Origin of the sequence: Bacillus sp. BD48, from assembly GCF_046566805.1 — a bacterium.
Taxonomy (GTDB): domain Bacteria; phylum Bacillota; class Bacilli; order Bacillales; family Bacillaceae; genus Bacillus; species Bacillus safensis.
Window position 1 is genome coordinate 1 of sequence record NZ_JANGFM010000006.1, and the last position, 52,521, is coordinate 52,521.

The 52,521-nt window shown below is 40.4% G+C and carries 79 protein-coding genes, 2 tRNA genes and 1 rRNA gene (1 of these 82 only partly in view); 72 read left to right on the forward strand and 10 right to left on the reverse strand.

Features of this window, described 5'->3' with window-relative positions; all coding sequences use genetic code 11:
* Nucleotides 1-9 precede the first annotated feature (9 nt).
* The 8 genes from rrf to tsaD all read left to right on the forward strand — a co-directional run bounded on the left by rrf (nt 10) and on the right by tsaD (nt 4,231).
* Nucleotides 10-125, forward strand: a 5S ribosomal RNA gene (gene rrf / locus ACLGGR_RS16440).
* A gap of 18 nt (nt 126-143) precedes the next feature.
* Nucleotides 144-220, forward strand: a tRNA-Met gene (locus tag ACLGGR_RS16445).
* Nucleotides 221-268: 48 nt separating this feature from the next.
* Nucleotides 269-345, forward strand: a tRNA-Asp gene (locus ACLGGR_RS16450).
* Between the two features lie 273 nt (nt 346-618).
* Complete coding sequence (gene thiL / locus ACLGGR_RS16455) at nt 619-1,596, forward strand: thiamine-phosphate kinase (RefSeq protein WP_410973469.1); 978 nt, start codon at nt 619-621, stop codon at nt 1,594-1,596.
* Nucleotides 1,597-1,609: 13 nt separating this feature from the next.
* Nucleotides 1,610-2,086, forward strand: coding sequence for a tRNA (adenosine(37)-N6)-threonylcarbamoyltransferase complex ATPase subunit type 1 TsaE (gene tsaE, locus ACLGGR_RS16460; protein ID WP_044335667.1), 477 nt, complete (start codon nt 1,610-1,612; stop codon nt 2,084-2,086).
* Nucleotides 2,067-2,756, forward strand: coding sequence for a tRNA (adenosine(37)-N6)-threonylcarbamoyltransferase complex dimerization subunit type 1 TsaB (gene tsaB, locus ACLGGR_RS16465; protein WP_208945840.1), 690 nt, complete (start codon nt 2,067-2,069; stop codon nt 2,754-2,756). The genes tsaE and tsaB overlap by 20 nt, the downstream gene beginning before the upstream one ends.
* A 25-nt stretch (nt 2,757-2,781) precedes the next feature.
* Nucleotides 2,782-3,210, forward strand: a complete 429-nt coding sequence (rimI, locus tag ACLGGR_RS16470) for a ribosomal protein S18-alanine N-acetyltransferase (protein ID WP_106052122.1) — start codon at nt 2,782-2,784, stop codon at nt 3,208-3,210.
* On the forward strand, nt 3,203-4,231 hold the full coding sequence (gene tsaD / locus ACLGGR_RS16475; protein WP_410973470.1) for a tRNA (adenosine(37)-N6)-threonylcarbamoyltransferase complex transferase subunit TsaD: 1,029 nt from the start codon (nt 3,203-3,205) through the stop codon (nt 4,229-4,231). The genes rimI and tsaD overlap by 8 nt, the downstream gene beginning before the upstream one ends.
* A 270-nt stretch (nt 4,232-4,501) precedes the next feature.
* Here tsaD and ACLGGR_RS16480 read toward each other — a convergent pair whose 3' ends face one another.
* Nucleotides 4,502-6,421: an ABC-F family ATP-binding cassette domain-containing protein gene (locus ACLGGR_RS16480; RefSeq protein ID WP_410973471.1), complete on the reverse strand. Its 1,920-nt coding sequence runs from the start codon at nt 6,419-6,421 to the stop codon at nt 4,502-4,504.
* Between the two features lie 138 nt (nt 6,422-6,559).
* On the opposite strand from ACLGGR_RS16480, the gene moaC reads away from it, so the two are divergent.
* The 4 genes from moaC to tatC are packed head-to-tail and all read left to right on the forward strand — an operon-like array spanning nt 6,560 to nt 8,692.
* Nucleotides 6,560-7,051, forward strand: a complete 492-nt coding sequence (gene moaC, locus ACLGGR_RS16485; RefSeq protein WP_041115989.1) for a cyclic pyranopterin monophosphate synthase MoaC — start codon at nt 6,560-6,562, stop codon at nt 7,049-7,051.
* 15 nt (nt 7,052-7,066) lie between these two features.
* A complete protein-coding gene (locus tag ACLGGR_RS16490; RefSeq protein WP_008355687.1) occupies nt 7,067-7,720 on the forward strand; it encodes a redox-sensing transcriptional repressor Rex in 654 nt (217 codons plus the stop codon).
* A gap of 27 nt (nt 7,721-7,747) precedes the next feature.
* Nucleotides 7,748-7,927 (forward strand): twin-arginine translocase TatA/TatE family subunit, encoded by a 180-nt coding sequence (locus ACLGGR_RS16495; RefSeq protein WP_008355689.1) that lies wholly within the window; start codon nt 7,748-7,750, stop codon nt 7,925-7,927.
* A 6-nt stretch (nt 7,928-7,933) separates the two neighbouring features.
* On the forward strand, nt 7,934-8,692 hold the full coding sequence (gene tatC / locus ACLGGR_RS16500) for a twin-arginine translocase subunit TatC (RefSeq protein WP_098676753.1): 759 nt from the start codon (nt 7,934-7,936) through the stop codon (nt 8,690-8,692).
* A 40-nt stretch (nt 8,693-8,732) separates the two neighbouring features.
* On the opposite strand, the gene ACLGGR_RS16505 is transcribed toward tatC, so the two are convergent.
* Genes ACLGGR_RS16505 through ACLGGR_RS16515 form a run of 3 tightly spaced genes read right to left on the reverse strand, consistent with a single transcriptional unit; the run spans nt 8,733 to nt 10,341 of the window.
* A complete protein-coding gene (locus ACLGGR_RS16505; protein ID WP_410973472.1) occupies nt 8,733-9,359 on the reverse strand; it encodes an NUDIX hydrolase in 627 nt (208 codons plus the stop codon).
* Between the two features lie 56 nt (nt 9,360-9,415).
* Entirely contained in the window at nt 9,416-9,610 is a 195-nt protein-coding gene (locus ACLGGR_RS16510) for a YdiK family protein (protein ID WP_003213897.1), read from the reverse strand.
* Nucleotides 9,607-10,341, reverse strand: coding sequence for a CPBP family intramembrane glutamic endopeptidase (locus ACLGGR_RS16515; protein ID WP_059376134.1), 735 nt, complete (start codon nt 10,339-10,341; stop codon nt 9,607-9,609). The genes ACLGGR_RS16510 and ACLGGR_RS16515 overlap by 4 nt, the downstream gene beginning before the upstream one ends.
* Before the next feature lie 229 nt (nt 10,342-10,570).
* Here ACLGGR_RS16515 and groES point away from each other — a divergent pair, with 229 nt between their 5' ends.
* Together groES and groL are read left to right on the forward strand one after the other, a co-directional pair.
* Nucleotides 10,571-10,855 (forward strand): co-chaperone GroES, encoded by a 285-nt coding sequence (gene groES, locus ACLGGR_RS16520; protein WP_024426730.1) that lies wholly within the window; start codon nt 10,571-10,573, stop codon nt 10,853-10,855.
* 54 nt (nt 10,856-10,909) lie between these two features.
* A complete protein-coding gene (gene groL, locus ACLGGR_RS16525) occupies nt 10,910-12,544 on the forward strand; it encodes a chaperonin GroEL (RefSeq protein ID WP_041108751.1) in 1,635 nt (544 codons plus the stop codon).
* A gap of 83 nt (nt 12,545-12,627) precedes the next feature.
* On the opposite strand, the gene ACLGGR_RS16530 is transcribed toward groL, so the two are convergent.
* The 4 genes from ACLGGR_RS16530 to ACLGGR_RS16545 form a co-directional block, all read right to left on the reverse strand.
* Entirely contained in the window at nt 12,628-13,815 is a 1,188-nt protein-coding gene (locus ACLGGR_RS16530) for a tyrosine-type recombinase/integrase (RefSeq protein ID WP_369879188.1), read from the reverse strand.
* A 12-nt stretch (nt 13,816-13,827) separates the two neighbouring features.
* Nucleotides 13,828-14,331 carry an ImmA/IrrE family metallo-endopeptidase gene (locus tag ACLGGR_RS16535; protein ID WP_410973473.1) on the reverse strand — a complete coding sequence of 168 codons (504 nt, stop codon included), beginning with the start codon at nt 14,329-14,331 and terminating at the stop codon, nt 13,828-13,830.
* A gap of 74 nt (nt 14,332-14,405) precedes the next feature.
* On the reverse strand, nt 14,406-14,984 hold the full coding sequence (locus ACLGGR_RS16540; RefSeq protein ID WP_025207051.1) for a PH domain-containing protein: 579 nt from the start codon (nt 14,982-14,984) through the stop codon (nt 14,406-14,408).
* Nucleotides 14,985-15,193: 209 nt separating this feature from the next.
* Nucleotides 15,194-15,571: a helix-turn-helix domain-containing protein gene (locus ACLGGR_RS16545; protein WP_025207052.1), complete on the reverse strand. Its 378-nt coding sequence runs from the start codon at nt 15,569-15,571 to the stop codon at nt 15,194-15,196.
* Nucleotides 15,572-15,734: 163 nt separating this feature from the next.
* Here ACLGGR_RS16545 and ACLGGR_RS16550 point away from each other — a divergent pair, with 163 nt between their 5' ends.
* Together ACLGGR_RS16550 and ACLGGR_RS16555 are read left to right on the forward strand one after the other, a co-directional pair.
* Entirely contained in the window at nt 15,735-15,959 is a 225-nt protein-coding gene (locus ACLGGR_RS16550) for a helix-turn-helix transcriptional regulator (RefSeq protein ID WP_410973474.1), read from the forward strand.
* A gap of 23 nt (nt 15,960-15,982) precedes the next feature.
* On the forward strand, nt 15,983-16,207 hold the full coding sequence (locus tag ACLGGR_RS16555) for a hypothetical protein (protein WP_410973475.1): 225 nt from the start codon (nt 15,983-15,985) through the stop codon (nt 16,205-16,207).
* Here the strand turns inward: ACLGGR_RS16555 and ACLGGR_RS16560 are convergent.
* On the reverse strand, nt 16,191-16,424 hold the full coding sequence (locus ACLGGR_RS16560; protein WP_326349854.1) for a hypothetical protein: 234 nt from the start codon (nt 16,422-16,424) through the stop codon (nt 16,191-16,193). The genes ACLGGR_RS16555 and ACLGGR_RS16560 overlap by 17 nt on opposite strands.
* Before the next feature lie 71 nt (nt 16,425-16,495).
* Between ACLGGR_RS16560 and ACLGGR_RS16565 the strand changes: the two genes are divergently transcribed.
* The 54 genes from ACLGGR_RS16565 to ACLGGR_RS16830 all read left to right on the forward strand — a co-directional run bounded on the left by ACLGGR_RS16565 (nt 16,496) and on the right by ACLGGR_RS16830 (nt 51,194).
* Complete coding sequence (locus ACLGGR_RS16565) at nt 16,496-16,801, forward strand: helix-turn-helix transcriptional regulator (RefSeq protein WP_410973476.1); 306 nt, start codon at nt 16,496-16,498, stop codon at nt 16,799-16,801.
* A complete protein-coding gene (locus ACLGGR_RS16570) occupies nt 16,798-17,490 on the forward strand; it encodes a BRO family protein (protein ID WP_410973477.1) in 693 nt (230 codons plus the stop codon). The genes ACLGGR_RS16565 and ACLGGR_RS16570 overlap by 4 nt, the downstream gene beginning before the upstream one ends.
* Before the next feature lie 66 nt (nt 17,491-17,556).
* Entirely contained in the window at nt 17,557-18,126 is a 570-nt protein-coding gene (locus ACLGGR_RS16575; RefSeq protein ID WP_410973478.1) for a helix-turn-helix domain-containing protein, read from the forward strand.
* Nucleotides 18,123-18,401: a YqaH family protein gene (locus ACLGGR_RS16580; protein ID WP_410973479.1), complete on the forward strand. Its 279-nt coding sequence runs from the start codon at nt 18,123-18,125 to the stop codon at nt 18,399-18,401. The genes ACLGGR_RS16575 and ACLGGR_RS16580 overlap by 4 nt, the downstream gene beginning before the upstream one ends.
* Before the next feature lie 203 nt (nt 18,402-18,604).
* Complete coding sequence (locus ACLGGR_RS16585; protein ID WP_076839268.1) at nt 18,605-18,784, forward strand: hypothetical protein; 180 nt, start codon at nt 18,605-18,607, stop codon at nt 18,782-18,784.
* A 2-nt stretch (nt 18,785-18,786) separates the two neighbouring features.
* Nucleotides 18,787-19,737 carry a YqaJ viral recombinase family nuclease gene (locus ACLGGR_RS16590; RefSeq protein WP_039962787.1) on the forward strand — a complete coding sequence of 317 codons (951 nt, stop codon included), beginning with the start codon at nt 18,787-18,789 and terminating at the stop codon, nt 19,735-19,737.
* Nucleotides 19,730-20,605 (forward strand): recombination protein RecT, encoded by an 876-nt coding sequence (gene recT, locus ACLGGR_RS16595; RefSeq protein WP_410973480.1) that lies wholly within the window; start codon nt 19,730-19,732, stop codon nt 20,603-20,605. The genes ACLGGR_RS16590 and recT overlap by 8 nt, the downstream gene beginning before the upstream one ends.
* A gap of 161 nt (nt 20,606-20,766) precedes the next feature.
* Entirely contained in the window at nt 20,767-21,474 is a 708-nt protein-coding gene (locus ACLGGR_RS16600) for a DnaD domain protein (protein WP_410973481.1), read from the forward strand.
* Nucleotides 21,464-22,249, forward strand: coding sequence for an ATP-binding protein (locus ACLGGR_RS16605; RefSeq protein WP_410973482.1), 786 nt, complete (start codon nt 21,464-21,466; stop codon nt 22,247-22,249). The genes ACLGGR_RS16600 and ACLGGR_RS16605 overlap by 11 nt, the downstream gene beginning before the upstream one ends.
* Before the next feature lie 13 nt (nt 22,250-22,262).
* Entirely contained in the window at nt 22,263-22,439 is a 177-nt protein-coding gene (locus ACLGGR_RS16610; RefSeq protein ID WP_410973483.1) for a hypothetical protein, read from the forward strand.
* Between the two features lie 223 nt (nt 22,440-22,662).
* A complete protein-coding gene (locus ACLGGR_RS16615) occupies nt 22,663-23,118 on the forward strand; it encodes a DUF1064 domain-containing protein (protein WP_410973484.1) in 456 nt (151 codons plus the stop codon).
* Nucleotides 23,119-23,231: 113 nt separating this feature from the next.
* The gene (locus ACLGGR_RS16620) at nt 23,232-23,387 is read left to right on the forward strand and encodes a hypothetical protein (RefSeq protein ID WP_008348759.1); all 156 of its coding nucleotides are present in this window, start codon (nt 23,232-23,234) and stop codon (nt 23,385-23,387) included.
* Nucleotides 23,388-23,462: 75 nt separating this feature from the next.
* Nucleotides 23,463-23,663, forward strand: a complete 201-nt coding sequence (locus ACLGGR_RS16625) for an XtrA/YqaO family protein (protein ID WP_231583272.1) — start codon at nt 23,463-23,465, stop codon at nt 23,661-23,663.
* 17 nt (nt 23,664-23,680) lie between these two features.
* A complete protein-coding gene (locus ACLGGR_RS16630; protein ID WP_144471350.1) occupies nt 23,681-23,914 on the forward strand; it encodes a hypothetical protein in 234 nt (77 codons plus the stop codon).
* A complete protein-coding gene (locus tag ACLGGR_RS16635) occupies nt 23,911-24,162 on the forward strand; it encodes a hypothetical protein (RefSeq protein ID WP_410973485.1) in 252 nt (83 codons plus the stop codon). Before ACLGGR_RS16630 ends, ACLGGR_RS16635 begins: the two co-directional genes overlap by 4 nt.
* 29 nt (nt 24,163-24,191) lie before the next feature.
* A complete protein-coding gene (locus ACLGGR_RS16640) occupies nt 24,192-24,605 on the forward strand; it encodes a hypothetical protein (protein WP_410973486.1) in 414 nt (137 codons plus the stop codon).
* A gap of 238 nt (nt 24,606-24,843) precedes the next feature.
* Complete coding sequence (locus ACLGGR_RS16645) at nt 24,844-25,512, forward strand: dUTP diphosphatase (RefSeq protein WP_410973487.1); 669 nt, start codon at nt 24,844-24,846, stop codon at nt 25,510-25,512.
* Nucleotides 25,513-25,908: a hypothetical protein gene (locus tag ACLGGR_RS16650; protein ID WP_267527894.1), complete on the forward strand. Its 396-nt coding sequence runs from the start codon at nt 25,513-25,515 to the stop codon at nt 25,906-25,908.
* The gene (locus ACLGGR_RS16655) at nt 25,908-26,336 is read left to right on the forward strand and encodes a YopX family protein (protein ID WP_410973488.1); all 429 of its coding nucleotides are present in this window, start codon (nt 25,908-25,910) and stop codon (nt 26,334-26,336) included. Before ACLGGR_RS16650 ends, ACLGGR_RS16655 begins: the two co-directional genes overlap by 1 nt.
* Entirely contained in the window at nt 26,333-26,725 is a 393-nt protein-coding gene (locus ACLGGR_RS16660; RefSeq protein WP_410973489.1) for a hypothetical protein, read from the forward strand. The genes ACLGGR_RS16655 and ACLGGR_RS16660 overlap by 4 nt, the downstream gene beginning before the upstream one ends.
* The gene (locus ACLGGR_RS16665) at nt 26,722-27,096 is read left to right on the forward strand and encodes a hypothetical protein (RefSeq protein ID WP_410973490.1); all 375 of its coding nucleotides are present in this window, start codon (nt 26,722-26,724) and stop codon (nt 27,094-27,096) included. The genes ACLGGR_RS16660 and ACLGGR_RS16665 overlap by 4 nt, the downstream gene beginning before the upstream one ends.
* A 19-nt stretch (nt 27,097-27,115) precedes the next feature.
* Nucleotides 27,116-27,544, forward strand: coding sequence for a hypothetical protein (locus tag ACLGGR_RS16670; protein WP_410973491.1), 429 nt, complete (start codon nt 27,116-27,118; stop codon nt 27,542-27,544).
* 11 nt (nt 27,545-27,555) lie between these two features.
* Nucleotides 27,556-27,753 (forward strand): hypothetical protein, encoded by a 198-nt coding sequence (locus ACLGGR_RS16675; RefSeq protein WP_350386398.1) that lies wholly within the window; start codon nt 27,556-27,558, stop codon nt 27,751-27,753.
* Nucleotides 27,754-27,887: 134 nt separating this feature from the next.
* Nucleotides 27,888-28,010: a hypothetical protein gene (locus tag ACLGGR_RS16680; protein ID WP_255290940.1), complete on the forward strand. Its 123-nt coding sequence runs from the start codon at nt 27,888-27,890 to the stop codon at nt 28,008-28,010.
* 9 nt (nt 28,011-28,019) lie between these two features.
* Nucleotides 28,020-28,505 (forward strand): sigma factor-like helix-turn-helix DNA-binding protein, encoded by a 486-nt coding sequence (locus ACLGGR_RS16685; protein ID WP_410973492.1) that lies wholly within the window; start codon nt 28,020-28,022, stop codon nt 28,503-28,505.
* 3 nt (nt 28,506-28,508) lie between these two features.
* Nucleotides 28,509-28,964 carry a sigma-70 family RNA polymerase sigma factor gene (locus ACLGGR_RS16690; protein ID WP_410973493.1) on the forward strand — a complete coding sequence of 152 codons (456 nt, stop codon included), beginning with the start codon at nt 28,509-28,511 and terminating at the stop codon, nt 28,962-28,964.
* 154 nt (nt 28,965-29,118) lie between these two features.
* A complete protein-coding gene (locus tag ACLGGR_RS16695; RefSeq protein ID WP_186312968.1) occupies nt 29,119-29,286 on the forward strand; it encodes a hypothetical protein in 168 nt (55 codons plus the stop codon).
* Nucleotides 29,287-29,426: 140 nt separating this feature from the next.
* On the forward strand, nt 29,427-29,594 hold the full coding sequence (locus ACLGGR_RS16700) for a hypothetical protein (RefSeq protein WP_165378732.1): 168 nt from the start codon (nt 29,427-29,429) through the stop codon (nt 29,592-29,594).
* 48 nt (nt 29,595-29,642) lie between these two features.
* The gene (gene terS, locus ACLGGR_RS16705) at nt 29,643-30,362 is read left to right on the forward strand and encodes a phage terminase small subunit (RefSeq protein WP_409481927.1); all 720 of its coding nucleotides are present in this window, start codon (nt 29,643-29,645) and stop codon (nt 30,360-30,362) included.
* Complete coding sequence (locus tag ACLGGR_RS16710) at nt 30,349-31,653, forward strand: PBSX family phage terminase large subunit (protein WP_410973494.1); 1,305 nt, start codon at nt 30,349-30,351, stop codon at nt 31,651-31,653. The genes terS and ACLGGR_RS16710 overlap by 14 nt, the downstream gene beginning before the upstream one ends.
* Entirely contained in the window at nt 31,650-31,925 is a 276-nt protein-coding gene (locus ACLGGR_RS16715) for a hypothetical protein (RefSeq protein WP_144456825.1), read from the forward strand. Before ACLGGR_RS16710 ends, ACLGGR_RS16715 begins: the two co-directional genes overlap by 4 nt.
* 2 nt (nt 31,926-31,927) lie before the next feature.
* Nucleotides 31,928-33,382, forward strand: a complete 1,455-nt coding sequence (locus ACLGGR_RS16720) for a phage portal protein (RefSeq protein WP_410973495.1) — start codon at nt 31,928-31,930, stop codon at nt 33,380-33,382.
* Complete coding sequence (locus tag ACLGGR_RS16725) at nt 33,363-34,280, forward strand: phage minor head protein (RefSeq protein WP_410973496.1); 918 nt, start codon at nt 33,363-33,365, stop codon at nt 34,278-34,280. Before ACLGGR_RS16720 ends, ACLGGR_RS16725 begins: the two co-directional genes overlap by 20 nt.
* Nucleotides 34,281-34,284: 4 nt before the next feature.
* Nucleotides 34,285-34,464, forward strand: coding sequence for a hypothetical protein (locus tag ACLGGR_RS16730; RefSeq protein ID WP_410973497.1), 180 nt, complete (start codon nt 34,285-34,287; stop codon nt 34,462-34,464).
* 2 nt (nt 34,465-34,466) lie between these two features.
* The gene (locus ACLGGR_RS16735) at nt 34,467-34,655 is read left to right on the forward strand and encodes a hypothetical protein (protein WP_410973498.1); all 189 of its coding nucleotides are present in this window, start codon (nt 34,467-34,469) and stop codon (nt 34,653-34,655) included.
* A gap of 141 nt (nt 34,656-34,796) precedes the next feature.
* Entirely contained in the window at nt 34,797-35,462 is a 666-nt protein-coding gene (locus ACLGGR_RS16740) for a phage scaffolding protein (protein ID WP_410973499.1), read from the forward strand.
* Nucleotides 35,463-35,474: 12 nt separating this feature from the next.
* Nucleotides 35,475-36,461, forward strand: coding sequence for a coat protein (locus tag ACLGGR_RS16745; protein WP_410973500.1), 987 nt, complete (start codon nt 35,475-35,477; stop codon nt 36,459-36,461).
* The gene (locus tag ACLGGR_RS16750; RefSeq protein ID WP_144456913.1) at nt 36,421-36,723 is read left to right on the forward strand and encodes a fibronectin type III domain-containing protein; all 303 of its coding nucleotides are present in this window, start codon (nt 36,421-36,423) and stop codon (nt 36,721-36,723) included. Before ACLGGR_RS16745 ends, ACLGGR_RS16750 begins: the two co-directional genes overlap by 41 nt.
* Complete coding sequence (locus tag ACLGGR_RS16755) at nt 36,724-36,918, forward strand: hypothetical protein (RefSeq protein ID WP_110487464.1); 195 nt, start codon at nt 36,724-36,726, stop codon at nt 36,916-36,918.
* A 4-nt stretch (nt 36,919-36,922) separates the two neighbouring features.
* Complete coding sequence (locus ACLGGR_RS16760) at nt 36,923-37,219, forward strand: phage head-tail connector protein (RefSeq protein WP_144464843.1); 297 nt, start codon at nt 36,923-36,925, stop codon at nt 37,217-37,219.
* Nucleotides 37,213-37,554 carry a phage head closure protein gene (locus ACLGGR_RS16765; RefSeq protein ID WP_410973501.1) on the forward strand — a complete coding sequence of 114 codons (342 nt, stop codon included), beginning with the start codon at nt 37,213-37,215 and terminating at the stop codon, nt 37,552-37,554. The genes ACLGGR_RS16760 and ACLGGR_RS16765 overlap by 7 nt, the downstream gene beginning before the upstream one ends.
* Nucleotides 37,547-37,966 carry an HK97-gp10 family putative phage morphogenesis protein gene (locus tag ACLGGR_RS16770; protein WP_410973502.1) on the forward strand — a complete coding sequence of 140 codons (420 nt, stop codon included), beginning with the start codon at nt 37,547-37,549 and terminating at the stop codon, nt 37,964-37,966. Before ACLGGR_RS16765 ends, ACLGGR_RS16770 begins: the two co-directional genes overlap by 8 nt.
* 15 nt (nt 37,967-37,981) lie before the next feature.
* On the forward strand, nt 37,982-38,380 hold the full coding sequence (locus tag ACLGGR_RS16775) for a DUF3168 domain-containing protein (protein WP_369879222.1): 399 nt from the start codon (nt 37,982-37,984) through the stop codon (nt 38,378-38,380).
* A gap of 13 nt (nt 38,381-38,393) precedes the next feature.
* Nucleotides 38,394-38,915, forward strand: coding sequence for a phage major tail protein, TP901-1 family (locus tag ACLGGR_RS16780; protein ID WP_111927153.1), 522 nt, complete (start codon nt 38,394-38,396; stop codon nt 38,913-38,915).
* A complete protein-coding gene (locus ACLGGR_RS16785; protein WP_369879224.1) occupies nt 38,902-39,177 on the forward strand; it encodes a fibronectin type III domain-containing protein in 276 nt (91 codons plus the stop codon). The genes ACLGGR_RS16780 and ACLGGR_RS16785 overlap by 14 nt, the downstream gene beginning before the upstream one ends.
* Nucleotides 39,178-39,245: 68 nt before the next feature.
* Entirely contained in the window at nt 39,246-39,752 is a 507-nt protein-coding gene (locus ACLGGR_RS16790) for a tail assembly chaperone (protein WP_410973503.1), read from the forward strand.
* Between the two features lie 20 nt (nt 39,753-39,772).
* Nucleotides 39,773-40,081: a hypothetical protein gene (locus tag ACLGGR_RS16795; RefSeq protein WP_212046579.1), complete on the forward strand. Its 309-nt coding sequence runs from the start codon at nt 39,773-39,775 to the stop codon at nt 40,079-40,081.
* A 4-nt stretch (nt 40,082-40,085) separates the two neighbouring features.
* Nucleotides 40,086-44,747 carry a hypothetical protein gene (locus ACLGGR_RS16800; protein ID WP_410973504.1) on the forward strand — a complete coding sequence of 1,554 codons (4,662 nt, stop codon included), beginning with the start codon at nt 40,086-40,088 and terminating at the stop codon, nt 44,745-44,747.
* Nucleotides 44,744-45,511, forward strand: a complete 768-nt coding sequence (locus tag ACLGGR_RS16805) for a distal tail protein Dit (RefSeq protein WP_410973505.1) — start codon at nt 44,744-44,746, stop codon at nt 45,509-45,511. The genes ACLGGR_RS16800 and ACLGGR_RS16805 overlap by 4 nt, the downstream gene beginning before the upstream one ends.
* A gap of 16 nt (nt 45,512-45,527) precedes the next feature.
* Entirely contained in the window at nt 45,528-49,496 is a 3,969-nt protein-coding gene (locus ACLGGR_RS16810; RefSeq protein ID WP_410973506.1) for a phage tail spike protein, read from the forward strand.
* A gap of 1 nt (nt 49,497) precedes the next feature.
* Complete coding sequence (locus ACLGGR_RS16815) at nt 49,498-49,695, forward strand: hypothetical protein (protein ID WP_277687365.1); 198 nt, start codon at nt 49,498-49,500, stop codon at nt 49,693-49,695.
* A 62-nt stretch (nt 49,696-49,757) separates the two neighbouring features.
* The gene (locus ACLGGR_RS16820; protein ID WP_319610440.1) at nt 49,758-50,036 is read left to right on the forward strand and encodes a hemolysin XhlA family protein; all 279 of its coding nucleotides are present in this window, start codon (nt 49,758-49,760) and stop codon (nt 50,034-50,036) included.
* Nucleotides 50,037-50,055: 19 nt separating this feature from the next.
* Nucleotides 50,056-50,319 carry a phage holin gene (locus ACLGGR_RS16825; protein ID WP_144526208.1) on the forward strand — a complete coding sequence of 88 codons (264 nt, stop codon included), beginning with the start codon at nt 50,056-50,058 and terminating at the stop codon, nt 50,317-50,319.
* A 62-nt stretch (nt 50,320-50,381) separates the two neighbouring features.
* A complete protein-coding gene (locus tag ACLGGR_RS16830; protein WP_410973507.1) occupies nt 50,382-51,194 on the forward strand; it encodes a peptidoglycan recognition protein family protein in 813 nt (270 codons plus the stop codon).
* Between the two features lie 41 nt (nt 51,195-51,235).
* Here ACLGGR_RS16830 and ACLGGR_RS16835 read toward each other — a convergent pair whose 3' ends face one another.
* On the reverse strand, nt 51,236-51,718 hold the full coding sequence (locus tag ACLGGR_RS16835; RefSeq protein ID WP_410973508.1) for a hypothetical protein: 483 nt from the start codon (nt 51,716-51,718) through the stop codon (nt 51,236-51,238).
* A 157-nt stretch (nt 51,719-51,875) separates the two neighbouring features.
* Here ACLGGR_RS16835 and ACLGGR_RS16840 point away from each other — a divergent pair, with 157 nt between their 5' ends.
* Both ACLGGR_RS16840 and ACLGGR_RS16845 read left to right on the forward strand, forming a co-directional pair.
* A complete protein-coding gene (locus tag ACLGGR_RS16840) occupies nt 51,876-52,019 on the forward strand; it encodes a hypothetical protein (protein WP_410973509.1) in 144 nt (47 codons plus the stop codon).
* Between the two features lie 285 nt (nt 52,020-52,304).
* Nucleotides 52,305-52,521 carry the 5' portion of a helix-turn-helix domain-containing protein gene (locus tag ACLGGR_RS16845; RefSeq protein WP_136944992.1) on the forward strand. It continues 11 nt past the right edge of the window, so only the first 217 of its 228 coding nucleotides appear in the window; the start codon lies at nt 52,305-52,307; its stop codon lies off the right edge, out of view.

The following is a 52,521-nucleotide window of genomic DNA, read 5'->3' on the forward strand; positions in this document are numbered from 1 at the left end:
TCCATCAGGTTTGGTGGCGATAGCGAAGAGGTCACACCCGTTCCCATACCGAACACGGAAGTTAAGCTCTTCAGCGCCGATGGTAGTTGGGGGTTTCCCCCTGTGAGAGTAGGACGCCGCCAAGCTTGTTATATTTATATCGTCGCGGGGTGGAGCAGTTCGGTAGCTCGTCGGGCTCATAACCCGAAGGTCGCAGGTTCAAATCCTGCCCCCGCAACCAAATTATTTTATATACCAATAGGGAGTGCTCATTGAGTGCAACCAAAATGGTCCGGTAGTTCAGTTGGTTAGAATGCCTGCCTGTCACGCAGGAGGTCGCGGGTTCGAGTCCCGTCCGGACCGCCATTTTTATGACTTGTAAACGAAAACGTATAGTTTCGTTTTTTTTTATGTCTTTTTCTTTCTACAAGTACCCAAGATGCAATGAAATGATATGTGTTTGGCTACACTATAAGAAAGAAAAGATAGATTACTTCAACTCAGCCTGGTTTTTTCACACCAGGCTTTCTTTATATCATTTTTAGTTGGAACTGAGACTTATATTCGCTACACTAATATTAACTGTGTTTGACATCATGTCTACTTAACCAATTGATTGCAAGAAGGGGCTGTCTTTTTATGGATGAATTTGATCTTATTCGCCGAATCACACCAAAAGATACATATCAGCGCTCTTTGATCATGGGCATCGGTGATGATGCAAGTGTTTATCAACCTCATTCACATTGTGAAGAGGTCGTTTGTGTTGATACAATGGTGGAGCATGTTCATTTTCGTTTTGACTTTTCCACACCGTTTGAAGTTGGATTTAAGGCATTGGCAGTCAATGTCAGTGATATCGCTGCAATGGGAGGGACCCCAAAGTATTATCTTGTTTCAATTGCGATCCCGCCTCATGGTAATGAGGCAATCGTTACGGATCTTTACGAGGGAATGAAAGCGTTGGCTGACTCCTATCATATGGATTTGATTGGTGGAGATACAGTGGCCACCCATAGTGATTTTGTCATTACCGTGACGGTCATTGGTGAGGTTTCAAAGGGAACAGCTTGTTATCGTCATAGTGCTCAGACTGGAGACATCGTCTTTGTCACAGGTGAACTCGGTTCGTCATCTGCTGGGTTATCAATCTTAATGAACGAAGTAGCCCCTTCTAAGGCGGTCGATGCTGATTTTTTTCTTAAGCGTCATAAAATGCCTCAGCCTCATATTGCTGCTGGACACATTTGTTCAAGTTTCCCGCGGGTCACCTTGAATGATGTGAGTGATGGATTAGCGAGTGAGTTGAATGAGATAGCCGAAGCGAGCTGTGTGATGATCGAGATAGAAGCTGATAAGCTTCCAATTCATCCAGATTTACAGGTGCTGCGGAAAGACTGGCTTGAATGGGTGTTATTTGGGGGAGAAGACTTTGTTTTAACTGGTACGATACCAGAATCTGATTGGGAAAGCTTTGAATCGCAATGTCAAAAAGAAGGCATTCAGATCACACGTATTGGACAAGTCAAAGATGATCAAGCAGCCAGTGTTATGTTAAAAGACAATGATCAACAAACAATGTTAATGAAAAAAGGATATAATCATTTTAAGAAATGAGGTGACATCAACGGTGAAATTAACATGGACGACAAAAGGTGCGGATGAGACGAAACGAATTGCCGCTGCTTTGGCCAAACTTGTGATGCCAGGCGATGTATTGACATTAGAAGGAGATTTGGGCGCAGGCAAAACCACTTTTTCAAAAGGTTTTGCGGAAGGCTTAGGAATTACCCGTATCGTCAACAGCCCCACCTTTACAATTATTAAAGAATATACCGATGGCAGATTGCCACTTTATCATATGGACGTGTACCGCATGGAAGATGCAGAAGAAGAGATCGGACTCGAAGAATATTTTGAGGGTGAAGGTGTATGCTTGGTTGAATGGGCTCATCTTATTGAACCTCAATTGCCTTCTTCCTATTTAAAAATTGAAATGCTGAGAACAGAACGTGAAGAAGAACGGCATCTCACGTTTGATGCAAAAGGGGAGCGTTATGAGACCCTTTGTAAGGAGATGAAAGAATTTGACCATACTGGCCATTGATACATCAAACCATACACTAGGAATTGCTCTTGTAAGAGATTTCACTGTAATTGGCGAGAGCATCACGTATTTAAAAAAGAACCATTCCGTCCGAGCGATGCCCACTGTTGAAGCATTGATGAAAGAATGTGGTGTATCACCAAGCGAACTGAGTAAAATCGTTGTGGCAAAAGGACCTGGTTCTTACACTGGCGTCAGAATCGGGGTCACCATAGCAAAAACACTTGCGTGGACGCTGTCTATCCCGATTTCGGCTGTTTCGAGTTTAGAAACACTTGCGGCAAATGGCCAATATTTTGATGGGTATATCTCACCTCTATTTGATGCGAGAAGAGGACAAGTTTATACCGGACTCTATACGTTTGAAAAAGGTAAGATCAAAGAAGTCGAACCAGATCAAAATATCTTGCTCACGGATTGGCTTCATGAACTGAAGCAGACAGGAAAGCCTGTTCTATTTCTTGGACAAGATGTGCACCTTCATGAAGAGAGCATTCGCTCCATTTTAGGAGAAACGGCTGTACTGGCAGAGGGAACATTTCATAACCCAAGACCTTCAGTGCTTGCATTTTTAGGCGCAGATCGTCCAGCTGAAGATGTCCATCAGCTCGTTCCTAACTATATTCGTTTGGCAGAAGCGGAAGTGAAATGGCTTGAAGGACAAAAATAATCTTAACATAGCAGAGATTCGACAAATGACAGTAGCAGACATTCCAGAGGTGTATACGATTGAAGTGCATTCGTTTACAGCACCCTGGAAAAAAGAATCGTTTGTGTATGAGATTCTCCATAATCAATACAGCCATTATTTCCTCATTGAAGAAGATAAGCAGCCTGTTGGGTATTGCGGGGTCTGGATTGTCATGGACGATGCACAAATTACGAACATTGCGATTCTCCCTGAGCATAGAGGAAAAGGCTACGGGGAAGCATTGCTTCGACATGTCATGGAATTTTGCAAAGAAAAAAAGACAGATCATCTTTCTTTAGAGGTGCGGGTTTCGAATACACCAGCACAATCCCTCTATGAAAAGCTCGGTTTCAGACCAGCTTCAATTCGAAAGAATTATTATACGGATAATGGAGAAGATGCATTAGTCATGTGGGTGAATATAAATGAGTGAACAAACAGATCGATTCATATTAGGTATAGAAACAAGCTGCGATGAAACAGCTGCGTCCATTGTCAAAAATGGAAAGGAAATCATGGCAAATGTGGTGGCCTCGCAAATAGACAGTCATAAACGATTTGGCGGTGTTGTGCCCGAAATTGCTTCGAGGCATCACGTGGAGCAAGTCACTATCGTATTAGAGGAAGTGATGGCACAGGCGGGTATGAGCTTTAAGGATTTAGATGCGATTGCTGTCACAGAAGGACCTGGTCTTGTCGGTGCCTTGCTGATTGGTGTCAATGCAGCAAAGGCACTGAGCTTTGCCCATCAAATTCCTCTTGTTGGTGTTCATCATATTGCAGGGCATATTTATGCAAACCAGCTTGTTGATGAATTGGAGTTTCCATGTTTAGCTCTTGTTGTCTCTGGCGGACATACTGAGCTTGTTTTAATGAAGGAGCATGGATCTTTTGAAGTCATTGGAGAAACTTTAGATGATGCGGCTGGAGAAGCGTATGATAAAGTGGCCCGGACGATGGGTCTCCCGTATCCAGGCGGACCTCACATTGATCGGTTAGCCCATGAAGGGGAGCCGACAATTAAGCTTCCTCGAGCATGGCTTGAAGAAGGGTCCTATCACTTTAGCTTCAGTGGTTTAAAATCAGCTGTGATCAACACCTTACACAATGCGTCACAAAAGGGAGAAACAATTGCCCCAGAGAATTTGGCCGCAAGTTTTCAAGCAAGCGTCATTGAAGTGCTTGTTGGGAAAACATTGAAAGCAGCAGAAGCCTATGGTGTGAAGCAGGTTGTTCTAGCTGGAGGAGTCGCTGCCAATAAAGGACTAAGAGAAGCTTTAACCTCAGCATTCACGAAGCTGCCAGACGTGAAGGTTATTATTCCGCCATTATCCCTTTGCACAGACAATGCAGCCATGATCGCTGCTGCTGGAACCGTTGCATTTGAAAAAGGAATAAGAGGCGATATGACGATGAATGGCCAGCCAGGATTACCAATAGTCTCATATGAATGAAAACTCCTGTGGATTACAGGGGTTTTTTATTTTCTATGAAAGCGATTTATTCACATGTAAACGTTATATATCCACAATTGTTAGAAAATTTTGTTTTAAAATGAAGAGGATGTGTATAAATGCGATCTTTTTTGTGGATATGTGATTAAAACTCTGTGGATAAAGTGGATAAGTCTAAAGTATTTAAGAATAATCAAGAAGTTATTGTGGGTATAATTGTGGATAATAAATTTTCATTGAAAGAAAAAAGAGTACCTTTTAGGGCACTCTTTAAGAATCTGACAGCTCTTCCCACTCCGCAAAAAGTGATTCCAGCTCTTGATTGAGCGTATCATTTTCTGTTTGAATGGCTTGGACCTTCTCGTGATCTTGAAAAATATCAGGATCACATAGAAACTCTTCATTTTCACCGAGCTTGTCTTCAATGACAGCAATCCGTTCTTCAATTTCTTCGATTCTGCGCTGCTTTTGTCTTTCTTTCTTTTTCAGTTCTTTTTCTTCTGCATAAGAAAGCTTTGCCTTTTCTGTTGGCTGTGCAGCTTGTTTTTTAAGCGGCTCATTTTCTTGAAGTATTTCCAGCTCTAATTGTTCATTTTTCTTTTCAAGGTAGTAGTCATAATCACCGAGATATTCTTTTGTTTCTGTAGGCGACAGCTCAAATACTTTCGTTGCCAGACGATTGATAAAATAACGATCATGCGAAACAAATAAGATGGTTCCTGGATAATCGATCAGTGCATTCTCTAAAATTTCCTTACTATCTAAGTCCAGATGGTTTGTAGGCTCATCGAGAATAAGAAAATTGGCTTTTTGGAGCATCAGCTTTGCCAGTGCAAGGCGTGCTTTTTCTCCACCGCTTAATGCATGGACAGGCTTTAAAACGTCATCACCGGAAAAGAGGAAGTTTCCTAAACATGTCCGAATTTCTTTTTCATTCATATGAGGATAGTCATCCCAAAGCTCATTTAGCACTTTTTTCGAGGATGTCAGTTTGGCTTGCTCTTGGTCATAGTAGCCGATCGTAACATGAGATCCAAAAGTGATGTCGCCTTTTACTGGTGTTAATGTGTTCGTTAACGTTTTTAAAAGGGTTGATTTCCCGATCCCGTTAGGTCCAATGAGTGCCACACTATCCTCGCGTTTAATCTGAAAAGAAAGAGAGGATAGGAGCGGTGTCTTTTCATCATAACTAATATCAAGATCGTGCACCTTCAGCACATCATTGCCGCTTTGTCTCGAAATATCAAAATGGAAGTTTGCGGATTTTTCGTCTCCTAGCTTATCTAAACGATCCATCCGTTCGAGCTGCTTGCGTCTGCTTTGAGCGCGCTTTGTGGTCGAGGCTCTTGCCAGGTTGCGATCCACGAAATCCTGAAGCTTTGAGATCTCTTCTTGCTGCTTTTCGTAGAGTTTCATATCACGCTCTAGCTGCTCTGCTTTCAGCTCAAGATACTTACTATAGTTCCCTGCAAACTTTTTCATCGAAGTTCTTGAGACTTCATAGACGTGGTTTACGACTTTGTCTAAGAAATAGCGGTCATGGGACACGATGAGAATAGCACCTGTATAATTTTGCAAATACTGCTCCAGCCATGATAAGGTATCAATATCTAAATGGTTGGTCGGCTCATCCAGAATTAAGAGTTCTGGTTTCATTAACAAGAGCTTTCCAAGCGCTAGACGGGTTTTCTGGCCTCCGCTTAAGGATTGGACGGTTGTCTCATCTTCAAAATGACTAAAACCGAGCCCATGAAGAATGGAGCGGACATCTGCTTCATATTGATAGCCGCCTTGATCTTTAAATTCCTGCTGAAGCCTGTCATAGGTTTTCATAAGAGCATCCAGCTCAGAACCTGTGGAGGAAGCCATTTTCTCCTCAATGGTTCTCATCTCTTGTTCCATCTCTTTTAAATGATCAAAAACCGATAATAATTCGTCTTTTAACGTACGTGTAGACGTCACATCGGTATGCTGGGCTAAATAGCCGATCGATAGGTCTTTTGGTTTGATGATCTCACCTTGCTCGTAAGACATTTGACCGGCAATGATTTTCAAAAGCGTGGATTTGCCTGCGCCGTTACGACCTACAATGGCAATTCGATCCCTTGCTTTGACTTCCAATTTTATATTCGTTAAAACGGTATCAGCGCCAAACGATTTGGACAGCTGATTCACTTGTAGAATCATCATGTAACTTCACCTCTGCTATAATATGTTAAGTGTAGCTTATCAGCAGTAAACCGGCAAATGTTACATACAATCGCCATATTCAAATGAAAGACAGATAGGAAAAAATAGTGTATCATTTGAGTGAGGGAGCGTTGAAAGATGAGTCAATTTAGCCACTTTAACGAACAGGGAAGAGCAAAGATGGTCGACATTAGTGACAAATCGTCTACAGTGAGAACCGCCGTTGCTGTTTCAAGTGTTCGTATGATAAAAGAAGTATTTCATAAAATAGAGCAGCGTGAAATTGGAAAAGGAGATGTGCTGTCTGTTGCACAGGTTGCTGGCATCATGGCAGCAAAGCAAACATCTACCATCATTCCAATGTGTCATCCGCTTGCACTAAAAGGTGTGGATATCTCCTTTAATTGGGAGGAAGACGGAAATGCGCACATCCTGAACATACAAGTACAGGTAAAAACAAAAGGAAGTACGGGTGTGGAGATGGAAGCGCTCACTTCTGCTTCAGTATGTGCACTGACCGTTTACGACATGTGCAAAGCGATTGATAAAGGCATGATCATCGGTCCTACCTATCTAATTGAAAAGACAGGCGGGAAAAATGGTGATTTTCACAGAGCATCTGATATTTAAGTTGGAGGACCTTATATGAATATAGATCAGTCAAAAATTCCACAAGCGACAGCCAAACGTTTGCCGCTATATTACCGTTTTTTAAAAAATCTGCATGCATCAGGAAAACAAAGGGTGTCATCGGCAGAGCTTAGTGATGCAGTCAAAGTGGATTCTGCCACCATTCGCCGAGATTTTTCGTACTTTGGTGCACTTGGGAAGAAAGGGTATGGCTATAATGTCGATTATCTCTTGACCTTCTTCAGAAAGACCCTTGACCAAGATGAAATGACCAATGTCATGCTCATCGGTGTCGGGAATTTAGGGACTGCTTTTTTACACTATAATTTCATAAAAAATAATAATACAAAAATTTCAATGGCTTTTGACGTCAATGAGAGTAAAATAGGAAGTGAGATAGGCGGCGTGCCAGTCTATGATTTGGATAAGCTTGAAGAGCATGTTCAAGAGGTAGGAGATATACCTGTTGCGATTTTGACAGTACCTGCCGTAGCAGCTCAATCCATTACAGATCGTTTGATTGCCCTTGGCATCAAAGGAATCCTTAACTTTACGCCGGCTCGATTGAATGTGCCGGAACACATTCGAATTCATCATATAGATTTGGCGGTTGAACTTCAGTCTCTTGTGTATTTCTTAAAGCATTACTCTGTTACGCAGGAGGACTGACGAAAAGGGGTAAAGGGGGTGGAGCAAATGGGTCCGATCGGTCCTGGGAGTTTGATTCTGATTGCGATTGTAGCGCTCATTATTTTTGGGCCGAAAAAGCTTCCTGAATTAGGAAGAGCAGCAGGAGATACATTACGTGAATTCAAAAATGCCACAAAAGGCTTAGCTGATGATCAGGAAGAAAAAAAGAAAAAAGAAGATCAGTAGAATAGGATGAGCTTCATGAATGTCAAAGATATGCCGCTTATGGAGCATATTGTGGAACTGCGAAAACGCTTAGTGATCATTGCGATGTTTTTTGTCGCCTTTATGGTGGCTGGTTTTTTTCTCGCTAAGCCGGTCATTGTGTATTTACAAAATACCGATGAAGCGGCAACACTGACGCTAAACGCATTTAAGCTTACAGATCCACTGTACGTGTTTATGCAGTTCGCATTTGTCATTGCTTTGGTTTTGACGTGTCCCGTTATTTTATATCAGCTGTGGGCGTTTGTGAGTCCCGGCTTATATGAAAAAGAAAGAAAGGTGACACTTGCTTATATTCCGATTGCACTGCTTTTATTTTTGAGCGGTGTGGCTTTCTCTTATTTTATTCTATTTCCGTTTGTCGTCGACTTTATGATGCGAATGTCAAATGATTTAAATGTAGAGCAAGTCATTGGGATTCATGAGTATTTTACATTTCTGATGCAGTTAACACTTCCATTTGGCTTTTTGTTTCAGATGCCCGTCGTGTTGATGTTTCTCACAAGACTTGGCATCATCACACCGATGTTTTTATCAAAAATACGGAAGTATGCCTATTTTGTCCTCCTTGTCATTGCCGCACTCATTACACCGCCAGAGCTTGTTTCTCACCTCATGGTCACCTTGCCAATGCTCGTTTTATATGAAGTAAGCATTATCATTTCAAGAGTGACCTACCGCAAAATGCAGCAAACAGAGGAGAAAGAAAAACATTATGTTTCATAAAAAAAGCATCATGATCCAATGAGGGATCACGATGCTTTTTCTATTGTGAAAGAAATTGATTAATCGCGTGAAAGAGGTGCTCATAATAGGCGGGCTCATGCGGGACGAAATCATCAACCCCCACTTCGATGCTTTCCTCACGTCGTTCTTCGTTTGCATCAACTTTAAAGCCCTCGATTTGAATTCTTTCGCATGTTCCTGTTAAAAGCTGCTGTGCATCAAGCAGCTTTGCTCTGTACAGACCAGCGACTTCTTCTTTCTGTAGATGAACTTCCATGTGCTTTTCTTGATTCATATAAAGGTACACATGGCAGAACTCACGGTCGATGAACGAAGGCATATGGATTTCATCCTGTATGACACCTGCAAAGGTGAGTTTCTCAAAAGGGATAGAAAGACCAAGCTCTTCTTCTACCTCTCTCAAGCCATCAGAAGGCTGTTCATCTGCAAGAAGGTGACCTGCTGCTGTGATATCAAAAAGAGATGGAAAATCCTTTTTTTCGGGACTTCTAAGCTGAAAATAAAGGTGCACGGTGCCATGCTCCTTTTTGAGAAGCCAGAAATGAAATGTTTCATGCCAATGGCCTTGGGCGTGGACATCTGAACGAGCGGCAGCTCCAATTGTTTCATGCTGATCATTGAAGATACGAAGTTTTTCATGTTCCATGAAGATACATCCTCCATAAAAAAACCATTTTCCAACCGCGGAAAATGGTTTTTGATTTATTTTTGCTGCTGTTTTTTGAGTTTGACAGAGAAGGCAAACATTTTAAGTGCGATATTGATATTATAGGCCGCAAACACCATCAGCAAAATGCTGTAAAATGACCACATGTCACCTGGGTTTTGAATGGCCATATAGGTGAAAGCGACACCTACGGCAAAATAAATGATGCCCCATACGACTGGGTTTCTCATGAGAAAAAGCCTCCAATAATCATTTGCATGGTTTGAGATTGTTCTTCAATCATTTTTTTCACTGGCTCAATCTGCACAAGAACGACGAGTGAGTTCATCAGCATATGAGCGCCGATTGGAACAATGATTCGTTTTGTTTTCGCATATAAAAAGGCAAAGGTAAAGCCCATTGCAGTATAGAGCAAGATATGGGGAAAATCATTGTGTACAGCAGCGAAAACCACTGAGCTGGCAAGTGCTCCAATGAAGAAATTCGTTTTTTCATAAATCACACCAAAGATGATTTTACGGAAAATGATTTCCTCTAAGATCGGACCAATCAGGGCGATGACGATCACAAGCCAAGGAACGGCATCCATAATGGATAAAATGGTTTGCGTATTTTCTGATTCACGGCCAATGCCGAATGCATATTGTTCAATCACGCCTGCAATCGATTGTGCAAAGAGAGATAGAAAGAAACCGCCAATGATCCATGCGATAGCAGAACCGATTGAAGCAGGCGCTTCATTTCGCAGTGAAGCTTTTGGGACGGTTCGAAGGATGAGCAGAATAATGATCAATCCGATACAGAAACTAATGATTGTCCACGTTCCTGATAATTTTGAAAGCTCTGTTTGAGTCATCGGTGTTTGAATGAATCCCAGCCATTTCATGATAAGAAAATAAGGAAACGCAGATACCTGTACCAATATATACGTTAAGATGATGTACCAATATTGTTTTTTCAAGTAACGAAAACCCCTTTACTAAAAGAACTAAATTTATTGTAACACAAGTCTTCTTTTTCGATAAAAAGGAAAGAATCTGAGATTCAAAAAGATCGTGAAAGCGTAAAAATTTTTAAAGGTTTTCACTTGAAATTGCAGAAGACATTCTTTATTATAATAAATGTGTTAGCACTCACTGGTGATGAGTGCTAAAAAAGACTACATATAAAAATTGAGGAGGTTGTTTCTTATGTTAAAGCCATTAGGCGATCGCGTAATCATTGAACTCGTTGAATCTGAGGAAAAAACCGCTAGCGGTATTGTGTTACCGGATTCTGCAAAAGAAAAACCGCAAGAAGGTAAAATTGTTGCAGCAGGTTCAGGGCGTGTACTTGAAAGTGGTGAGCGCGTTGCGTTAGAAGTAAGCACAGGCGACCGCATTATCTTCTCAAAATATGCAGGCACTGAAGTGAAATATGAAGGAAAAGAATATTTAATCCTTCGTGAGAGCGACATTTTAGCTGTTATTGGTTAATCACATAAAAACATTGAGATAAATTTTTAAAAAGACTGAGGAGGTTTCGTTATTATGGCAAAAGATATTAAGTTCAGTGAAGAAGCACGTCGCGCAATGTTACGTGGTGTAGATGCACTTGCAGATGCTGTAAAAGTAACTTTAGGACCTAAAGGACGTAACGTGGTTCTTGAGAAAAAATTCGGTTCTCCACTTATCACGAATGATGGTGTAACGATTGCAAAAGAAATCGAATTAGAAGATGCATTTGAAAACATGGGTGCAAAACTTGTGGCTGAAGTTGCAAGCAAAACAAACGACGTAGCTGGTGACGGTACAACAACTGCAACAGTTCTAGCTCAAGCGATGATCCGTGAAGGTCTTAAAAACGTAACAGCTGGTGCAAACCCTGTTGGCGTTCGTAAAGGGATCGAGGAAGCAGTGAAAGTAGCACTTGAAGGCTTGCACGAGATTTCTAAACCAATCGAAGGTAAAGAATCAATTGCTCAAGTTGCGGCTATTTCTGCAGCAGACGAAGAAGTCGGCAGCCTAATCGCTGAAGCAATGGAACGCGTAGGTAACGACGGTGTCATCACAATTGAAGAATCTAAAGGATTCACAACTGAGCTTGAAGTGGTTGAAGGTATGCAATTTGACCGCGGATATGCTTCACCATACATGGTGACTGATTCTGATAAGATGGAAGCAGTTCTTGAAAATCCTTACATCTTAATCACTGATAAAAAAATCACAAACATTCAAGAAATCCTTCCTGTACTTGAGCAAGTTGTACAACAAGGAAAACCATTATTGCTTATTGCTGAAGATGTAGAAGGCGAAGCACTTGCAACTCTTGTTGTGAACAAACTTCGTGGTACATTCAACGCAGTAGCAGTAAAAGCACCTGGATTCGGTGATCGTCGTAAAGCAATGCTTGAAGACATCTCTGTTCTAACTGGCGGAGAATTAATCACAGAAGACCTTGGACTTGACCTGAAATCAACTGAAATCGGTCAGCTTGGCCGCGCTTCTAAAGTCGTTGTGACAAAAGAAAACACAACAATCGTAGAGGGCTCAGGAGATTCTGCTCAAATCTCAGCACGTGTGAACCAAATCCGTGCACAAGTAGAAGAAACAACTTCTGAATTCGATAAAGAAAAATTACAAGAACGTCTTGCAAAACTAGCTGGCGGTGTCGCTGTCATCAAAGTTGGTGCTGCAACTGAAACAGAACTAAAAGAGCGTAAACTACGCATCGAGGATGCACTGAACTCAACTCGCGCAGCAGTTGAAGAAGGTATCGTATCCGGTGGTGGTACAGCACTTGTGAATGTATACAACAAAGTCGCTTCAATCGAAGCTGATGGTGACGTTCAAACAGGTGTGAACATCGTTCTACGTTCTCTTGAAGAGCCAATTCGTCAAATCGCTCACAACGCTGGTCTTGAAGGATCCGTTATCGTTGAGCGCTTGAAAAACGAAGAAATTGGCGTAGGCTTCAACGCAGCAACAAACGAATGGGTAAACATGATCGAAAAAGGAATCGTTGACCCAACAAAAGTAACTCGCTCTGCACTTCAAAACGCAGCTTCTGTTGCAGCAATGCTTCTAACAACTGAAGCAGTCGTAGCTGACAAACCAGAAGAAGGCGGCTCAGGCGGCGGAATGCCGGATATGGGCGGCATGGGTGGAATGGGCGGAATGATGTAAAATCGGATTTAAACCCTTGATTAATAAGGGTTTATCCGTTAGTCACACTCATTTTGGTGCCATTTTGATGCCACATAGAAAAATTAGAGGCTTTTCATTAGTTCTCCGAACTTTTGAGAAGCTTCTTTTTTTCGGTCTTTTGTTATGTGAAGGTATATTTTAGTTGTTGTTTGATCTTCTGTATGTCCAAGTCTATCCATTATCCTTTGAAGATCCACGCCAGCTTCAGCAAGGAGAGAAGTATGGGTATGCCTTAAAGAATGAGGAGTTAGTTTCTTCTGTATTCCCGACTTTTTTAGAACTGCATTAAACCTATTCTCAATAGTTTTAATAAAGTGAGGATATCCCCAGTAAGGTCCCTTTATTCTAGCGTAAACAAAATTGTGATCATGCCATTCATGTTTCATTTGCATTTTTATTTCATTTTGTTGAATTCGAAATTTATTTAGAGCTTGTAGAACTTCGCTCTCAACGTCAATTTTTCTAATTGATCCTTTAGTTTTAGGAGGTAAGAGAGTATATTTTTTTGTGCTGTTGCTTGGGTTGTAATAAGTTTTTGTAACACTGATGGTACATTCCTTGAAATCAATATCTGACCACTTTAAAGCTGCAAGCTCACCAGCTCTTAAACCGGTCCAAGCTAGCAAATAGAACATAACGTAATACTCAAAATTTAATTGATAAGCTGCATCTAAAAATTGTTTTAATTCATTCTTCTCAAAGTATTTTTCTTCTATTTTTTCATTTTCGATTTCTTCGACTGTTTTCTTATCTTTTGGCAAATAAGCAAATACCGATGGATCAACAAATATCAAATCTTGCTCTAAAGCTCGTTTGAATATCATTCTTGCGGTACCGTGAATACCAGATATCGTGTTTTCTGATAATTTCTTATCCACTTTCAAGCTGGTTATAGCATCCTGATACATTTTTTTAGTAATATCCTTGAGCTTACGAAAACCGAAGAATTTATTTAAATGACCAATTTCATGCTTTCTAACTCTAATGGTGCTAATTTTTCTGTCTGTGTTACTGTAAACATCTAACCACTCAGCGGCCATGTCTTTGAATGTAATATCATTTTTTAAATCCAACTTTGCCTTGCCTAGAATGTATTCCAAATCAATCATAGCATCAGCTGCATGTTTTCTTTTAGTGAAGCCTCTTCTTACAATTCTTTGTCGTTTTCCTGTTTGCGGATTTACACCATCCTCAATTATAAACATCCAGCGGTCGCCTTTTTTAGTCTCGTATTTTTGAAGTCTTCCCATACTTAATCCTCCTCAATTAATTTGTTTTAAGGAATTCTCATATAAAGCAAAAGCAAAGCTTTTTCTTTTAAACATTTCTAAGCGGACAGCGGCAAAAGAGTAAGTCACATTAAAGGTGTCTCCAATTAACTTTATCGCTTCAGATTGCAAAGAAGGCAGGTTCAGTTTTTGAAGCATAAAGGAGGGCACACAGAAATGATACATAAAACTATTAGCCTGGTATTCTTGCAATTCTCGAAAGAGCTTGTGCATATCAAACTGGTTGCCATAGTGCTTAATCACATGACACAGCTCGTGACCAAACTCTTCCCATTGTTGTTTTTTGTTTAAACGTTTATCAATGACCATGCTGTATGACCCATTCACACAGAAAACGAAACTAGGCCTTCTTTCAAAATGCAGCCATATTTTTAATGAAGCGGCCATAAGTTCCATATCAATTGCTTCTGGTGTAAGCATGTTTATTTTTGTATAAATCTTCTTCACTTCTTCTTCTAAATGAGATAATCCTTTCATTCAATCACCCCTAAATAAGAATATATGTTCTGTTTTTGTTTCTAAAAAAGAGCCCGTTTAATAAGGGGCTGTATTCAAATTCCTAAAAGCTGTTTCTTCTTTAGTGTGAATTCTTCATCAGTTAAAATGCCTTCTTCTTTGAGTGCTGCGTACTTTCTTATCTCTTCAATAATAAAATCGGTGTTCTCCTCAGGCGCCACAACATTTTCTTGCTTAATTTCATCACTTGAAGACTGTTTTTTTACCTTTGAGGCATTTTCTTTCATCTTCTTTATATAAGCAACGAAAGTATCAGGATCACCTTCCATTATTCCAGATAATTCAACGTATTCATTAGAAGTATTAAAAGAGAATTTGTATCCTGTCCATGATTTCTTAGGGACAGACACATGTGTGACATCATTATAGTCCCAAGAATTAATCGAGCTCGTTTTGTCAATAAAAATCAGTCTTTTTTTTGTGGCTATTAAGAGGCCAATTTCACCGAATTTAGAAAAACTGCTGCTGCCAGATACGATTTCCATAATTGTTTCATTTGTCTGATTTAACAAAGCGTTCGCTGTATGATAGAGATTAATAAAGTTCCTTGAAGCGTTTTTCTTTTTTTTCAAAGTGGGATTATAAATCTTTTCATCTCTAAAAATAAAAGCCAATTTTTACACCTCTCACTCATAATCATTACTGTAAAAATTACAGCAAAACCTTCAGTTGTGAAAAAAATGATTCTAGACTCTGCCTCAAAAATTGAGGTTGAAAAGTTTCTCAACCTAAGACTTTACCTCAAAAATTGAGGCAAAACCTTCAACATTAATTAAACTAAACTAAACAATAATAATATATATTCCATGTAAGCATTTTTGAATTATTTGTTGCGGTCTTTATTTTTTTTAAAAGTACGGCCGCTTTTCTTTTCTTTTTCTCTAATGTAATTGATAAAGTCTATTGTTTGTTTCCTAGCTTCCTCTGAAAAATCAGATGCTGCATTGAAAGCGATTTGTAACTCAGGGTCATTTAAATCATATGCAACTTGGTTTGAGGAAATGGTTTCTGTTCTCCCAAGTAGATAATCAGTGGTTGTGTTTAATGCATCAGCCAAATCTTTCAGCATCTCATTTGAAGGCGTACTATGGCCGTTTTCATAATTGCTTATAGTTCCTTTTGTTGTTTTAACACGTTTAGCCAATTCTTCTTGTGTTAATCCTCTATTTTTTCTGACACTCTTTAATCTTTTAGAGAGCATGGTAGTATCCTCCAATTTAAAAGTACAAGTTCATTGTACTATAAAGAAAAGTTTATTAAACAAAAGTATAAGAAAATCATACTTTATCATTGACATACAAGATTCTTATACATATAATGAAATCAATAAGTACAAGATTCTTATACAAAAGGTGGTGAGTCAAATGAAAAATTTAAATTTAGTTCAAGCAAGAAAAACCAAAGGATTAACACAAGAAGAACTTGCTTTCAAGCTTGATTGTACAAAATCAACAATCTCAAATTGGGAGAATGGCTATTCTAATCCAAAAATTGAAGATGCATTTAAAGTCTCAGAGATTTTAGGAACGGATATAAAAACTCTTTTTTTAAATCAACAAGTACAAGATTCTCATATAAACACTGCCTAATTCAATACGAAAGGAGCATGAGCATGAACAATAACAAAATCGAACAACTCACCAATTTTTTAGACGGAATCACACTATCAGAATGGAACCGAGTTAAACAGAACGTAGACATTTTGTTTAGTTCTAAAGCCGCCAAACTCCACTTTGACGACTTAGAACAATTACAAGCTAATTTAAAGCAAGAGTCTATGCTTACTCCAAAAAGGATAGAAGAAATTTTTAGAATGAAGCTTAAACCTCGGAATTAAGTTCATCTACAACTTTTTGAATAAGATCAATTGTGAATTCTTTATTCTTTGCATGTGACAACGCTATAAGGTTAACAAGGATTTCATTAAGGTTTTGAATAGAATGTATGTCCTTATTTTTAAACTCATTAAAAAGTTCTTTAGTTTCTTCTAAATGGTCCTTTTGTATTTTGTCATCTATTTTTTGTGCAAGTGCATAGACGTCTATGTTTTTCATGTAACCACCACCTTTCATGAAGATTTTACCACATGGAAGGATAATAGTTACAAAAGATAGGAGGTTTTGACATGCCACAGACAGTTATCACTTTTGACGAATTGACAGCAACAGTGTTTCAAGATCAAATGCAAAAGCTGTTTCAGGCAGCTTATGAAAAAGGCGTTGAAGACGGGATGAAAAAATACTCATATCCACCCGTTTTAAATGTCGATCATTTAATACAAATTCTTTCAGTCAAAAGACCAACGGTATCAAAAATAACAGCTAGACCTGATTTTCCTAAACTCACTCAAATTCAAGCTAGGTACCCAAGAGATGAGGTTTTTGAATGGATTAAAAATAATTCCTCATTCATTCAGGAGGTTACAGCATGAATCAATTACAACAGATTTTCAACTATCAGGATCAAGAGATCCGAACAGTTATTCAAGATGGACAACCTTGGTTTGTTGCAAAAGACTTGTGCGAAGTCTTGGAAATCAAAAACAATCGTGATGCTCTTTCCCGCCTAGATGAAGATGAAAAGGGAGTAGTTTTAACCGACACCCTTGGCGGAGCGCAAGAATTAGCAGCAGTAAATGAACCGGGTCTATACGCTCTCATCTTGAGTAGCCGCAAACCAGAAGCAAAACAATTTAAGCGTTGGATCACACACGATGTTATTCCAACAATCAGACAAACCGGTCAATATGGTGGACCAAAAGCTCTCACCGAAAGAGAGCAGAGAATTGAGTCTCTTAAACTCTTATTAGAAACATCACAACGGCAGGATGAAATGTCTAAGAAATTAACCACTCATGAAAAGAAAATCCTTGAATTAAACACCAAAGTGGATGAGCAGATCACAATTGATCATGGTGAACAAAGACGGATTCAAAAAGCAGTCGCTACTAGGATTTACAGTTTCACAGATGACAAAAACGAAAGAAATCGACTTTTTAAAGAGCTTTATCGTGAGATCAAAGATCGCTTCGGTGTATCAAGTTACAAAGATGTAAAACGAAAAGACATGCAATTAGCGGTGAATTACATTGTTAACTGGGTTCCACGCAGGGTTTCCTAGATCCTGCTGTATCCCTTCATTAATAAATTTTACCATTAAAAACCGAATAAAAAAGGATGGGAACAAATGCAGAACAGCCCGTATAATCAGCGGAATTTACCTGAAATTCTTAGGAAAGTAAGGAAGGAATCCGGATATTCGCAGTATCAGCTAGGCAAATTAATTGGAGGGCGTGATCAGCGTAATGTATCAGACATTGAAAATGGTTATGTCAGACCTACTCCTGAATTGTGTATCAACTGGTTCAAAGCATGTGGAGCCTATGAACATATCGATCTCGTACACTACATTTTCAAAATGCATCCGCTCGCCGCGGCACCGATTGATCCCGCCTTAAATGATAGTGCTCACAAGGCTTTAATCAATCTAGTACAGGAAATGAAAGACGCACAAAAAGCTATTGGTGAGCTTGCTGAATGGTTGAACAATACCCGTCCGGGCAAACATGGCGAGCTTCCTATGCAGGCTATCAAGCAAATATATGACCTGACACAAGCAAACAAAACGCTCATGTATTCAATGGCGCGTGAGTTTGACTTAAAGATAACGGACTTAACAGAAAAATGGTCGAAAAAAGCCATTGTCGCAGAGGTGGCAATGCACAAAAGACAGGATAGAGAGGCGGTTCTAGCGTGATTGAAAAACAGTTCATTAGTGAAGATGTATCTAGAGCAAAGACGAAAATTGATTGTGTGAAAGAGCTTTTATATCTTGCTCATCAAGAATTGAAAGACGGAAATTATGAAGAAGTTGCAAGTCTAGCTGGAAGCATTAGAAATATCAGCGAGGATCTTGCGCGGATGAATAACAAGGGTCTTCTAATTAAAACGGCTGCGGAAATACAGAAAAAACATGGTGTGCGGCTTGAGCTAGTTACAAGAACTGAAAGGACTGAAACCATTGAATATTGAGCATCCGATGATCACACAAATTAATAGCTTTGGTTATCCGAAGAGTCATTGGAAAGATGAAGCGGAGCGCGATGGCTATGAAGAGGAAGACGAAGACAAATAAAAAAACCCGCTTGGCATAGCGAGTTTTAAGGTGTATTGCTTCTGATTAGGTACAGACAGTATACCAAATCTTTAACAAAAATTCAATGGAGGTATACACGATGTCAAAATTTCAAATCAGCTTTGACCATCGCCGTGAAGCACAAGAGCGCTTGGAGCAGGCAGGCGGTTGGATCGACTATAAAAAAGGTTTACCGGTCTTCTGCTTCCCAAATGCTCAAGCAAAACAAAAATACATTCAGCTAGGGCAGGCGGCATATCGCCAAAAGGTAGGTATGTAGCCATGCAAGCGAAGGTCCTTATCTCAACCGAGAAGATGACAGAAGAGCAATGGCTTGAGGCTAGACGTGCTGGTATAGGCGGTTCAGATGCCGCCGCCATTGCTGGTATGAGCAGATGGAAGTCACCTGTTTCAGTTTACTTGGATAAATTGGGCCAGTCACCAAAGGAAGATGAAGCAGGAGAAGCCGCATATTGGGGTCATGTACTTGAAGAAGTGGTCGCAAGAGAGTTTAGCAACCGCACGGGAAAGAAGGTCCGGCGAAAAAAGGCCATTCTTCAACATCCTTTATATCCTTTCATGCTTGCAAACGTTGATAGATTAATTGTCGGTGAAAATGTAGGGCTTGAATGCAAAACGGCCTCTGAATACTTGAAAGAAGAATGGACAGGAGAAGAGATTCCAGACGCTTATTTGATCCAGTGCCAGCATTACATGGCTGTGACGGGTTATAAAGCATGGTGGATCGCTGTTCTGATCGGCGGAAACAAGTTCATTTATAAAAAGGTGGATCGTGACGAGGAATTGATAGGTTACTTGATTCAGATTGAAAAAGACTTTTGGGAGAACCACGTACAAAAGCAAGAGCCGCCAATGTTTGACGGTTCAGATTCATCAACAGAATTGCTTAATCACATGTACCCCATTGGAATTGACGAAGAAACAAGCCTGCCTTTAAAAGCGGATGAAATCATAGTCCGACTAAAAAGCGCAAAAGAAGAAAAGAAAGAAATTGATGAACGAATTAAAGCGGATGAAAACCAGCTCAAAGCAATGCTAGGAGAAAACGAAATCGGTCTTGCTACTAAACATCGTGTGACATGGAAGACCATTCAAACAAACCGCTTTGATACAAAGAAGTTCGCCAGTGAACATCCTGAATTATTTGAGGAATTCAGTGAAACGAAGCCGCAGAGAAGATTTTATGTAAAGGAGAGCGTAGACAATGGCTAAAAACGAAGATATTCGGAATCAGCTGGCAAACAAAGCAGCAAATAACGTCCAGCAGCAGGAGGAGAAACCCAAAACAATTGCTGACTACCTAGCTTCAATGCAGCCGGAATTACAAAAGGCGTTGCCTGAACACATGACACCTGAAAGACTCACAAGAATCGCTTTAACGACAATCAGAAGTAACCCGCAATTACAACAATGTTCACCCGCTTCATTGTTGGGGGCTGTCATGCAGTCTGCACAACTAGGATTAGAACCCGGATTAATAGGTCATTGCTATTTTGTTCCTTTCAACAAAAAGATCAAGGGGCAAAATGGTGAGAAGGATAAGTGGACGAAAGAAGTTCAGTTCATCATCGGATATAAGGGCATGATTGACCTTGCTAGACGTTCTGGTCATATAGAAAGTATCTATTCTCATGTGGTTTATGAAAAGGATCAATTCGAGTATGAACTAGGGTTAAATCCAAAGTTAGTTCATAAGCCAGCAACAGGGCATAGAGGTGAAATGACTCATGTATATGCGGTTGCTCATTTTAAAGATGGTGGGTACCAATTCGAGGTTTTCAGCAAAGAAGATGTTGAATCCGTTCGTAAACGAAGCAAATCAAAAGACAGTGGCCCGTGGCAAACAGATTATGAAGAAATGGCGAAAAAAACTGTCATTCGCCGTATGTGGAAGTACCTGCCGATCAGTATCGAAATTCAGCAGTACGCAGCGCAAGACGAAACGGTACGAAAAGATATTACCCAAGAAGCAAAGTCAGTTTATGACGAGGATGTCCTTGATATGCCGTACAGTGTAGAACCAACTTTAGAAAGTCCGAATACGGAGCAAGCGGATGAAAACAGAAGCCCATTTGATTAAGGTTCCTATCCCTTTTTGTTACACATGGATGGTCAAAGGCACTTCCGATCCTTTCAAATTAGCAGAAAACTATGTGAAAGATTACATCAAGACTAATGAGCCTGATATGCGATTTGTGCGCATACAGGGCTTGTATGCACTATGTGAAAGGGGGTAGAGGCTTGAACTACCTGAAAGAAATTAACGGCTTCATGCGGTGGCTTGAAACAACAGAACTAAAGCCAGCCACTCAAGCGCTGTGGTTTCACTTGATGGATATAAACAACAATTGCAGATGGAAAGAATGGTTCACAGTGTCCAACAGTCGTCTTTATTCGCGGTTAGGGGTTAGTGAAAATACCATGGATAAGCATCGAGACATTTTAATGAAGCATGGCCGGATTGAATACAAGCCTAAAGGTAAATCAGCGGGAAGTTATCGCATCGTAAGTCTTGAGAATAAAGCAAGCATTGCCCCTGTACCTGATGAAGAACCTGAAAAGCCAAAAGAAGAAAAACCAACACGACAGGAGGACAAGCCAATGAACCCAAACCCATTTGAATTTTATGAAAGTCACTTCGGTGGCACGTTAAACAGCTTTGTTAGTCAACAAATTGGTGACCTGATAGACGATTTTGGAGAAGAAAACGTGATTAAAGCAATGGAAATCACTTTGAAAAATGGCGTTCAGAACATCAAATATGTTCAGCGGGTCCTTTCAAATCAGCGAGCACAAGAAGGAGTGAAGAAAGATGCAGAGTATGGGCGATACCTTAAAGTCGTTGGAGAAAGCAAATCCAGCACTAGCGAAGAGACTGAGAGACTCCAAGAAATTGCAAGAAGAAAAGGTCTATCCGGTCAGGTACGAGACACTCACTGTGATTTCTGAACAACATTGCATGTATGGAAAATGCGATGGATCAGGGTTGATATGGATTATTGATCATGAAGAAAACAAAGAATTTATGGAAGAGTGTCCATGCAAAGAAGTGAAAAAGCTCTCAAATAGGCTTATGAGTGCAAGACTTCCAGAAGAGTTCAAAGACGCTTCTCTAAACTCTTTTGATATTAATGTTTATGACAAACCCGAATCAAAAGAGCGAGCAGCCAACGCGAAAAGGGTTGCTAAAAACTACGTTTTGAAATTTGAAAAGATGCGGGAGTTAGGAAAAGGCTTGTATTTCTTTAGTGAAGAGAAAGGAAGCGGAAAAACAAGGCTTGCTGCTAGTATTCTTCACGCAATAACAAAGGTCTACGACAAAAAAGAAGAAAAGCCACTCAAAATCATCTATTCGTCTACAGCTGACCTGATCGGAGAAATAAAAAGCACGTTTGATAGTGAATCGAAGGTGAAAAGCACCGACATTATGGATGCTGTCAAGACAGCTGATCTTGTTGTCCTAGATGATATTGGAGTGGAAAATGTAACAAAATTTGTGGAAGAAACATTCACCCGTATTCTTGATTATCGACTTCAATACAAGAAGCCTACGATCATTACAAGCAATTTAAGTATAGATGATCTTGACACAATCTATAAAAGTGGTCGGATCAGTAGCAGGGTAGAAAAAATGGCTTTTCCTGTGATTATGCCAGATGAAAAGATTCGTAAAAAAAAGGCCCAAGAGGAAAACGAAAAACTGCTTTTGGAATTATACGAGTAAAGGAGAATGTCGGATGTGCAACACATGCAATGGCGAGAAAGTCGTCATAAACGAAAATACTTTCATGGCGGGCTTCTTCCCTTGTCCTGAATGTAACACCACAGGACGTAAGCAGAGCCTAAAGCCAGTCATCGAAATGTTAGATCAAATGCTGGCTAAAGCGGAAGCGCTGGAAGGAAAGACAGCATGAGGACGATGGCTGCCTTAATCACTATCGCTTTCACAGCATCATCAAGAGAAAGGAAGCTCCTGCAATGGCTGCGGGATGACGGGAGGTAGCACCAAACAAAAGCAATGAACCCTAGTATCACTGAACTACTGAAACGAACCAACCTAAACGAATTAGAAAAAGAAAAACTCGTTGCCGAACTGAAAAAGCACTTCCAGCAACGGAAAGCGAGGATCAACAAAACATGTCCAATAAATACGGCGCACGCAAAACGGTAGTAGACGGCATCACCTTCGACAGCAAGGCAGAAGCCAAATACTATCAGCATCTTAAATGGCTCAAGCAAGCCAAGCAGATAAAAGATTTTTCATTACAGCCACGCTTCGAGCTTCAAGAAGCATTCAAAAAGAACGACAAGACTTTTCGGAAGATTGAATATATTGCAGACTTCGAGATCACTAAACTCGATGGAGCGAAAGAAGTAATCGACATTAAAGGCATGGAAACGAAAGAATTTGCAATCAAGCGAAAGCTTTATGAACGCAAATTTGATACGCCGTTAAAGGTTATTGCATTTGATCGGTCTCTAGGATTCATCGAACTGGATAAACTCAAAAAGCTGAAAAGGAAGGCGGGGAAACCAACTGTTAAACGTGGTAATAGCAGACGATCGTCCGTTGTGGGTAAGGCAGGAAGATAAGCTTATGGCCTGTATGACACGTTGTTCGCAGTTCAAACAATGCTCAAGCCGCTTTGGATCAGATTGCAAACGAATGGGTGGAGCGGAAATACCGAAGATTGGAGGGAGAAAACATGAGCGGAAAGCCTAACAACCCATATGCTGCGGGTCCAGTCATTGAGTGGAAGATGACTAAAGAAGAGCTAGAGGCATATCTAGCAAAACATCCTATCGTATATCGAGAAGAACTAAAACCGTCACCAACGTTCCAGATGGATAAATGGGCATAAAAAAACACCGAAGCCGCTGCTCCAGTGCTAATTAAATCTCACACTTTAATTATAACACATGGGGGCATGAAGCGGATGAAACCAACTGAAATAAAAGACTTTGATACAACCATTCAAAGCGCAATAGAACCCGGTAAGGTCCGCATAATCGTGATTGACGGCAACGAAGGTACTGCCCACATCACAGACGCACCTGAACACGGAAAAACAATCATTCAAACTGCTAAAGGTCACTTTGCGAGAGTTGACCATGAAATAGGATTCAAGATCAAATAATCGGAGGTTGAGAGATTATGAGTCTACCGAAGGAGCAAGAATGTCCATATTGCAATGCAACGGAAGACGATGCTTATGCCAATTGGAACGGAGAAGATAACGATGGCTGGGTTGAGTGTTCTTCTTGTGAAAAGAAATATTATGCAATGCCTCAATATCATTTCTTGGGCTTTGAAGTCGAAAAGAAATGCGAATCGTGCGGGGAACGTGAAAGTGAATGTTTTTGTGATGATGAGGAGGATGAGCTATGAGTCTGCCAAAACACGTTGAACTGTCGCAGGCGGTCAAAGCCTGCAAAAACAAAGCGATGACGATTGATGATGCAGCTGCTGAAATTAGAGTGCCTGACTATGTGGTGCCGATGCTGGTACGAAAAAACGATGATCTTGTTATAGAGGGCAATGTCGTCATGGCTAAAAGGGAATCAAACGGGCCTGTTATCTTAATGCTACTTGGTTTCATGGCTGTCATTGTTATTGCTGGATTACTTGGAAATTAAACGCCTAGTGGCTTAGGAGGAAACGGAAAATGCCAAAACCTGAACAGCTTAAACGCATGAATGATATAAACGAGCTGATTAAGCTCATAGCAAGCATAGACAGACGTACTTTCTACTGTAAATCAAAGAATCGGATAGCGCATTTCAGATTTAAGAAAAAATTGTTCTTTGTGGATGATTACACAGGCGATGATGTTTACCCGTATGAATTAGGGCACGGTCGAGCAAGAGGATTCTCACATGGAGGGAACATGTGGCAGCTGGTCAACAGTTTTCGTGAATTTATCATTACTGGTCGATATGGCGATCTCAGAGACTATAAAGAAATTTGGGCTTATAGTCGTGAAGGCTGTCAAAAGATTCGCCAAAAGGCAAAGGAAATCGGATTTATTGAAACGGTTGATTATCCATACAGTTTCAGAGAATGGGAGAAAGCAAACTAACAGCCTAGCGGCTTAGGAGGAATGAACGTGAAAATAGGTAGAATGTCAACATATGAAAGTGAACCGTGTGTATTTTGCAATAGAAAAACTACCAGTTTTAAAATCTATGAACAATCAAATATGCAATTAAGAATACCTCTTTGCGATACAGATGAAAGAACATGCTTTGACAAAGTGGATGTTAAAGATACAACAACATTCTAAAAGTTATAAAAAAGGATATTCGGGAGGACGCGAAATGAATCTTGAAAAAATGTTTAAGATGCAGGCGGAGTTAGACCGCCGAATCATCCGAGAAAAAGGGCTGGAAGGGCAAGACCTTCTTCCCGGCCTTATCTTGGCTTTGCAGGTGGAACTAGCAGAATGCGCTAACGAGTGGCGCGGCTTTAAGTTCTGGAGCAATGACCAGCAGCCATGCACAGAAAAAGAGATAGAGTGTTCTCTTTGTAAAGGCACTGGCGATATGAATTACGAAAGGGTCGCAGAGGACGCAGAGGGTTTTGGTGGGCATGAATATATCAAATGTGAAGAATGCAACGGAACTGGAACGACAGGCACGAAAAACCCACTCTTAGAAGAATACGTGGACTGCTTGCACTTTATCTTGAGTATTGGGAATCTCACTAAGTATTCAAAAAATAATGATATTAATGATCTAAAACGAAATACATTGGAAGCCAGCGGAGTAAAAGCATTCCTAGAATTATTTAAAGAAATTACATTTTTTAACGAAGAGCGGAAAGTATCAAAGAATACTATTGGACTAACTCGCATCATGATCTATGAAAGAATATTTTGGAGATTTAACGAGCTTGGAAATGCCCTAGGCTTTACACCTGAACAAATAGAAAAAGCGTACATGGACAAGAACGCCGTCAATCACAAGCGGCAGCAGGAGGGATACTGAATGACGAGCGTAAAAACTGAATTAAATAGGCTCATAGAAATCACTGAGAAAGTATCACCTAAAGTATTTATTAATCACAATAATGAATTGATCTTAGTTCCAACCAAAAATATTTATTTTAGATTAGAGGATGTTAAAACAGACCTTGATTTAAAATGTAAGGTTTTAGCTTGGCTATCTCGACCAAGTTGCAAAGGAGTAAGTCACTACTGGCAAAAGAGAGTGCTTCAAATATTCAACGGATTTTTAGGGACTAACTTCTCTAAAGAAGAAATGGACAAGGTTTATACTCACTTGGGAAATGATGTTAATAGAGAATTGAGCATAAGTTTTGTTGAATCAGGTTATGACCTGTCGGTATTGCCAAATGAACAACTAGCAAAGGAGCAAGCCTGATGAATATTGTCATCAGATATGTTTTCAAGCATCGTTTTTCAGGAAACATCGAGATCAGAAGATACTCAATCAGGCAACTAGAAGAGCGGTCAGCACAAAAGCTGTCGCCATGCTTCAATGAGACCGATTACGAAATGATTGCACGGAACTTGTTTACTGGATTGAAAGATAAGAACGGCGTTGAGATTTATGATGGAGATACTGTCCGTTTAATAAATGAATCAGGATTTACATCTTTAGGAGAAGTACAGTTTAGCGATGGTTGTTTCGAAGTTAAATTTCAATGTGGTTTAGCAGTATTTAATGGAGCGCGTCATCAATACACGAAATACCAAGACTACGTGAAAGTATTTGCTGCTAATCACGCGATTGAGGTTGTCGGAAACATCTATCAAAATCCCGATCTTCTAAAGGAGGAAGCACGATGAAATTAAATAAACCATTAAAACTATCAAATTTACCACATCATATCGAGGTTGGTAACGAAGAAACGCATGATATTTACATGGTAGCCGAGCTTATTGATGAGATTAGAGACGGTGAAACCTCTCCTGAAGGTAACTGGTTCCTGATTAAAAGAAGACGCTGGGAACCCAATGCAAGCACCATGATTGAAAGGTATTTAGATGCTGAGCAGGATGAGATGTATGAAGATTGGGATGAACGCGCCAACGATTGTTTTACAAAAGAAGTCGTTGAAAAAATTCAAGAAGTCTTAAATCATGCTTTCAGAAGTGATTATGCAACATCCTATTGGACGTATGAGCAACGTGTAGAGATCGACATTTTTCCACAGTTGAAGGAGGAAGCACAATGAACGAAAACAACCCGATTATATCATCTGTAATTACAAAGCTGCACAAGCAGCAGGAAAAAGGCCTGAATAAGTACGGGGTTTTTGTCAAAACTTCTTCCCACGACTTAAAAGGATGGTTACAGCACGGACTTGAAGAAACGTTGGATCTGGCAACATACCTTGAAACGGCAATTCAGTTGCTGAAGGAACAAGAACAGGCTTTTCAAGCTCGTTATGATCATCATATCTCACAAAAATACGAAGCAATGGCAGGTTTTTATGATGGGTGGAGCAGTAGCGCAGATGCTAGAAATCACCACGCATTGAGCGCAAGCCTTGTTTATCAAGACGCTTTGACAGCGGGCTTTAAATTGAAAACGGAGGGTGAATGATATGAGGAAGGGGAAAACTATGGCTCATCTATTAATTATATTAGCTATTATTCTGGTGACACAGCTTTTATATGCACCATTTGCGAAAGCTGATTGGTCTAACTGGCAAAGAGGCGGATATGGTCATCAAGCGCGAGTCTTTACGGATGATACCAATTACTATAAGGATGCCTCCACTGTCGACTGGAGAACGGAAAAGAAAGGATCGAGCACGCTATACTACACCGCTGGCGTTTACAAAAAGAGAAGCGGTGGCGGCTTAACAGATACGAACCTTGTACAAAGGGGCAGCTTCAAAGCGGCCACGCCTCTAAAGTCGTTTAGCGTGAGTGAAATCCGTAAGCGTACCGGCAGAGGAACATACGTGATCCAGCTGGACTGCTACACGGATTCAGCAAAGACAAAATACATCGGGACGTTTGAATCCGTTAAATTCAATATTCGATAGGAGGTAACGGAATGAAATTCATGGAATTAACTAAACCCAACGATGAAAAAGTTACAGTTAATTTTAATGCAATATTGAGCTTTGGAGTTAATCCACAGGATGAAACTGGATGTCGAATTGCTGCTGATGGTATCCATTTCATAAATGTTGTGGAGAGTTATGATTATGTGAAACAAATGATAAGAAGATTGGGTAACGATCCTTTATAGAAAATGGATGGTTGTCGTTGATTTTGAGAGATTAACTAAATAAGTCCAAGACGGAGAGCCTGCGGACACTGATCACCACCTTTTACGGGTGCTGGTTGGTGTCCGTTTTTTATTTGTCTGAACGGAGGATGAACATGAAGAAGGAGAAACCAAAAAAACAGCCGCAGAAGCTCACTGACAGAGATTTAAGAGAGCTGATGGGGCAAAACATGCAGAGACTGAGAAGAGCTAAAGGCGGGGCGTACAAGCGTAAATAGGAGGAAACCATGAACGAATTGATTCTTGAGTATAAACGAGCGTTAAAAGATACAAAAAGAAGATATGAGCAGCTGGAAGAAACTGATCCAAACCGCAAGATTTTCAGTGCCATGATAAGTGACCTTGAATACGTGGTGAAATGGTTGTCCACTGGCAGGCAGCCGGAAGCAAAACGAGCGATTGACCGAAGATCCGTTTATCAACGCACTGTGTTTGCTTCACCAGAAGTACTTGAGGCTTTAGCGAATCAATACCAGTTAAAGAGAGAAACACGCACAGTAAATGATGAAGATAAAAGATTAATCGAGGACGTTTTATCTGCACTGACAGAGAAGGAGAGAGAGATTTATATAACCGTTGTTGGTCATAACCTATCTTTCAGCAAATGTGCAGCTCTGCATGGCATAGCAAAAGGGTCTGTACAAAAACACATAGAGAGAGCAAGAAAGAAGATTGCTATTCAACTAGATTTAATACGATCGAAGGGAGCATGAACCATGAACAAAAAAGAGATTGAAGGACTCATTCGCAATTATCCATGGATGGCGAAAGAGGTTCAACGGCTCCAGCGTGTTATATATGGCGCTGACATCCCTATGCGAAGTTGGGGGGTTGCTCAATATGGTATCGAGGCAATTCTTCCGAAGGGGAGCAAAGGAAAAAGCCAAGCTGAATTGCGTGATATGGATATGAGGGAAGAAAGGCTTTATAAGCGGCTTTGTAAGTTTGAAGAGCGTGTGTACGCAATAGAAACAGCAGCAAGCAAAATCGAAGGAGAGAAAAACAGAGTGGTTTATGACTGCATGATGGAAGGTATGAGTTATCGAGCCATTGGACTGCACTTGGGGCTGTCTCGTGAGAAGGTGCGTCAGATGAAAGATAATATCATCGACCAATTATGCCAATATTGCCACTTTGTGCACTTGTTGAAAGACGAAAAATCCGTAGTGTAAAATGGAAGGCAGGACGGGTAGGCGTAATTTCCCGTGTCTCCACAAATTAATATATTTTCACTTGCTCTTGCGAGCTTGGGATTCGTTCGACAAATTTTGCGAATAGTTCCATGTGCTTACTTTCTGCCGATATATAAAGGTAGGAGGTGAGAACATGACAACATTTACAATTACATTTGAATTAGTAACAGGTAAAGAAGTATCAATGAGCTTTACACTTCAATCAACCAGAGACCTGTATGATGTGTTGAATGAGCAATGGGTGGGTACAACGGAAGAGAAAGTAAACATGAATCATGTAACACATTATGTAATCAAATAAAGGGCAAGAAGCACCTATAAACAAGGTGCTTTTTTTGTTCCCTGTAAACTGCTTCCGGTGAATAATCTCTACATGAAGTATCGGCTTAAAGGTAGAGTGCGGCGGCAGTTTAGAGTGAACAAATTAAAGGAGTGGATGATATGACAACTGAACCGCCTTTAGGTGTTATTCCTAAGTGGCTACATGATGAACGTAGAACAGAAGATATAGCAGCAGCTATCGAACGAAGAATATCAGCAAGGTCAGAAATTCCCCTTGAGTGGTTTGAAGAGTACAACAACCTCATCAAGCACCAAGTGAAGAAATAAAGATCCCGAAACAAACACGAATCAGAAGGAGGCGGCAGGTGAATGTAAATGGAATCCAAGCACATTCAGGCGGAGAAAGATTACGTCAAAGGTATGAAATACAAGGACCTTGCCGAGAAATACGGGGTGTCGATCAACACCATAAAATCATGGAAAAAGCGGCATGGTTGGGAAAGAAAAAAGGGTGCACCCAAAAGAAAAAGTGTGCACACAAAAAAGGGTGGTCAACCCGGTAACGTTAATGCGTTAGGTAATAGCGGGGGAGCAGCACCAATACGAAACCAAAATGCAAAGACTCACGGCTTTTATTCAAAGCACATGCCAGCTGAAGCGTTTGAGATCATGCAGGACATACAGGAGTTTTCACCTGTTGACCTGTTGTGGGAACAAATACAAATTCAGTTCACCGCGATTGTGCGGGCGCAGAAGATCATGTTCGTTGAAAGCAAAGACGAAATGATCAAAGAGTTGAAAAAGAAAAAATCAGTCGTTTCAGATTCAGCTGATATTGAAGAAGAAGAATACGAATTTCAGTTTGCTTGGGATCGTCATGCTACTTTTTTGAATGCTCAATCTAGGGCAATGTCTGAGCTTAGAGGCTTGATAAAGCAGTTTGACAACATAGCCCATGAGACAGACGAAAGACGGCTTAAACTGGAGCAGATGCGCTTGAACATTGATAAAACAAAAGCCGAAGTCGAGAAAATGGAATTAGGTGACGTTGCTCCGGTTTACATTGTTGATGATATAGGTGATGACGATGATTAAAGTATCGGAAGTGCTGGCACCTGCATTTCGTGAGTTTTGGAGATACAGAAGAGCCAAAGAGCATCTTCATTACGTACTAAAGGGCGGCCGCGCTTCTGGTAAATCGTTCAGCGTGGGCGTTGGTGTGGTAACAGATATTATCGAATACCCTGTTTCCGCTCTCGTGCTTCGTAAAGTCCAGAACACACTTGTTAAATCTGTTTTCGCACAGATAAAGCAAGCAACGGTAACGCTGGGTGTCTCTCATCTGTTCAAGTTTGTTCCTTCCAGGTTAGAAATCACATACAAGCCGAGAGGGAACAAGATATATTTTGCAGGTGCTGACGATCCTGAAAAGCTCAAATCAATTAAAGACGCTGATTTTCCAATCGGTGTCATGTGGATAGAAGAGCTTGCAGAATTTAAGTCAGATGAAGAAGTAAGCACCATCATGAACTCGGTGTTACGTGAAGAACTAACTCACAAAACAAAGCCAGACAACCCACGTAAACGAGCAGGGAAGTTTGATTATACGTTCTATTATACTTATAACCCGCCAAAGCGTAAGCAAAATTGGGTTAACAAGAAGTATGAAACGTCATTCCCTGCTGAGAACACGTATATTCATCATTCAACGTACCTAGACAACCCTCATCTATCAAAAGCGTTTATCAATGAGGCTGAGACAACTAAAGCCAAAAATGAAAAGAAATATAGATGGGAATATCTTGGTGAAGCAATCGGAACTGGCGTTGTTCCATTCGATAACCTTCATATCAAGAAAGGCAGCATAACTGATGAGATGGTCCGCTCCTTTGACAATATACGTCAAGGCGTTGACTTTGGTTATGGTCCAGATCCGCTCGCTTTCGTCAGATGGCACTATGATAAGAAGCGAAGCAAAATATATGCACTTGCTGAATTATATGATCACAAGGTTTCAAATAGAGAGCTGGCGAAGTGGATTAAATCAAAAGGCTATGAAAGCAACGAGATCACAGCCGATAGTGCTGAACCAAAAAGCATTGACGAGCTGAAAAAGGAACACGGCATTAGGAGGGTTTCGGGAGCAAAGAAAGGCCCTGACTCGGTTCAATATGGTGAAGAATGGCTTGGTGATTTAGATGAAATAGTCATTGATCCATTGAGAACCCCAAATCTAGCCCGTGAATTTGAGAATATTGATTATCAAACAGATAAAGACGGCAACCCTAAACCACGCCTTGAGGATAAGGAAAATCACTCTATTGATGCGACTAGATACGCGTTTGAGCGCGATATGCAACAATCGGGGGTGAGGGTATTAACATGAAAAAGATCAGCTTTGAAACTGAAAAACCGAATGATTGGCGTAAAAAGAATCGTGTGCAGCTTAATGAAGATCAGAAAAACATAGTGGAATCATTGGAAAAAATGCTTGCTGATGCAAAAAGCGGAAAGATAAACAAAATGATTGCTGTTTCTGAGGTTGAACAAGATCAGTACGTTTTGGTTTATCGAGGTGCCACTTATCAAGAAGCATTGAATATGACACATACGCTAATGGATTACATGTTTGAACAATGGTATAGAGAGGAGGAATGACCATGTATCCAACATCGCCAACACATACAGAAGAGCTGATAAAAATTATCGAAGACAGCGCAGAAACATCCGACAAGCAGCCTGATACAACCATCCTACAAAAGATGATTGATAAACATGCTGTAGAGCGGGATCAGATGCTCGAAGGTGTCGCTTATTATCTTAACCAAGCGGACATCAAGAAGCGTAACCGCTATTTCTATGAGCACGGCACAAAAAAGGTTGATACGGAGAAGCCAAACAATCGAATTTCTCATAACTGGCATAAGCTGCTGGTTCAGCAAAAGGTTCAGTACCTTTTAGGTAAGCCGATTACTTTTAACGCAGAAGAAGAAAGGTTTCTTGAAGTTGTGAATGATTTTATAGACGAAGATTTTGATGACTGTATGCAGGAGCTTCTTAAAAACGCCAGTAACAAAGGCAAGGAATGGCTTCATCCATTTGTTGATGAAGAAGGTAACTTTGATTATCTTCGTATTCCAGCAGAGGAAGTCATACCAATTTATGATTCAACAAAAAAACGCAGCCTGCTTTATGCAATCCGTTACTATGATGTTAAAAACATTGATGATGAGATCACCCGCAAAGTGGAATTATACACTGATGAACAGATTTTCTACTATGTAGAGCGTAACGGATCTTTAGAATTAGACTTTGATTACAAAAACAACCCTGAAAGCCATTTCTACACTAAACAAGGGAAAGGGTATGGCTGGGGTAAGGTACCAATGATCGAGTTTAAGAACAATGAAGAGGGAGTCAGTGACCTTATCTTCTATAAAGACTTGATTGACCAATATAATAACAATATTTCAAATAACGCTAACACGTTTGATGAAATGCAAGACTTGATCTATGTCTTGAAAAACTTCGCAGGTCAAGACTTGAGCGAATTTACAACGAATCTTCGTCATTATAAAGCTGTGGAAGTGTCAGGGGATGGCGGTTTAGAAATGAAGAGTGCTGAAATCCCAATGGATAGCGCAAACTCACATCTGGACCGATTAGAAGAGAATATTTACCGCTTCGGACAGGGTGTAAACAACAATCCTGACAAAGTGGGAAATTCACCGACCAACGTTGCAATTAAAAATCTATATTCATTGCTTGATCTAAAGGCGAATGAAGCAGAGCGGAAGTTCCGGCCAGCTTTGAGCGCCTTTTTTTGGTTCTTCACTGAATATCTAAAAATGACAGGTCAAGGCGAATACGATCCCACGCTCTTACAGATGACATTTAACCGCTCTCGTATGACAAACGAGCTTGAGCAGGTTCAAATGGCGAATCAGAGCACAGATTTAAGCCGTGAAACACGCATTGCAAATCATCCGTGGGTTGATGATGTAGAAGCGGAAATGAAACGCATTGAAGCAGAGGAAACAGAATACAGAAACAGTATGCCACCGTTAACTAAGATTGAAACGGGCGGTGATGAAGATGAACCAGAACGAGATTGATAAACTGCTCGATGACATGATCACAGAGGATGCCAAGAAAATTGATGCTGTCTTTGCTAAGAGATTGAAAGAGATTAATCAGCAGATGGCCGCTCTTTTCGCTAAGTATGGGAAAGATGGTTCTCTTTCTATGGCGGATCTCAACAAATACAACCGCTTCAAAAAAGAAATGGAGCGGATGACAGAAGAATCAAGCAAAGCATTTAAAACGGTTCTTATCATTGTAGAGGCGCTGGCTGCCAAGCAGTTTCTTGAGAACTATATGCGATCTGCTTATCTCTACGAGATAGAAGCGGCCGCGAAAATGGGTTATACGTTGCCAACAACTGCAATGATTCAGCAAGCTATTCTAAATCCGATAGCTGAATTGACTCTTTCAGCCTTATATAAGCGTCACCGTGATGATTATGTCCGGCAGATTCAAATATCCATTGCTCAAGGCATTCAAGCGGGTGAGGATTATAGCAAAATAGCCAAGCGAATTGAGAAAAGCACAGAATTTGCGCGAAAAAAAGCCCGAGACGTAGCGAGAACAGAGACTCATAGGGTACAAGTCTTGGGGAGAATGGAAAGCGCTGAAAAGGCTTCTAAGCATGCAGGTTTAGAAAAGGTTTGGAATGCTACCCTTGATCTAAAAACGCGGGTAGGTCATAGAAAGCTAGATGGAAAGACCGCCAAAAACGGTTTGTTCGTTTCTATTTATGGCGGTGTCGGTCCTGCTCCCGGTCAAATGAACAACGCAAAGGATGATATAAACTGCCGCTGCACAATCTCATTTAAGGTGAATGGCAAAATGCCAGACACGAGAAGAGCGAGAAAGGGCGGTTCTGGAGCGGGCGAGGTCATTCCATACCAAACCTATGAAGAGTGGTACAAAACGATTAAAAAGGGTGATTAATATGATGAAGGATGATGAAATCAATTGGCATGAAAAAGCAATTGATGCAACAGGAAAACTATCAGCATATCTTCAAACAATCCAAAAAGAAATTGAGAGTATTCATATTATAGGCGATTTACATGATGCAAAAATTCGTGAGGCCAAACTTCCAAACATTTTTGATAACAAAAAGGGGAAATGATGATGGAAAATATCAAACATGCAGTATTACATCTAAAAAGTAGCGAGAAAGTGGTTTTAAGCGAGCATGTGAGTAAACAAATTTTGGTTGCCATGAAAAAAGACGCTCTTTCAGCTGAAAAAGGTTACATCAACGATTGTAATTGCAGTTTCCCTATCAGAGAAATTCAAAAAATAGAATGGATTAGGTAGTCATTATGAAATTGTTTTTTCTTTTGTCCTGAGCATGACATAAAAAGGCTCTTTTGCTCATTCTAAAGGCTTGGAGCCAAACTAAGCGTAAATCCTGTGCGTGAGGTGGACACGCAAAAAAACATCAAAGGAGAGGTTGAAATGAGTTTAAAAGAATTACTCGGTGACGATCTTTATGCTCAAGTAGTAGAAAAAGCTGGAGATCAAAAGATTGATATTGTTAGCAACGGTCAATGGTTTCCGAAAGAGCGGTTTGATGCTGTTAACAATGAAAAGAAGGAATTGAAAAGCCAGCTTGATGAGCGGGATCAGCAGTTAACCGATTTACAGAAGCAAGCAAAAGGAAATGAAGAGCTTCAAAACGCAATTGAGCAGCTGCAAGAAGAAAATAAAAAGGTGTCTGAGGAATACCAGCAAAAGCTGGAGAAACAAGCCTTTGAATTTGCTATTGAAAGTGCTTTACGTGATGCGAAGGCGCGGAACATTAAGTCTGTGAAAGCTAATTTAAACGTTGAAGAACTTAAATTGGCAGGCGATAAGATCATTGGTCTTGATGAGCAGTTAGCCGCTCTAAAAGAGAGTGACAGCTACCTATTCATTTCAGAGAATGACAGTTCTCCGGGTTTAGCGGGTAGGCAGCCGCATGGAACAGGAAATTCAGCGGCTAATTTGCCAACAGCTAAAAACCCATTCAGTCAGGACCATTTAAACCTAACTGAGCAAGGGAACATTTTAAGAAGTGATCCCGAACAAGCTAAAAAATTAATCATCCAAGCAGGCGGGAATCCTGCAATCTATGGATTATAAAGGAGAATTTAAATGGCAGTAACTAGAGTTCAGGATGTTATCATCCCGGAAATTTTTAACCAGTACACAATGAACAACACTGTTGAACAAACAGCAGTATATCGAAGTGGAATTATTCAGCCTGTACCGGGCCTAATTGTTCCGAATGGCGGAGATACAGTGAATATGCCTTTCTGGAATGACCTTGAAGGAGATCCAGAAGCTATTCAATCAGACTTTACTTTAACTCCAGAGAAAATCAAATCAGGTAAAGACGTTGCTCGTGTATTTGAGTATGGAAAGGCTTGGAGTGCAGAAGATTTAGCGGGAGAGCTTGCAGGATCAGATCCAATGAGAGCAATTGGGGATCGTGTGAACTACTATTGGGATAGACAGTTTCAAAGAATGATCTTCCTTATGTTGGATGGTGTCTTTGGTAGCAACATCACTAATAACGATGGTGATCTAGTCTTAGACATTTCGAGCGGTGACGGGAAAAAGTACACAACTTACCTATTTGCTGGCGGTGCTGTTGGTTATGCTCCGGGAATGCCTAAAACACCAACGGAAACAGATCGAAACTCACTAAAAGGTGAGGACATTCTGATCAATCGTAAGAAGTTTATTATGCATCCGCGTGGTTTCAAATGGACTGAAGCTGATGTTGCTAAAGAAATGCCTACATTCAAAGAGTTGGCGAGCGCAAAGAACTATGAACGTGTTTATGACAAAAAGAAAGTCCGAATTGTGAAGATCATTTCCAATGAAGGGCCAGATGCAGCAGCTAAGTCTAAATTAAGCGGAGAAGTGATTCTTGATGCAGCTCAATTACTCGGGGATGCTAAAGGGAAGTTCACTTCAATTGCAATGCATTCTGTAACGCATACAAATTTACAGAAACAAAACTTGATTGAGTTCATTCCAGACAACAAGGCTGATGTAGGTTTCGGAACATACCTTCAAAAATCTATTATTGTTGATGATTCACTTCCAGTGGAACAGCCTATTCCTACGCCCTAATGCGCCCCAAAACCTACGGTTTACAAGCACAAGTAAATCTGTGACTGTCAATTGGGATGCCGTAGCTGGGGCGGATTCATACAATGTTTATCGGGGAGCAGACAAGCGTTTTGATAAGAATGTAACCAAGCCTGAATACAGCACGGACGGTCTAACGCCTGATACTAAGTTAACAATCAATGTCACTTCTGTTAATGAGAGCGGCGAATCTGCAATGTCAGAAATCGCAACTAAAACGGAAGCAGAAGGAGGCACTGAGTAAATGGGAGCAACAACCTTTTGGCTCTTGGAACAAGAATTGAAAAGGCGCGCTGACATGGAAAAGAGTGCCGCTCAGGAGGAACTTTCTTATGAAGATATGACTGTTGAGCAGCTTAAACAGGAAGCAAAAGATAAAGGGATCGCTGGTTATTACAACATGAAGCGTGAAACACTGCTTGAAAAATTGAAAGGGTGATCCAATGGACATCCAAAAAGTAAAAAGAATGATAGAAATGACCACAGATAAGCATGATGATTACTTATCAGAGGTTGTTCCTATTTTTGTTGAATGGGCTTCTGATTTTTGTAAGAACAAGTTTGATGCAGATGACCTGCCAGCGGGTGTGAAAGTATTTGTTGCGAAAGCTGTTGAGTACAACATGAAGCCAGCAGGTTTGGCAAGTAGAAGCATGGGTGATGTGTCGTACTCTTATGACACTGATTTTCCTGAAACTGTCACTAAGTACCTGTACCCGTATAGGAGGGCTTATTGGTGAGCTATGTATTTGAAGAGTTCCCACATGAAATCACGTTTCAAAAGCTTGAAAAAGTGCCGGACGGTGGCGGTGGATTCACAGAAAAGCATGTGGACTATCTGACAATACCCGCTCGGGTCACAAGTGTTTCATCAAGAGAATTTTACCAAGCTCAACAGCTGCAATATCCAGTTGATCACAATGTCTATTTCGAGTACAGAGAGGACATTGAAAAGACCATGAGAATTAAACACCAAAATAAAATACTCACATTGAAGTCAGATCCTATTGATCAAGGCGGGGAAAATGAAATCATGTGTCTCAAATGCCAAGTTTCAGAGGTGCTAAATGGCTGAGGTAAGCGGCAAATGGGCTAAACAAATGGCGAAAACGGTTGAGAAATTCGAGCGCAAAGTCATAGATCGAGCAAAACAAGTGGTCACAGAAACAGCAGAACTGATTTATAGTTATGCTGTCATTAATGCACCAACAGCCATGATTGATGGCGGAAACCTGAAAAACTCGATAGAAATTGACTATCGAGACGAAGGGTTGAAAGCCATCATCACCGTTGGTGCCGATTATGCGATATATGTTGAATATGGAACAGGTATTTATGCAGAGGAAGGCGGAGGCCGTCAAACACCGTGGGTCTATTATGATGAAAAGCTAGGCCGATGGGTGATGACAAGAGGTATGAGGGCGCAGCCATTCTTTAACCCTGCTGTAGAAGAGGGCATGAGACACTTCGCAAGGGAAATGCAATAGAAAGGAGCTGCTTAAATGCGCTCATCATTGTGGCCGTTACAGGCTGCTATATTTGAAAGGCTATCTATGGATAAGCGATTGAACGAACGTGTCACAGGCGTTTTTGATGCAGTTTCCAAAGACATTAAAAAGCCTTATGTCTCAATGGGTGATGACGATGTTGCCTTATTTGAGACAAAAACATCTGCTGGCGAAGTTATGAACGTGGTTTTACACTGCTGGTCAGATTACAACGGAAAAAAAGAAGCGCAGCAGGTCTTAGACCTCATGTTGCAAGCTTTGACAAAAAGGCCCCTAGAAATAGAGGGCTTTTCTTTATGCCGTTCTGAGCTGAGAGGGATGCAAGTCATCACAGACATAGACGGATATACAAGACACGGTATCTTGCGAATGAGATACACAATAAACAATTGAGAGGATGTTTCGAATGGATCTATTGAATGGTAAGGATGAAGTTTTTATTGTTCAACCAATAAAAGCAACGGATCAAAAAGGGTTATTTATTGCTTTCCAGACTGAGGGCTCTCACACGAAAGAACAAGACTCGCTTGACGAGAGCACAAAGTCAGGACGTATTGTTGGATATGGAACAAAAAGTGAAAGTTTTGAGCTTTCTTTTTACGCTGCGGATGATGATCCGGGTCAAAAAGCCATTGAAGCTGCTTTTGACAATGAAGAAGCTATCCAGGTATGGAAAGTGAATCTTAACTTAAACAAAAACGGAAAACATGATGCCGAATATGGTCATGCGATCATTGAAAGCCTTGAGAAAAGCGCACCGCAGGATGGTTTTATCGAGGTTTCAACAACTCTTCCTGTTCTCGGGAAGACATTTAAAGACGAATTAGAGCCACTAGATCCAGAATTAATTGCTCAAATCCGTTCTGCTGCTGGAGCTGACAGCTTCAAGCAGTTTGGCGAACTTAATAAGAAAGTTGAGACACCCTAAGGAGCCCCAAAATCTATCGTTTACAGCCACGTCAGACAGTATTTCAGTAAAGTGGGATGCGGTAGAAGGGGCGACTTCATATAACGTATATAGAGGCGCTGATAAGCGTCTTGATAAAAACGTCACTGACACAAGTTATGTCGCAACAGGGTTGAACCCTGATACGAAACTGACCATTAATGTGACAGCAGTTAACGAAGCTGGCGAGTCTCCAATGAGTGAAATCGTTACACAGACAGAACCTGCTTCTACAGGAGAATAACACTTGAAGGGCCTCTATTATCTGGAGGCTCTTTTCTATTACAAAAAACAAATCGGGGGTTTTTATAAATGGCTACTTTAACAATTGGAAATAAGGAATATACAGCAAGATGCGATTTTTCGTTTGATCGTACAGCAAATGAAAAATACACAACGAAAGAGGAAGACAAAGCAGGCGGAACAATGAACATTTACATGGGCTTGCTAAATGAAGATGCTTTGATGCTATCAGCTTTTTGGGATTGTGCTTTATCTCACCTTAAAGGCAGTAAACCGTCATCAGATCAAATTGAGGAAGCAATCATGAAAATTATTGATGAAGACACTAAAGGTGATGCTACTGACCGTTTGATTAACGAAGCATTCCAAACGCTTGAGAATGCCGGTTTTTTCAAAGGCAAGATCCGTCAGCAATGGACCATGATGGAGAAAATGGGGGCACCGAAGAAAGCGGCGCCGAACGAGACACCAGAAATGGCGGCGAAACGGATCGAGGAACAGGAACAAGCGAAAGAGTACATGGAAATGCTCAAGCAAGCCCGCAAAGAGCGGACGGGATCGACTACCTCCAAGTAATTGAAGACGCAGCTCGTTGGATGGGTGTCTATGACAACGATCTCATCATGTCATGGACTCCAAACGAGTATAAACGCAAGCTAAAGGCAGCAAAGATGCGTGAAATTGATGAAATAGAGCGAATGACAATAAACGCAATGTTTCATCGTTATGCGAATAACGCCAAAAAAGTTAAGCCGTCACAAATGTTTGATGCACAAAAAGCTAGGGCTGATCTTGAGCGTGATGTCACTAGCAACCGTTTCAAAAATCAAGTGGATGCTAAACGCTTGAATGATCTTAACATTGGATTAAGGAACATACTTAGAAAATCAAAAGAAGAGGGGTGAGGGTTTGATCGAAAAATTAACGGCGGTTGTCGAGGCACAAACGCGAAAATTCAAAAAGCAAATGGACAAAGTGAATGACATGATGCGCCGCATGCGTGATCATCACACTGTCGAAGTAGATGCTGAAATCGCTGACTTCCAAAGGCGTGTACGTGAGGCAGAGCAACAAATGGACAGTTTCTTGAGACGACATGAACGCAACCGAGTTGACCTAGACGCTGATGCCGACCCTTTAATTAGGGCGGTTCGTATGGCCCGTCAAAAATTGCGTGAGATTCCTCAACGGATCAATACTTATTTTACGGGTGATAACAATCCATTAACTAGTTCAATAGCTCGTGCTAAAGCGGGGCTGAGGTCAATCGCTCAACGAGTGACGACCGTCATTGCCGGAAATCCTACTCCTTTAGGACGTGCTGTTATCGTAGCTCGAACGGCATTATCTTCTATTTCTCAAAGGGTAACGTCAATCATTGCAGGGAATGCAAGCCCGCTAGTTTCAACGGTTGCCGTTGCTCGTACCGCTCTTTCCTCCATTACTTCCAGAGTAACAACAGTGCTATCAGCAAATGAGGGTCCACTTCTTTTGGGAGTTAGTGCAGGAATTGCAGCTTTAGCAAGTATACCGAATAGAGTCACAACGATTATAAATGGAAGCGCAGCAGCTTTGATAAGGTCTGTGGCAATTGCAAGAACAGCGTTGGCAACATTACCTAAAAAGATATGGATAAACATTGAGGGCCGGCTCGATAACTTCGAAAACGCTATGAATCGATTAGCGAAAATCACAAATTCAATTTCAACTGTATTTGGGAATGCTATACGTGGTGGATTATTGGCTTTATTACCTGCCATCGCTCCTGCTTTAGCTGGTGCTGTCGGCGTTCTTGGTTCGCTTGGTCCTATGATCGGTTCTGCTACAGGTGGATTAATGGGGCTTGTCAGTGCATTTTCAACTGCTGGCACTGGAGCAGTGGCGTTTGGTGCTTTAGCTGTCACATCCATTGGTAATGTGATTAAAACGGGCCAAGACTTAGACAAACTCCAAGCTAAGCTCGATGATGCTACCAACGCAAAAGAACGAGCAAAAATATTGGAACAGATAAATGTTTTACAACAGTCTCTTGGAAAAGAAGAAAAGAAAGCCCTTGCCACTTTAGAAGATTTCAAAGATAACTGGCAAGAGATCGCAAGCATAACGCAGAAGCCTATCCTTAAATCATTCAACAACTCGCTCACAACGTTTAAAACTGTTCTGAATAGTTTAAGACCTATGTTTGTGAGTGTCGCAAATGGAGCGGTTACATTATCAAAGAACATGGATAATGCTTTTAAAGCTCCTGATCTACAAAATTTTATTAAATGGATGAACAACAACGCCGGTCAAGCATTTGTGACGTTTGGAAATATCGCAGGTAACGTCATGAGAACAGTGATGAACCTTATTGTGGCTTTTGGTCCTCTAGGAAATGACATGGCCGCAAGCATGGAAAAAGCCACAGCTTCATGGGCTAAATGGGCGGCAGGTCTAAGCTCATCACAACGATTCCAAGACTTCGTTGCATATACTCGTGAAAATGGCCCAAAAATCTTAAAAGTTATCACAAACTTTTCAGGTGCGTTACGGCGGTTATTCGCTGCGTTTGGTCCAATGTCAGCAGATATGCTTACATCTTTAGTTGATATGACAGCTAGATTCAGAGAGTGGGCGGGAAGTGTTCAACACACAGAAGGATTCAAAAATTTCATCGCCTACATTGAAAAAACGGGTCCGACAGTGTGGAGCACGCTTGGTCAAATTTCCCGGACGATTATAAATCTTCTTGTTGGAATGGCACCACTAGGCAAGACGATTTTGGAAAATGTAAATAGTTTTTTGAAATTTTCCAACGCTACAATGGAAGCAAATCCGATCATCGGTCAATTGATAGCAGGTTTTCTTTCAACGATTGGAGTAGTACGAGCTTTGACACCAATGATTGTTTCTTTCTCTACGCTGTTTTTGAAGTGGCAAGATATAGTAGCAATAGCGACAAAAGTTGGTTCAGCTATTAAATTGATTGGTACAGTTTTCGGGGTTGTTTCAAAGATATTTATGGCAAATCCTATATTGTTAGCAATTGCCGCTATTGGAACAGCTGTATTTCTTGTCATTAAATACTGGGAGCCTATTTCTAAATTCTTTATCGACTTATGGAACAAAATCACTAGCTTTACTCAAAATTCATGGAATGGAATTATGACCTTTCTAAAAGTCTTATGGAGCGGTATCAAAAAAGTTGCTTCTAGTGTTTGGGGTGGAATCAAAGGCTTCATAACTGGTGTCTGGAATGGAATCAAGAAGGCGGCCACAACCATATGGAACGGGATTAAAACGTACTTTACGACAGTATTTAAAATCTATAAAACCATTTTTACAACAGTTTGGAACACAATCAAAAAGGTTGTCACAGCTGTTTGGAATGGTTTGAAAAATACCGCCTCCTCAGTTTGGAACGGAATCAAATCCTTCTTCTCGACTGTTTTAGGCGGCATTAAAAATTTCTTTGTGAACAACTGGAACAAAATCAAGAGTACGACAACGACTGTTTTCAATACGGTTAAGACGTTTATCGGAAGTGTGTGGAATAAGATCAAATCGACAGTCGCAAACGTTGTCGGCGGTATATGGAAGGCTGTTTCAGGCAAGTTCAACGATATAAAGAATACTGTTGGAAGCAAAATGAATGATGTCAAAAGCAAGATCAAGAGTATTTGGGATAAGGTCATGGCTTTCTTCAAAGGAATTAACCTTTACAACATCGGAAAAAACATTATTCAAGGTTTGGTGCGTGGTGTTGGAGGGATGGCATCTAGCTTATATAAAAAGGCTACTGATATTGTCAACAACGTCAAAAATACCTTTACCAAACTATTTAACATTCATTCTCCTTCACGCTGGATGCGTGATGAGATCGGTTATAACTTGGGTGCTGGTATGGCTGTAGGTCTTGATAGATCAACAAATACTGTGGTTTCTTCTGCTAAAAAGACAACACAGGCGGCGCAAAAAGCATCGCAAGCTGAAATGAAGAAAGCACAAAAGCAAGCGCAAAAACAAGCGGCAGCATTGAAGAAAAAACAAGCTGCTGCGGCACGTAAAGCGAATGCGAGAAGAAAAACAGGCATTGATAACAAGATTAGAGCTGTAGAAACCAAGTTTGACACAGGTAAGATCAGCTCAAAGACATACATCAAACAATTAAACGCGATTAAAAAGAAAAACAAGCTAACATCCACGCAAAATGCAAAGATTCAGCGGGAAATTTACAATGCGCAAAAGAAAACACAGAGTCAACAGAAGAAGAAGGCACTTGAGGCGCAGCGCAAAAAGGCAAAAGCGCAGCTTGCTTATCAAAAGAAGGTATCACAGAAGATAGCTAATGCAGAAGTTAAATATGACACCAAGAAAATAAGCGGTCAGACGTATATGAAGCAGCTTGAGAAGATCAAAAAGAAAGAAAAACTGACTGCTGCTCAGCGTAATAAAGTACAAAAAGAAATCTATGCAACTAGAACCAAACTTCAAAAAGAAGCGCAAAAGAAGAAAGATGATGAGAGAAAAGCGGCTGAAAAGCTGAATAAAGGTCTTCTATCTGCCAACAACAGCTATTTGTCCAAGTTTAAGAGCATTAACGACAAGCTAACCAGCGACATCAAGAAGGCCAACGAAGAGTATAAGAGCGCTCTTAAAGATCGTACTGATTCCATTTACAATGCAATGGGATTGTTTGATAGTGTAACAACTCAAAAAGTGAGTGGTTCCAAGCTGTTAAATAACCTGCAAGTGCAAATTGATAGAATGAAAGGTTTCCAGTCTGACCTATCGAAATTATCAAGTAACGCGCCTAAAGAGTTCGTTGATGAATTAAGACAAATGGGCGTGGGATCAGCTGATCAAATAAAAGCCATTGCTGCTATGTCTGAACCAGAATTAGATAAATATATCTCACTATGGAAACAGAAGCACAATATGGCAAGCGAACAAGCGACAAAAGAGCTTGCGGATCTTAAAAATGCAACAACTAAAAAGATCACTGAATTGAGAAATGCGGCTAACTCAGAACTGAACAAATTGAAAAATGATTACATGAATAAAATCGCTGAATTGACTGTAAATGTTAAGCAGCTGGGATCGCTTAAAAAGAGCGGGAAAGCTATTGGATCTAACACGATGGCCGGCATTATATCCGGCATGAAAGGGATGAAAGGCGAACTTGCGAAGGAAGCCAATAGCATCGCATCTACAATCGAAAAAACAATCAAGAAGAAGCTGAAAATCCATTCTCCTTCACGTTTAATGCGTGATCAAGTGGGTGTCATGGTGCCAGCTGGTATTGCTGTGGGGATTCAGCAAGGTGTTGGTGTCGTAAGTAAAGCGATGAATGATGTAAAGGATGCTATGTACATCAAACAAGAAGATTTAAACATCGCTTACGATGCTTCTATTACAAATAGTAAAATAGGAGCGGTTAAACATGACCTCAGTGCAGAGCTTCAAAATATTGAACTGCCTGAGCAAGTTATTGTAATAGAAATGGATAGTAAAAAGGTTGGTCAAGGTGTTGCGAAACCTGTAGAACATGAGCAGAAGAGAGCTAACGCAAGGAGGACGAGGATCACATGATCAATTATCAACAACTTGTCCCCAATGAATGGAAGATCACTTTTAACGGTATCGACATATCACAATATTTTTACCTTAAAGAGACACCCAGCGGCAGGGGTGTTGTAGGTCGAGAAGTGAATATTGAAACGAAAGGGAACCGCCGAGGCGGTTTTCTTCGTCGTACACGAGTTCCAACAAGAGTTATTACCTTAGAGGTTCTATTTGCATTTAGTAGTGAAAGTGAATTAAAGAAAAAACAAGAGGAATTGAACTTTATTCTGCATACAGATGAAGAAAAGCCGCTTGTATTTTTTGATGAGCCAGACAGGGTATACAATGCTATATTTGAGAGTTCGACAGAGGGGGAAACAAAGGGAGGTTTACAACGTGCTACACTAACTTTTCTTTGTACTGATCCAATTAAATACGGAGCAACGGCAGCTTATGAATTAGCAAAAGGAGTCCAAACATTCACAAACCCTAGTCTAGCGGCAATCGAACCACAAATTGAATGTATTTTTACAGCAGCAGCCACTTCCTATGAGGTGGCTCTTTTACATTCAGATGAGAGTGTCAACAAAGTCATAAAGGTCGTACACAACTTTATTGAAGGAGACACGTTGATCATAGACATTGCAAAACGAAAGGTTATGAACAACAGAAAAGCTATCATGAATGGCCTGCAAATCCAATCTGAGTTTTTTGATTTTCCTGCTCAAAAACCCGTCAAACTAAAATTCAGTCACAAAAGCAGCATCAAATTTAAAGAAGCCTATCTATAGAAAGGGGGTCCGTCATATGGCTGAAATATTCATTTTATCGCCAGAGGATGAACTTTTGGCTGTTCTGTCCAGTGACGGACAGGACTCATGTAATTTTTGGGATGCAAAATATAAAGAAGAACTCAACTTGGGTTCTTCTTTTTCTTTTATTGCGGATGCTTCCCATCCTGACGCACGTTATCTATTTGAAGAAAATCAAGTGGTGTTCCGAGATAAGGACGGTGAATTACGGGCATTTGTCATAAAAGAGCTTGATGATACGGATGATGGTGCTGAGATTAATACGCTTGTTACTTGCGAAGCAGCAATGATGGAACTAGCAGAAACAATCATCAAAGAAAAACGGCCAAAAGATAAAACAGCACAGTATGTTCTTGATCAAGTGTTTGAAAGAACTCGCTGGACCGCAGAAGTGACCGCCGAGCTAGGAATAAACTCGACATCATTCTATAAAATGACTGCTCTTGAATGTTTAAGCGATGTTTTGAACAAATGGGGCGGCGAATTCAAAGATGTGGTGGAATTTGACGGGAATACCATCACCAAGCGTACGATCAAGGTACTATCAAGAAGAGGCAAAGACAGCGGTAAACGGTTTGAAATTGATAAAGACACCGAAAGTATAAGACGTACTGTGATCAGCTATCCGAAGACTGCTTTATATGGTTATGGTGCATCATTGGAAACGACTGACGATGACGGAGAAGAAACAGGGGGATATTCCCGTTTTATCGACTTCGCAGATGTTGAGTGGAAGAAAGCAAATGGTGATCCAGTAGACAAGCCGAAGGGTCAAGAGTGGGTAGGAGATCCTGCTCTATTACAAAAATACGGGCGCTTGAAGAATGGATCATTAATCCATAGAGAAGGCATTTTCAGTGATGAAGATATAGAAGATGAAGAAGAGCTGTTGAAAGCAACTTACAATCATTTAATTACTGTTGCTTCAAAAACAGAAGTCAATTATGAATTATCGGTTAAGCTACTTGAAGGCGTTGAGGGGTATGAGCACGAGCATGTCGATCTTGGAGATACAACCATCGCTATTGACCGTAATTTTGCTATTCCGATTGAAACATCACAGCGCATTATCTCAATGGAATATGACATCACCGATCCTGAAAATACGTGTGTTGTTGAGATAGGGCAGTTCTTGTCAGCCTTACAGGGCGATGATCGAGTAAAGCAGCTACAAAAGATCATTGATAGTAATCGTGGCACCTGGGAAAGAAAGCCGGAAGCGGGCAACGTGACGGATGGCAGTTTTCCGAATACAAAGCCGCCACGTCCAGCAAATATCAGAGTAGAAGGTCTTTACAAGACGATTTCACTTACATGGGATTATGACCCTAGATCCTTTATAGCTGCGTATGAAGTGTACGCATCACAAAACAAGGGGTTTACACCAACAGCCGCACAGCTAATTTTCCGAGGTAAAACAGGTGGTTGGCATCATCAAGACGGCGTGGAAGCTGATCAAGTATGGTATTACCGCTTGAGAACCATAAACACACATGGAACGGCCAGCGATTGGTCAGAAGAATATGAAGCTAAGACGGTGAGAATCCTTACCGATGATATTATGTTCGGTGCTGTCACAGCAGATAAACTGGCTTCGTTGTCAGTAACGGCTGAAAAACTGTACACGGACATTGAGAATTCAAATATATTACCGGGGTCACTTCTGCGATCAAGTGATTTAACGCCGGTGAATAATGGCTTTCTTTTCTTCAAGGAAAATGAAAGGTCTAATATTGTTACTGTCATGAGAAATTCAACTTTCAATGCTGTGGGGATTATAACGGGTCAAAGAAAGGCATTGAAATTAACAAACGGAAAACAATATATCTTGTCTTTCGAAGCAAAAAGAGGTTTGATGGATAACTTTAATTATGTTTACGCAAGAAGAAATACAACTGCTACTAGTACGGAAAGTGTGCTGATTCCATCACCATACACGGACATAACCAATTATCCAGAAGAAGAATTTGTGAGATATGATATTCCTTTCGAATTTACTGGCAAAACAAATTCTGACTATTACATCTTAATAGCTGGTTTAGGTGGAAAGGTACCTGCCCTAACAGTAAATGGGGTTCAACGTGGTGGAGCAGTAAGAGATATACAGTTTTTAAAAAATATGAACTTCACTGCTTCGTATAATCCGGGGGAAATTCAAGTCATCTTCGGTGAAAATGCTTCTTTTACAACGCCAGACGGAACTATTTACAAATTTCCAAAGGGAAGCACCGAAATTAGCACAAATTTAGAAGGTACAGGGGCAAATTCTACTGAAACCAATGCCTTTTTAATGTTTACAGGATCAGATAATTCAAGGTTTACAAGCGGTGTCACTGTACAAACATACGATTTCAGGGTAGTAAGATATAACGGTTCACAATGGCAATACAACAATAATTCAACTTGGGTCGATTTTACACTAAATTCACAAGATACCATTATAGGCAGTGTTGCAAGATCAGCAACGACTGTAGAAGGTATAGAAACTTTAGACGTAACATCTGTTTCTTTTGATATACGCAATGTCCAGTTACGATCAGGTATTGAAGTGAAAGAATGGTCACCAAGCCCCTATGATGTAATGCTTACCGAAAAATCAGTGACAGCATTGCACGTAAATGATGCTGCAATTGGAACGGCAGCCATTCAAAATGCCGCAATCCAAAAAGCACATTTAGGCACAGCAATAATTGACACGGCGCACATCACAGATGGTGCCATTACAAACGCTAAAATAGCCAATTTATCTGCCGACAAAATCACAGCTGGCACGATTAAAGGGATCACAATAGAAGGTTCCCTTATAAGGGGAGCGCGAATTGAACCTATTTCAGGATCAACAGCATATGAATCGTTTATTGAAGCCGATAAAATTTATCAATACAGAAAAACTATATATGATGTCACTGTTAAAAGATATGAGAAACTCACAATCCAATCAGGCCTGATTTCACAAGAATATGGAAATAGAATTGGTGAAAATGAGACGCAAGAACCGATTAGTACCGTTGATATAAAAAGAGGTGGAATCAATTTATTTGCAGCAGCGAACCCTAGAAATGAAAACATTTCACATAAGTTAAGAATAGAGACTAATCCGGGGGTTCCTAATGATTTAGGCGTGGGTAGTAGTGGTACTCATATGATCTTCTCACAAAATGATGAAGTGGTCTTCAAGGTTAGTGTTGAATTAAATCGTGGAGAACCAAGTTTTGCATTTAATGGATTAAAAACGGGGCATGTGGCTTCATTAAAATCTTATAGTGTTTCAGTAAAACAATATGCTTCATTGTCAGCAGACGAGGATATAAGTTTATTTGCAGAGGGATACCTTTGGATGAATGGCCGAATAAGAACTGATATATACGGTGACAAAGGAATCAATATATCTGCTTACAATGGTCGCGTTTCAATAAAAGGGCAGGCAGAAAAAGATGGTGGAATTTCTTTGGATGGAGGGGGATGGAACGGATCATTATTTCTCGGAAGGGATAACACAGGAAAGCGTGTCTGGTCAGAAGATATATACATGAGATTATACACCCAACCTGCGAACGTGTATATTACTCAATATGGAACTTTAGGGCGTGTTGTTTCATCAAAAAAATACAAATTAAACATTGAAGAATACCCTAATGATAAGCTGCAAAATATTTTGAAGTTGAAACCTAAAACATGGTTTGATAAACAAGTTGCGGAATCATATGCAGAAATACTTGAGTCAAACAGTTTAGATGATGGTGATAGACCATATCTTGAAAGAGTTCCGGGTTTAATAGCCGAGGATCTTTACGAAGCGGGATTGAAAGAATATCTTTTCTGGAGTGATCCAGACGAGAACGGAGAAAGGCAAATCGAAGGCGTTATGTATGACCGCTTGTATGCATTATTAATTCCAATAGTTAAGGAATTGAAAGATAAGGTGTATGTCTTAGAAAATCAAATAAAAGAAATGGGGAATTGAAATGGAACAAAAACAACAACTTACAGAAAAAGAAGAGTTGTTTTTTTATAAATCAATGGCTTTATCGGAGCAGCTAACAAAAGCACATTTAGAACTTGCGGAAGCAAGGGCACAATTTACAGTTTGCGACAATGAAAACAAGCAGTTGAAAGAGGAATTACTTAAATTAAAGCAAGACGATTCAAACCACGCTGAATAGGCGTTTTTATTTTGCCTTCTTTAAGGAGGTGAGGAACTTGAAATGGATTAGGGGGCGTACTCATGTCAGGAATGACGGAGGTTAACGATGTGAACATCATACAAAAAGATATGTCGGAATTAAAGACCAGTCAAAAAGCTTTGGAGCAGCGTGTTTCTGTACTTGAAAGAGGATATGACCGACACGATCAGCAGATTATAAGTCTTGATCAGAAGCTAAACAAAATTGAAGAGAACACAACATGGATCAAGAGAACAATCACAGGGGCAATGATAACCGCTGTTATTACGGGTGTTATTGGTGGTGTGATTGCCCTTGCATTCACATTCTTACAAAAATAAATGAAATGGGGAATTAAATATGAAGAATTTAGACAAAGGCACTGTGGTTAGAACAGTGCTTCTTTTAGTTGCATTAATTAATCAGTTTTTAGTGATGTTTGGTAAAACGCCTTTACCATTGGATGAAGAGTCTGTAAACAATTTAGCGAACGTTTTATATGTTGCTTTCTCAACACTCTTTACAACGATTATGACGCTAATCACATGGTTTAAAAACAACTATGTGACACCTAAAGGACAGAAGCAGAAAGAAGTCTTGAAGCAAAAAGGATTAACAAAATAGAAGCCGCCTTCGGGTGGCTTTTTTAATTCCATTAAACGAATAAACGAATGGGGAGAACGCAAATGAATTTTAGACAATTAAGCAAGCTTGTTGATCTTCGAGGAAAAACAAAAAGAAACGGTAGCTATTCAAATGTGGGTGTCAATGCAAAAACGGACATCGCGGTACATCATAGCTTAACAACATCGGGAAACAGCGCAGCTTTTGCAAACTATCATGTAGGCACTAATGGTTGGCCGGGTGTAGCTTATCATTTTGTCATTCTCAAAGACGGTACAATTGAATGGAATCATGATCTAGGAATAAAATCTTACCATGTAGGTAACTCAAACCGCTTTGCTATCGGCATTTGTCTTGTGGGCGATTTCAGAAGTGAAAAGCCGACAGCAGCACAGGAAACGAGTTTCCGAGCTTTAGTAACGGCATTGAAGAAAGATATGCCGAACTACAAAAGAACAAGAGGTCATAATGAGTTTCCGGGCTATTCTTGGAAAGCGTGTCCTGTCTTTGATTATAAGGCGGTTTTAGCTGGTACAGTAAAGCAAACAACAAAAGCTAAACCTGTAAAATCAGGCCCATCAAAAAGCACGAGCAAGCCTAAAACAAACACTTCTAAAAAAACATACAACCTGCCTTCTGGTGTTTTAAAAGTAACAAAGCCTCTTACAAAGGGGGCGGGAGTAAAAGCCTTACAGGAAGCCCTAGCCGCTCTTTTTTTCTATCCTGAAAAGGGAGCAAAAAACCACGGTGTTGACGGCTATTATGGACAGAAAACAGCGGATGCGGTCAAACGATTCCAATTGATGCATGGACTTGCTGCTGACGGCATTTACGGACCGAAAACGAAAGCAAAACTTGAATCACTATTGAAATAATGAAAAAGGCCCTCTTTAAAGGGCCTTATATCTATCTAAAATTATCCGTGGTCATGTGCCGGATAATAATGATATTGACACTCTCCAGCAACAACCCCACCAGTAAAGAGAACCTCAATATCTGTTATAGGAGGGTTCGAGATAAAGAAACTATGGCTTTCATAACCAAGTATTCTGTTGTCAGCCATAGCGAAAGTAGATGATCCACTACCAGTAATTTTTTGAGCATTAGAATCAATGGCTAAAGTGAATTCGAACATAAAGGTAGAATCGAGATACCAACCATTTCTACCCAGATAAAATCCTGTTTCGTCCCATTCACCAAGTGCAGCATGCCCTCCCATATGAACGAACCCTTGGTATCGAGAATCCTTCCCATTCAAACGAATAAGCAATTTATGATCCCCTCTGTTAGCTGCCAATTCTCCCTTTCCGAAGATTTTTATAAAACCATCTCTAAAAGGTGTAGCCTGAGTGTACCTTGTTGATGTTGAGTTAGAAAATGAGATTGTGTCTAGAAGCATTGTATCCTTTCCTTTCATAATTAATTATACGCGATCGCATTATAATCATTTCCATAAAAGTAAAATAAATACAAAATAAAACCAGATAAATACACTTAATCTATTTACAACAGTAAACAGGTATGTTATAATTAAAGTATAGAAAGGAGGTGCTGAAGTGGACGAGGTGAGAAACTGGATTCTTGCTACCGCAGGTATCGTGACCATCATAAAACACATCTATGACATATGGACGAAGGAAAACGAAAAGCGTAGCAAGAAAAGGAAAAAGCGCTCCCGCCGGACAAGCAAGAAGCGCTAAATACACTAGAGAAAAGGGGAGAAATCCCCTTACTCTCTATATAGTATACTGTAGTGTACTAGTAAACCACAAGTACACAAGACCACGTCCACGATGATATGAAAAATTACTTTAAACACTTTAGCACAGCAGATTTTGCCGTGATGATGATTTTAATTGCTGGTATTGTTGTAATTGATTCCACAAATCAGAGTATGTCTGGAAAAATTGCGAATACTGTATTACTGGCAGCCGTTGTAATCACCTTGTTAAAAGGATTAATAATGATGTGGAGAGAAAAGTGACATGAACGAAAGTGAAAAAATTAAGTTTATTCAAAAAGAAGTTTTAACGACAGCAGAAGTCGGGGAGATACTCGGAGTAACACGCCAACGCTTAAGCGCTCTTGTGAGTTCTGGAAAGCTCAAACCAGTCAAAAAGGTTGGAACAGTTGCTTTGTTTTTGTTACAACATGTACAGGCTCTTGAAAAAGAATTAAAAGAAGGGCGGAAGAAGTACCGCC

What these genes read in the sequence shown, in the direction of transcription:
- thiL (WP_410973469.1), top strand. Translation starts at nt 619, where the DNA reads ATGGATGAATTTGATCTTATTCGCCGAATCACACCAAAAGATACATAT.
- rimI (WP_106052122.1), top strand. Translation starts at nt 2,782, where the DNA reads ATGACAGTAGCAGACATTCCAGAGGTGTATACGATTGAAGTGCATTCG.
- tsaD (WP_410973470.1), top strand. Translation starts at nt 3,203, where the DNA reads ATGAGTGAACAAACAGATCGATTCATATTAGGTATAGAAACAAGCTGC.
- ACLGGR_RS16480 (WP_410973471.1), bottom strand. Translation starts at nt 6,421, where the DNA reads ATGATGATTCTACAAGTGAATCAGCTGTCCAAATCGTTTGGCGCTGAT.
- moaC (WP_041115989.1), top strand. Translation starts at nt 6,560, where the DNA reads ATGAGTCAATTTAGCCACTTTAACGAACAGGGAAGAGCAAAGATGGTC.
- ACLGGR_RS16490 (WP_008355687.1), top strand. Translation starts at nt 7,067, where the DNA reads ATGAATATAGATCAGTCAAAAATTCCACAAGCGACAGCCAAACGTTTG.
- ACLGGR_RS16495 (WP_008355689.1), top strand. Translation starts at nt 7,748, where the DNA reads ATGGGTCCGATCGGTCCTGGGAGTTTGATTCTGATTGCGATTGTAGCG.
- tatC (WP_098676753.1), top strand. Translation starts at nt 7,934, where the DNA reads ATGAGCTTCATGAATGTCAAAGATATGCCGCTTATGGAGCATATTGTG.
- ACLGGR_RS16505 (WP_410973472.1), bottom strand. Translation starts at nt 9,359, where the DNA reads ATGGAACATGAAAAACTTCGTATCTTCAATGATCAGCATGAAACAATT.
- ACLGGR_RS16510 (WP_003213897.1), bottom strand. Translation starts at nt 9,610, where the DNA reads ATGAGAAACCCAGTCGTATGGGGCATCATTTATTTTGCCGTAGGTGTC.
- groES (WP_024426730.1), top strand. Translation starts at nt 10,571, where the DNA reads ATGTTAAAGCCATTAGGCGATCGCGTAATCATTGAACTCGTTGAATCT.
- groL (WP_041108751.1), top strand. Translation starts at nt 10,910, where the DNA reads ATGGCAAAAGATATTAAGTTCAGTGAAGAAGCACGTCGCGCAATGTTA.
- ACLGGR_RS16530 (WP_369879188.1), bottom strand. Translation starts at nt 13,815, where the DNA reads ATGGGAAGACTTCAAAAATACGAGACTAAAAAAGGCGACCGCTGGATG.
- ACLGGR_RS16535 (WP_410973473.1), bottom strand. Translation starts at nt 14,331, where the DNA reads ATGAAAGGATTATCTCATTTAGAAGAAGAAGTGAAGAAGATTTATACA.
- ACLGGR_RS16545 (WP_025207052.1), bottom strand. Translation starts at nt 15,571, where the DNA reads ATGCTCTCTAAAAGATTAAAGAGTGTCAGAAAAAATAGAGGATTAACA.
- ACLGGR_RS16550 (WP_410973474.1), top strand. Translation starts at nt 15,735, where the DNA reads ATGAAAAATTTAAATTTAGTTCAAGCAAGAAAAACCAAAGGATTAACA.
- ACLGGR_RS16555 (WP_410973475.1), top strand. Translation starts at nt 15,983, where the DNA reads ATGAACAATAACAAAATCGAACAACTCACCAATTTTTTAGACGGAATC.
- ACLGGR_RS16560 (WP_326349854.1), bottom strand. Translation starts at nt 16,424, where the DNA reads ATGAAAAACATAGACGTCTATGCACTTGCACAAAAAATAGATGACAAA.
- ACLGGR_RS16565 (WP_410973476.1), top strand. Translation starts at nt 16,496, where the DNA reads ATGCCACAGACAGTTATCACTTTTGACGAATTGACAGCAACAGTGTTT.
- ACLGGR_RS16570 (WP_410973477.1), top strand. Translation starts at nt 16,798, where the DNA reads ATGAATCAATTACAACAGATTTTCAACTATCAGGATCAAGAGATCCGA.
- ACLGGR_RS16575 (WP_410973478.1), top strand. Translation starts at nt 17,557, where the DNA reads ATGCAGAACAGCCCGTATAATCAGCGGAATTTACCTGAAATTCTTAGG.
- ACLGGR_RS16585 (WP_076839268.1), top strand. Translation starts at nt 18,605, where the DNA reads ATGTCAAAATTTCAAATCAGCTTTGACCATCGCCGTGAAGCACAAGAG.
- ACLGGR_RS16590 (WP_039962787.1), top strand. Translation starts at nt 18,787, where the DNA reads ATGCAAGCGAAGGTCCTTATCTCAACCGAGAAGATGACAGAAGAGCAA.
- recT (WP_410973480.1), top strand. Translation starts at nt 19,730, where the DNA reads ATGGCTAAAAACGAAGATATTCGGAATCAGCTGGCAAACAAAGCAGCA.
- ACLGGR_RS16610 (WP_410973483.1), top strand. Translation starts at nt 22,263, where the DNA reads ATGTGCAACACATGCAATGGCGAGAAAGTCGTCATAAACGAAAATACT.
- ACLGGR_RS16615 (WP_410973484.1), top strand. Translation starts at nt 22,663, where the DNA reads ATGTCCAATAAATACGGCGCACGCAAAACGGTAGTAGACGGCATCACC.
- ACLGGR_RS16620 (WP_008348759.1), top strand. Translation starts at nt 23,232, where the DNA reads ATGAGCGGAAAGCCTAACAACCCATATGCTGCGGGTCCAGTCATTGAG.
- ACLGGR_RS16625 (WP_231583272.1), top strand. Translation starts at nt 23,463, where the DNA reads ATGAAACCAACTGAAATAAAAGACTTTGATACAACCATTCAAAGCGCA.
- ACLGGR_RS16630 (WP_144471350.1), top strand. Translation starts at nt 23,681, where the DNA reads ATGAGTCTACCGAAGGAGCAAGAATGTCCATATTGCAATGCAACGGAA.
- ACLGGR_RS16635 (WP_410973485.1), top strand. Translation starts at nt 23,911, where the DNA reads ATGAGTCTGCCAAAACACGTTGAACTGTCGCAGGCGGTCAAAGCCTGC.
- ACLGGR_RS16640 (WP_410973486.1), top strand. Translation starts at nt 24,192, where the DNA reads ATGCCAAAACCTGAACAGCTTAAACGCATGAATGATATAAACGAGCTG.
- ACLGGR_RS16645 (WP_410973487.1), top strand. Translation starts at nt 24,844, where the DNA reads ATGAATCTTGAAAAAATGTTTAAGATGCAGGCGGAGTTAGACCGCCGA.
- ACLGGR_RS16650 (WP_267527894.1), top strand. Translation starts at nt 25,513, where the DNA reads ATGACGAGCGTAAAAACTGAATTAAATAGGCTCATAGAAATCACTGAG.
- ACLGGR_RS16655 (WP_410973488.1), top strand. Translation starts at nt 25,908, where the DNA reads ATGAATATTGTCATCAGATATGTTTTCAAGCATCGTTTTTCAGGAAAC.
- ACLGGR_RS16660 (WP_410973489.1), top strand. Translation starts at nt 26,333, where the DNA reads ATGAAATTAAATAAACCATTAAAACTATCAAATTTACCACATCATATC.
- ACLGGR_RS16665 (WP_410973490.1), top strand. Translation starts at nt 26,722, where the DNA reads ATGAACGAAAACAACCCGATTATATCATCTGTAATTACAAAGCTGCAC.
- ACLGGR_RS16670 (WP_410973491.1), top strand. Translation starts at nt 27,116, where the DNA reads ATGGCTCATCTATTAATTATATTAGCTATTATTCTGGTGACACAGCTT.
- ACLGGR_RS16675 (WP_350386398.1), top strand. Translation starts at nt 27,556, where the DNA reads ATGAAATTCATGGAATTAACTAAACCCAACGATGAAAAAGTTACAGTT.
- ACLGGR_RS16680 (WP_255290940.1), top strand. Translation starts at nt 27,888, where the DNA reads ATGAAGAAGGAGAAACCAAAAAAACAGCCGCAGAAGCTCACTGACAGA.
- ACLGGR_RS16685 (WP_410973492.1), top strand. Translation starts at nt 28,020, where the DNA reads ATGAACGAATTGATTCTTGAGTATAAACGAGCGTTAAAAGATACAAAA.
- ACLGGR_RS16690 (WP_410973493.1), top strand. Translation starts at nt 28,509, where the DNA reads ATGAACAAAAAAGAGATTGAAGGACTCATTCGCAATTATCCATGGATG.
- ACLGGR_RS16695 (WP_186312968.1), top strand. Translation starts at nt 29,119, where the DNA reads ATGACAACATTTACAATTACATTTGAATTAGTAACAGGTAAAGAAGTA.
- ACLGGR_RS16700 (WP_165378732.1), top strand. Translation starts at nt 29,427, where the DNA reads ATGACAACTGAACCGCCTTTAGGTGTTATTCCTAAGTGGCTACATGAT.
- terS (WP_409481927.1), top strand. Translation starts at nt 29,643, where the DNA reads ATGGAATCCAAGCACATTCAGGCGGAGAAAGATTACGTCAAAGGTATG.
- ACLGGR_RS16710 (WP_410973494.1), top strand. Translation starts at nt 30,349, where the DNA reads ATGACGATGATTAAAGTATCGGAAGTGCTGGCACCTGCATTTCGTGAG.
- ACLGGR_RS16715 (WP_144456825.1), top strand. Translation starts at nt 31,650, where the DNA reads ATGAAAAAGATCAGCTTTGAAACTGAAAAACCGAATGATTGGCGTAAA.
- ACLGGR_RS16720 (WP_410973495.1), top strand. Translation starts at nt 31,928, where the DNA reads ATGTATCCAACATCGCCAACACATACAGAAGAGCTGATAAAAATTATC.
- ACLGGR_RS16725 (WP_410973496.1), top strand. Translation starts at nt 33,363, where the DNA reads ATGAACCAGAACGAGATTGATAAACTGCTCGATGACATGATCACAGAG.
- ACLGGR_RS16730 (WP_410973497.1), top strand. Translation starts at nt 34,285, where the DNA reads ATGAAGGATGATGAAATCAATTGGCATGAAAAAGCAATTGATGCAACA.
- ACLGGR_RS16735 (WP_410973498.1), top strand. Translation starts at nt 34,467, where the DNA reads ATGGAAAATATCAAACATGCAGTATTACATCTAAAAAGTAGCGAGAAA.
- ACLGGR_RS16740 (WP_410973499.1), top strand. Translation starts at nt 34,797, where the DNA reads ATGAGTTTAAAAGAATTACTCGGTGACGATCTTTATGCTCAAGTAGTA.
- ACLGGR_RS16745 (WP_410973500.1), top strand. Translation starts at nt 35,475, where the DNA reads ATGGCAGTAACTAGAGTTCAGGATGTTATCATCCCGGAAATTTTTAAC.
- ACLGGR_RS16750 (WP_144456913.1), top strand. Translation starts at nt 36,421, where the DNA reads ATGATTCACTTCCAGTGGAACAGCCTATTCCTACGCCCTAATGCGCCC.
- ACLGGR_RS16755 (WP_110487464.1), top strand. Translation starts at nt 36,724, where the DNA reads ATGGGAGCAACAACCTTTTGGCTCTTGGAACAAGAATTGAAAAGGCGC.
- ACLGGR_RS16760 (WP_144464843.1), top strand. Translation starts at nt 36,923, where the DNA reads ATGGACATCCAAAAAGTAAAAAGAATGATAGAAATGACCACAGATAAG.
- ACLGGR_RS16770 (WP_410973502.1), top strand. Translation starts at nt 37,547, where the DNA reads ATGGCTGAGGTAAGCGGCAAATGGGCTAAACAAATGGCGAAAACGGTT.
- ACLGGR_RS16775 (WP_369879222.1), top strand. Translation starts at nt 37,982, where the DNA reads ATGCGCTCATCATTGTGGCCGTTACAGGCTGCTATATTTGAAAGGCTA.
- ACLGGR_RS16780 (WP_111927153.1), top strand. Translation starts at nt 38,394, where the DNA reads ATGGATCTATTGAATGGTAAGGATGAAGTTTTTATTGTTCAACCAATA.
- ACLGGR_RS16790 (WP_410973503.1), top strand. Translation starts at nt 39,246, where the DNA reads ATGGCTACTTTAACAATTGGAAATAAGGAATATACAGCAAGATGCGAT.
- ACLGGR_RS16795 (WP_212046579.1), top strand. Translation starts at nt 39,773, where the DNA reads ATGGGTGTCTATGACAACGATCTCATCATGTCATGGACTCCAAACGAG.
- ACLGGR_RS16805 (WP_410973505.1), top strand. Translation starts at nt 44,744, where the DNA reads ATGATCAATTATCAACAACTTGTCCCCAATGAATGGAAGATCACTTTT.
- ACLGGR_RS16810 (WP_410973506.1), top strand. Translation starts at nt 45,528, where the DNA reads ATGGCTGAAATATTCATTTTATCGCCAGAGGATGAACTTTTGGCTGTT.
- ACLGGR_RS16815 (WP_277687365.1), top strand. Translation starts at nt 49,498, where the DNA reads ATGGAACAAAAACAACAACTTACAGAAAAAGAAGAGTTGTTTTTTTAT.
- ACLGGR_RS16820 (WP_319610440.1), top strand. Translation starts at nt 49,758, where the DNA reads ATGTCAGGAATGACGGAGGTTAACGATGTGAACATCATACAAAAAGAT.
- ACLGGR_RS16825 (WP_144526208.1), top strand. Translation starts at nt 50,056, where the DNA reads ATGAAGAATTTAGACAAAGGCACTGTGGTTAGAACAGTGCTTCTTTTA.
- ACLGGR_RS16830 (WP_410973507.1), top strand. Translation starts at nt 50,382, where the DNA reads ATGAATTTTAGACAATTAAGCAAGCTTGTTGATCTTCGAGGAAAAACA.
- ACLGGR_RS16835 (WP_410973508.1), bottom strand. Translation starts at nt 51,718, where the DNA reads ATGCTTCTAGACACAATCTCATTTTCTAACTCAACATCAACAAGGTAC.